The organism is Vibrio sp. 10N.286.49.B3 (assembly GCF_002873395.1).
Lineage (GTDB): Bacteria > Pseudomonadota > Gammaproteobacteria > Enterobacterales > Vibrionaceae > Vibrio.
Genome location: NZ_MCUV01000011.1, coordinates 68,680 through 126,350, shown reverse-complemented (window position 1 = coordinate 126,350; position 57,671 = coordinate 68,680). Strand labels below are relative to the sequence as shown.

General features: G+C 40.1%; 58 protein-coding genes and 3 pseudogenes. 43 read left to right on the top strand and 18 right to left on the bottom strand.

Annotated features, from left to right (window positions below):
• Positions 1–167: 167 nt before the first annotated feature.
• Positions 168–998 carry a class I SAM-dependent methyltransferase gene (locus BCU68_RS06490; protein ID WP_102563971.1) on the top strand — a complete coding sequence of 277 codons (831 nt, stop codon included), beginning with the start codon at positions 168–170 and terminating at the stop codon, positions 996–998.
• A 296-nt stretch (positions 999–1,294) separates the two neighbouring features.
• On the opposite strand, the gene BCU68_RS06485 is transcribed toward BCU68_RS06490, so the two are convergent.
• Entirely contained in the window at positions 1,295–1,498 is a 204-nt protein-coding gene (locus tag BCU68_RS06485; RefSeq protein WP_102563970.1) for a hypothetical protein, read from the bottom strand.
• A 434-nt stretch (positions 1,499–1,932) separates the two neighbouring features.
• Between BCU68_RS06485 and BCU68_RS06480 the strand changes: the two genes are divergently transcribed.
• The gene (locus tag BCU68_RS06480; RefSeq protein ID WP_102563969.1) at positions 1,933–2,826 is read left to right on the top strand and encodes a sensor domain-containing diguanylate cyclase; all 894 of its coding nucleotides are present in this window, start codon (positions 1,933–1,935) and stop codon (positions 2,824–2,826) included.
• 442 nt (positions 2,827–3,268) lie between these two features.
• Here the strand turns inward: BCU68_RS06480 and BCU68_RS06475 are convergent, their stop codons facing one another.
• The gene (locus BCU68_RS06475) at positions 3,269–3,835 is read right to left on the bottom strand and encodes a hypothetical protein (protein ID WP_102563968.1); all 567 of its coding nucleotides are present in this window, start codon (positions 3,833–3,835) and stop codon (positions 3,269–3,271) included.
• Between the two features lie 144 nt (positions 3,836–3,979).
• On the opposite strand from BCU68_RS06475, the gene BCU68_RS06470 reads away from it, so the two are divergent.
• Together BCU68_RS06470 and BCU68_RS06465 are read left to right on the top strand one after the other, a co-directional pair.
• A complete protein-coding gene (locus BCU68_RS06470; protein WP_102563967.1) occupies positions 3,980–4,582 on the top strand; it encodes a hypothetical protein in 603 nt (200 codons plus the stop codon).
• 442 nt (positions 4,583–5,024) lie between these two features.
• Positions 5,025–5,408, top strand: a complete 384-nt coding sequence (locus BCU68_RS06465) for a 3D domain-containing protein (RefSeq protein WP_102563966.1) — start codon at positions 5,025–5,027, stop codon at positions 5,406–5,408.
• 74 nt (positions 5,409–5,482) lie between these two features.
• Here the strand turns inward: BCU68_RS06465 and BCU68_RS06460 are convergent, their stop codons facing one another.
• The 5 genes from BCU68_RS06460 to BCU68_RS06440 all read right to left on the bottom strand — a co-directional run bounded on the left by BCU68_RS06460 (position 5,483) and on the right by BCU68_RS06440 (position 11,712).
• Positions 5,483–6,403 (bottom strand): biotin-dependent carboxyltransferase family protein, encoded by a 921-nt coding sequence (locus tag BCU68_RS06460; RefSeq protein WP_102563965.1) that lies wholly within the window; start codon positions 6,401–6,403, stop codon positions 5,483–5,485.
• Positions 6,393–7,085, bottom strand: a complete 693-nt coding sequence (gene pxpB / locus BCU68_RS06455) for a 5-oxoprolinase subunit PxpB (protein WP_102563964.1) — start codon at positions 7,083–7,085, stop codon at positions 6,393–6,395. Before pxpB ends, BCU68_RS06460 begins: the two co-directional genes overlap by 11 nt.
• Entirely contained in the window at positions 7,075–7,821 is a 747-nt protein-coding gene (locus BCU68_RS06450; RefSeq protein WP_102563981.1) for a 5-oxoprolinase subunit PxpA, read from the bottom strand. The genes pxpB and BCU68_RS06450 overlap by 11 nt, the downstream gene beginning before the upstream one ends.
• 441 nt (positions 7,822–8,262) lie before the next feature.
• Positions 8,263–10,173, bottom strand: a complete 1,911-nt coding sequence (locus BCU68_RS06445; protein WP_102563963.1) for a trypsin-like serine protease — start codon at positions 10,171–10,173, stop codon at positions 8,263–8,265.
• A 573-nt stretch (positions 10,174–10,746) separates the two neighbouring features.
• Entirely contained in the window at positions 10,747–11,712 is a 966-nt protein-coding gene (locus tag BCU68_RS06440) for a serine hydrolase (RefSeq protein ID WP_277868778.1), read from the bottom strand.
• Between the two features lie 283 nt (positions 11,713–11,995).
• Between BCU68_RS06440 and BCU68_RS06435 the strand changes: the two genes are divergently transcribed.
• The 7 genes and pseudogenes from BCU68_RS06435 (at position 11,996) to BCU68_RS06405 (ending at position 19,602) form a co-directional block, all read left to right on the top strand.
• Positions 11,996–12,412, top strand: a complete 417-nt coding sequence (locus tag BCU68_RS06435; RefSeq protein WP_102563961.1) for a hypothetical protein — start codon at positions 11,996–11,998, stop codon at positions 12,410–12,412.
• A 125-nt stretch (positions 12,413–12,537) separates the two neighbouring features.
• A pseudogene (locus tag BCU68_RS06430) lies at positions 12,538–12,962 on the top strand (LysR substrate-binding domain-containing protein); the annotation flags it as partial.
• Positions 12,963–13,370: 408 nt separating this feature from the next.
• Positions 13,371–14,309 carry a hypothetical protein gene (locus BCU68_RS06425; protein ID WP_102563960.1) on the top strand — a complete coding sequence of 313 codons (939 nt, stop codon included), beginning with the start codon at positions 13,371–13,373 and terminating at the stop codon, positions 14,307–14,309.
• 364 nt (positions 14,310–14,673) lie between these two features.
• Positions 14,674–14,952, top strand: a complete 279-nt coding sequence (locus BCU68_RS06420; protein ID WP_133126131.1) for an SDR family NAD(P)-dependent oxidoreductase — start codon at positions 14,674–14,676, stop codon at positions 14,950–14,952.
• A gap of 213 nt (positions 14,953–15,165) precedes the next feature.
• Positions 15,166–16,239, top strand: coding sequence for a replication initiation protein (locus BCU68_RS06415; RefSeq protein WP_102563958.1), 1,074 nt, complete (start codon positions 15,166–15,168; stop codon positions 16,237–16,239).
• Between the two features lie 1,159 nt (positions 16,240–17,398).
• On the top strand, positions 17,399–18,637 hold the full coding sequence (locus BCU68_RS06410) for a ParA family protein (RefSeq protein ID WP_102563957.1): 1,239 nt from the start codon (positions 17,399–17,401) through the stop codon (positions 18,635–18,637).
• 2 nt (positions 18,638–18,639) lie between these two features.
• On the top strand, positions 18,640–19,602 hold the full coding sequence (locus BCU68_RS06405) for a chromosome partitioning protein ParB (RefSeq protein WP_102563956.1): 963 nt from the start codon (positions 18,640–18,642) through the stop codon (positions 19,600–19,602).
• A gap of 104 nt (positions 19,603–19,706) precedes the next feature.
• Here BCU68_RS06405 and BCU68_RS06400 read toward each other — a convergent pair whose 3' ends face one another.
• Entirely contained in the window at positions 19,707–20,198 is a 492-nt protein-coding gene (locus BCU68_RS06400) for a YcxB family protein (RefSeq protein WP_102563955.1), read from the bottom strand.
• Positions 20,199–20,376: 178 nt separating this feature from the next.
• Here BCU68_RS06400 and BCU68_RS06395 point away from each other — a divergent pair, with 178 nt between their 5' ends.
• On the top strand, positions 20,377–21,555 hold the full coding sequence (locus tag BCU68_RS06395) for an alpha/beta fold hydrolase (RefSeq protein ID WP_102563954.1): 1,179 nt from the start codon (positions 20,377–20,379) through the stop codon (positions 21,553–21,555).
• A 273-nt stretch (positions 21,556–21,828) separates the two neighbouring features.
• On the opposite strand, the gene BCU68_RS06385 is transcribed toward BCU68_RS06395, so the two are convergent.
• Positions 21,829–22,665, bottom strand: coding sequence for an SDR family oxidoreductase (locus BCU68_RS06385; protein WP_102563952.1), 837 nt, complete (start codon positions 22,663–22,665; stop codon positions 21,829–21,831).
• A 344-nt stretch (positions 22,666–23,009) separates the two neighbouring features.
• Positions 23,010–23,867: pseudogene (locus BCU68_RS06380) on the bottom strand (hypothetical protein); the annotation flags it as partial.
• A gap of 77 nt (positions 23,868–23,944) precedes the next feature.
• On the opposite strand from BCU68_RS06380, the gene BCU68_RS06375 reads away from it, so the two are divergent.
• Both BCU68_RS06375 and BCU68_RS06370 read left to right on the top strand, forming a co-directional pair.
• Positions 23,945–24,922, top strand: coding sequence for a LysR family transcriptional regulator (locus BCU68_RS06375; RefSeq protein ID WP_133126130.1), 978 nt, complete (start codon positions 23,945–23,947; stop codon positions 24,920–24,922).
• A gap of 92 nt (positions 24,923–25,014) precedes the next feature.
• Positions 25,015–25,578, top strand: a complete 564-nt coding sequence (locus tag BCU68_RS06370) for a type II secretion system protein (protein ID WP_102563950.1) — start codon at positions 25,015–25,017, stop codon at positions 25,576–25,578.
• A 22-nt stretch (positions 25,579–25,600) separates the two neighbouring features.
• Here BCU68_RS06370 and BCU68_RS06365 read toward each other — a convergent pair whose 3' ends face one another.
• Together BCU68_RS06365 and BCU68_RS06360 are read right to left on the bottom strand one after the other, a co-directional pair.
• On the bottom strand, positions 25,601–26,494 hold the full coding sequence (locus tag BCU68_RS06365; protein WP_102563949.1) for a LysR family transcriptional regulator: 894 nt from the start codon (positions 26,492–26,494) through the stop codon (positions 25,601–25,603).
• Between the two features lie 189 nt (positions 26,495–26,683).
• A pseudogene (locus BCU68_RS06360) lies at positions 26,684–27,169 on the bottom strand (zinc-binding dehydrogenase); the annotation flags it as partial.
• A gap of 139 nt (positions 27,170–27,308) precedes the next feature.
• Here BCU68_RS06360 and BCU68_RS06355 point away from each other — a divergent pair.
• Complete coding sequence (locus BCU68_RS06355) at positions 27,309–28,115, top strand: SDR family NAD(P)-dependent oxidoreductase (RefSeq protein WP_102563948.1); 807 nt, start codon at positions 27,309–27,311, stop codon at positions 28,113–28,115.
• 49 nt (positions 28,116–28,164) lie between these two features.
• Here BCU68_RS06355 and BCU68_RS06350 read toward each other — a convergent pair whose 3' ends face one another.
• Together BCU68_RS06350 and BCU68_RS16930 are read right to left on the bottom strand one after the other, a co-directional pair.
• A complete protein-coding gene (locus BCU68_RS06350) occupies positions 28,165–28,545 on the bottom strand; it encodes an ArsR family transcriptional regulator (RefSeq protein ID WP_241901288.1) in 381 nt (126 codons plus the stop codon).
• A gap of 342 nt (positions 28,546–28,887) precedes the next feature.
• Positions 28,888–29,046: a hypothetical protein gene (locus BCU68_RS16930; protein WP_157935173.1), complete on the bottom strand. Its 159-nt coding sequence runs from the start codon at positions 29,044–29,046 to the stop codon at positions 28,888–28,890.
• A gap of 119 nt (positions 29,047–29,165) precedes the next feature.
• On the opposite strand from BCU68_RS16930, the gene BCU68_RS06340 reads away from it, so the two are divergent.
• Both BCU68_RS06340 and BCU68_RS06335 read left to right on the top strand, forming a co-directional pair.
• Complete coding sequence (locus BCU68_RS06340; protein ID WP_102563946.1) at positions 29,166–29,441, top strand: hypothetical protein; 276 nt, start codon at positions 29,166–29,168, stop codon at positions 29,439–29,441.
• The gene (locus tag BCU68_RS06335) at positions 29,442–29,921 is read left to right on the top strand and encodes a metalloregulator ArsR/SmtB family transcription factor (RefSeq protein WP_102563945.1); all 480 of its coding nucleotides are present in this window, start codon (positions 29,442–29,444) and stop codon (positions 29,919–29,921) included.
• A 242-nt stretch (positions 29,922–30,163) separates the two neighbouring features.
• Here the strand turns inward: BCU68_RS06335 and BCU68_RS06330 are convergent, their stop codons facing one another.
• From BCU68_RS06330 to nifL, 4 genes are all read right to left on the bottom strand, one after another.
• Positions 30,164–30,427, bottom strand: a complete 264-nt coding sequence (locus tag BCU68_RS06330) for a 4Fe-4S dicluster domain-containing protein (RefSeq protein ID WP_102563944.1) — start codon at positions 30,425–30,427, stop codon at positions 30,164–30,166.
• Positions 30,408–31,736, bottom strand: a complete 1,329-nt coding sequence (gene nifB, locus BCU68_RS06325) for a nitrogenase cofactor biosynthesis protein NifB (RefSeq protein ID WP_102563943.1) — start codon at positions 31,734–31,736, stop codon at positions 30,408–30,410. The genes BCU68_RS06330 and nifB overlap by 20 nt, the downstream gene beginning before the upstream one ends.
• Positions 31,737–31,879: 143 nt before the next feature.
• Positions 31,880–33,454, bottom strand: coding sequence for a nif-specific transcriptional activator NifA (gene nifA, locus BCU68_RS06320; RefSeq protein WP_102563942.1), 1,575 nt, complete (start codon positions 33,452–33,454; stop codon positions 31,880–31,882).
• 11 nt (positions 33,455–33,465) lie between these two features.
• Entirely contained in the window at positions 33,466–34,995 is a 1,530-nt protein-coding gene (nifL, locus tag BCU68_RS06315) for a nitrogen fixation negative regulator NifL (protein WP_102563941.1), read from the bottom strand.
• Positions 34,996–35,302: 307 nt separating this feature from the next.
• Here nifL and rsxA point away from each other — a divergent pair, with 307 nt between their 5' ends.
• The 26 genes from rsxA (at position 35,303) to BCU68_RS06185 (ending at position 57,319) form a co-directional block, all read left to right on the top strand.
• A complete protein-coding gene (gene rsxA / locus BCU68_RS06310; RefSeq protein ID WP_102563940.1) occupies positions 35,303–35,878 on the top strand; it encodes an electron transport complex subunit RsxA in 576 nt (191 codons plus the stop codon).
• Between the two features lie 12 nt (positions 35,879–35,890).
• A complete protein-coding gene (locus tag BCU68_RS06305; protein ID WP_102563939.1) occupies positions 35,891–36,430 on the top strand; it encodes an RnfABCDGE type electron transport complex subunit B in 540 nt (179 codons plus the stop codon).
• 11 nt (positions 36,431–36,441) lie between these two features.
• Positions 36,442–37,935: an electron transport complex subunit RsxC gene (gene rsxC, locus BCU68_RS06300; RefSeq protein WP_102563938.1), complete on the top strand. Its 1,494-nt coding sequence runs from the start codon at positions 36,442–36,444 to the stop codon at positions 37,933–37,935.
• On the top strand, positions 37,928–38,932 hold the full coding sequence (locus BCU68_RS06295; protein ID WP_102563937.1) for an RnfABCDGE type electron transport complex subunit D: 1,005 nt from the start codon (positions 37,928–37,930) through the stop codon (positions 38,930–38,932). Before rsxC ends, BCU68_RS06295 begins: the two co-directional genes overlap by 8 nt.
• Positions 38,929–39,537, top strand: coding sequence for an RnfABCDGE type electron transport complex subunit G (locus BCU68_RS06290; RefSeq protein WP_102563936.1), 609 nt, complete (start codon positions 38,929–38,931; stop codon positions 39,535–39,537). Before BCU68_RS06295 ends, BCU68_RS06290 begins: the two co-directional genes overlap by 4 nt.
• Entirely contained in the window at positions 39,530–40,198 is a 669-nt protein-coding gene (locus BCU68_RS06285) for an electron transport complex subunit E (protein WP_102563935.1), read from the top strand. The genes BCU68_RS06290 and BCU68_RS06285 overlap by 8 nt, the downstream gene beginning before the upstream one ends.
• Positions 40,199–40,216: 18 nt before the next feature.
• Positions 40,217–40,474: an RnfH family protein gene (locus BCU68_RS06280; RefSeq protein ID WP_102563934.1), complete on the top strand. Its 258-nt coding sequence runs from the start codon at positions 40,217–40,219 to the stop codon at positions 40,472–40,474.
• Positions 40,475–40,617: 143 nt separating this feature from the next.
• Entirely contained in the window at positions 40,618–41,157 is a 540-nt protein-coding gene (locus BCU68_RS06275) for a flavodoxin (RefSeq protein ID WP_241901286.1), read from the top strand.
• 451 nt (positions 41,158–41,608) lie between these two features.
• On the top strand, positions 41,609–42,484 hold the full coding sequence (gene nifH / locus BCU68_RS06270; RefSeq protein ID WP_102563932.1) for a nitrogenase iron protein: 876 nt from the start codon (positions 41,609–41,611) through the stop codon (positions 42,482–42,484).
• Between the two features lie 45 nt (positions 42,485–42,529).
• On the top strand, positions 42,530–43,993 hold the full coding sequence (gene nifD / locus BCU68_RS06265) for a nitrogenase molybdenum-iron protein alpha chain (protein ID WP_102563931.1): 1,464 nt from the start codon (positions 42,530–42,532) through the stop codon (positions 43,991–43,993).
• Between the two features lie 76 nt (positions 43,994–44,069).
• On the top strand, positions 44,070–45,641 hold the full coding sequence (nifK, locus tag BCU68_RS06260) for a nitrogenase molybdenum-iron protein subunit beta (RefSeq protein WP_102563930.1): 1,572 nt from the start codon (positions 44,070–44,072) through the stop codon (positions 45,639–45,641).
• Positions 45,642–45,736: 95 nt separating this feature from the next.
• The gene (gene nifT, locus BCU68_RS06255) at positions 45,737–45,958 is read left to right on the top strand and encodes a putative nitrogen fixation protein NifT (protein WP_102563929.1); all 222 of its coding nucleotides are present in this window, start codon (positions 45,737–45,739) and stop codon (positions 45,956–45,958) included.
• 18 nt (positions 45,959–45,976) lie between these two features.
• Complete coding sequence (locus tag BCU68_RS06250) at positions 45,977–46,630, top strand: NifB/NifX family molybdenum-iron cluster-binding protein (protein ID WP_102563928.1); 654 nt, start codon at positions 45,977–45,979, stop codon at positions 46,628–46,630.
• Positions 46,631–46,646: 16 nt separating this feature from the next.
• Positions 46,647–46,934 (top strand): DUF6129 family protein, encoded by a 288-nt coding sequence (locus BCU68_RS06245; protein WP_102563927.1) that lies wholly within the window; start codon positions 46,647–46,649, stop codon positions 46,932–46,934.
• A gap of 149 nt (positions 46,935–47,083) precedes the next feature.
• On the top strand, positions 47,084–48,514 hold the full coding sequence (nifE, locus tag BCU68_RS06240) for a nitrogenase iron-molybdenum cofactor biosynthesis protein NifE (RefSeq protein WP_102563926.1): 1,431 nt from the start codon (positions 47,084–47,086) through the stop codon (positions 48,512–48,514).
• A gap of 10 nt (positions 48,515–48,524) precedes the next feature.
• Positions 48,525–49,889, top strand: a complete 1,365-nt coding sequence (nifN, locus tag BCU68_RS06235) for a nitrogenase iron-molybdenum cofactor biosynthesis protein NifN (protein ID WP_102563925.1) — start codon at positions 48,525–48,527, stop codon at positions 49,887–49,889.
• A gap of 12 nt (positions 49,890–49,901) precedes the next feature.
• The gene (locus BCU68_RS06230) at positions 49,902–50,399 is read left to right on the top strand and encodes a NifB/NifX family molybdenum-iron cluster-binding protein (RefSeq protein ID WP_157935172.1); all 498 of its coding nucleotides are present in this window, start codon (positions 49,902–49,904) and stop codon (positions 50,397–50,399) included.
• A 19-nt stretch (positions 50,400–50,418) separates the two neighbouring features.
• Positions 50,419–50,724 (top strand): ferredoxin III, nif-specific, encoded by a 306-nt coding sequence (fdxB, locus tag BCU68_RS06225; RefSeq protein ID WP_102563923.1) that lies wholly within the window; start codon positions 50,419–50,421, stop codon positions 50,722–50,724.
• A 132-nt stretch (positions 50,725–50,856) separates the two neighbouring features.
• A complete protein-coding gene (locus BCU68_RS06220; protein ID WP_157935171.1) occupies positions 50,857–51,687 on the top strand; it encodes an NAD(+)--dinitrogen-reductase ADP-D-ribosyltransferase in 831 nt (276 codons plus the stop codon).
• A 246-nt stretch (positions 51,688–51,933) separates the two neighbouring features.
• On the top strand, positions 51,934–52,815 hold the full coding sequence (gene nifU, locus BCU68_RS06215; protein ID WP_102563921.1) for a Fe-S cluster assembly protein NifU: 882 nt from the start codon (positions 51,934–51,936) through the stop codon (positions 52,813–52,815).
• On the top strand, positions 52,808–54,031 hold the full coding sequence (nifS, locus tag BCU68_RS06210; RefSeq protein WP_102563920.1) for a cysteine desulfurase NifS: 1,224 nt from the start codon (positions 52,808–52,810) through the stop codon (positions 54,029–54,031). Before nifU ends, nifS begins: the two co-directional genes overlap by 8 nt.
• Positions 54,032–54,044: 13 nt before the next feature.
• The gene (nifV, locus tag BCU68_RS06205) at positions 54,045–55,181 is read left to right on the top strand and encodes a homocitrate synthase (RefSeq protein ID WP_102563980.1); all 1,137 of its coding nucleotides are present in this window, start codon (positions 54,045–54,047) and stop codon (positions 55,179–55,181) included.
• A 17-nt stretch (positions 55,182–55,198) separates the two neighbouring features.
• Complete coding sequence (locus BCU68_RS06200; protein ID WP_102563919.1) at positions 55,199–55,474, top strand: nitrogenase-stabilizing/protective protein NifW; 276 nt, start codon at positions 55,199–55,201, stop codon at positions 55,472–55,474.
• Between the two features lie 11 nt (positions 55,475–55,485).
• Entirely contained in the window at positions 55,486–55,950 is a 465-nt protein-coding gene (locus tag BCU68_RS06195) for a nitrogen fixation protein NifZ (protein WP_102563918.1), read from the top strand.
• A gap of 14 nt (positions 55,951–55,964) precedes the next feature.
• Positions 55,965–56,792 (top strand): peptidylprolyl isomerase, encoded by an 828-nt coding sequence (locus BCU68_RS06190; protein WP_102563917.1) that lies wholly within the window; start codon positions 55,965–55,967, stop codon positions 56,790–56,792.
• A 149-nt stretch (positions 56,793–56,941) separates the two neighbouring features.
• Positions 56,942–57,319, top strand: coding sequence for a hypothetical protein (locus BCU68_RS06185; protein ID WP_102563916.1), 378 nt, complete (start codon positions 56,942–56,944; stop codon positions 57,317–57,319).
• The last annotated feature ends 352 nt before the right edge of the window (positions 57,320–57,671 follow it).

The window sequence follows — 57,671 nt, the reverse complement described above, 5'->3', positions numbered from 1 at the left end:
CAGTGACAACTAGCCTGACACAGGGGGGACAGGTCAAGTATCAAAATGTTTTTTAGATAGCGATAATAGATCTTTTAAGTTAAACCGCTATAAAAGGTGACCACTACATACTCTCTTCACTATATAATACGGCACTTAAACTAAATTGTTCCAGTTAGAGCACCAGCATGTATAAAGAACTCGTTAATATCCATGAAAAACCCTCACCATTTTCAAAATACACAGCTAAACAGTTGTGGACGGAACCACATTTAGCAAATCAAATGCTTCAAGCGCATTTAAGCCAAGAAACCCCTATGGCATCTCGTCCTTTAATTGCAATAGAGAGAGTGGTGAACTGGCTAAATAGCAAGTTTGAACTTAATGGAAAATCTGTTTGTGATCTTGGGTGTGGTCCCGGTCTATACGCAGAAAAATATGCAGCTCTTGGCGCAAAAGTGGTGGGATTAGATTTTTCCAAAAATTCGATTGAATTCGCAATCAAGTCTGCAAAAGATAAAAAACTAGATATCTGTTATCAAGAAGCAAACTACCTTGAGGATAAACTGCCAAAGCAACAAGACTTGATATCTCTGATTTACTGTGATTTGTGCGCCCTTTCTTTGCAACAAAGGCAGCACCTATATCGTCAGATCCATGAATCTTTGCAAGCCGATGGAACCTTCGTTTTTGATGTATTTTCATCAGAAGCTTTTCATGCATTTGATGAGAAATCAGCTTTCGGTCCATATTATATGGGAAATTTTTGGTCTGAAGAATATCATTATGTTTTCCATAATGCTTTTAGTTATCAAGATGAACAAATATCACTTGATCACTACACTATTATTGAGGAAAACCGAACATGGGATGTGTATAACTGGCTGCAATACTTTACTCATCAAAGCATTCAGAATGAGCTAAAAGCAAATGGTTTTGAAGTAGTTGAGTTTGTTAATGGTTTTGATGTAGAAGAAAGGAATAACACAACGTTTGGCGTTATCGCTAAACCTGTGTAAGCCTTAGTAAAGATCCGTTCATCTGAATCCTTGCCATAATCGTCCGTTTTGATGTGTTCCTTTAATTGAAAGAAACACATCAAGAAGTAACACTACTCTAAATAATAAGTTATTGCCTCTAAATCTCAATAACTAAGGCATCTGATGAGAAATACTCACAACGGTTTGATAAACAGTGTGCTTAAAGCATTTTGGGCAGGTTTAAGCTAGCCATGTCAACAATCTCGAACAGGGCTAGCATTGAATAAGTATGTTGAAGAGTTCAATATTTAGCATTAACCATTACGATATGTGTGCTATCTAACTTCTGTAATATTGATATTCGACTTGCTAGTATCAACCAAGAAGCTCCACTCTTTATCGAACGCCTCTACAAGAACAGCAAATTGATTGGGAAACCCGTTAAGTGGTGCTGATTTCAGATTATCAATATAAGCTGAAGGTATAGAATACTGACGCTCCATGTATCGTTTGACTTCGATAAAATGTGTATTTTTCATTGCCGATTAGTTCCCTACTGAATCTCAAAGTGTTTTGTCCCGTCAATGAGATACTTACATGCTAATGATTATTAAATCTACTGAACAATAAGAGTAACTGAACTATATGAACATTTTATGTACAAACCCTTCTATTTGTAATGCAGTTCGACTCATGCCGGCTCGAACGGTCATATCATCAATGGTATCCATCACTTAAGTTATTTCAAAACATCAAGCTTCCTTTATTCCCCCCCCTATCTAACTCTACCCTGTAAATTCGCCATTATTTCAAGTCTTCATACTGTGCTAATTCTTAATAATCTGACACAATCACAAATATGAACAAAACTGCATATAGTGATGGAAAAACAACCAACTTATGGCTACTATGAGTTGTTTTATGAGCATTAGTTGGTTTCCATCTAGGAACTTAGATTACTAGGAAAGCTTTTATGGACAAAAGTAGACTTGAAGAATACGAAGCAATCATTACATCCTTACCTGATTTGGTTTTTGTTCTAACTGAGACCGGACGATATGCAGCTGTGTTTGGTGGCGATTATGCAGAGCAATATCATGATGGTTCTTTTCTAGAGAATTTCAGTTTATTTGATGTGCTTTCAAAACAAAAGGCGAATTGGTTTATCGAGAGAATTAAAGAAACCCTTGCGATAAATAAATTACAAATTTTTGAATATTCACTCGCAGCATACGATGTTGACAATATCAACCCTAGCTCAGGTCCAACTGGAGAGCTAAGGTTTGAAGGGCGAGTAAGTCCCCTCAATTCTTTACGTTATGGTGAGCGAGCTGTTGTATGGGTCGCTAGAAATATCACTCAGCGCTATGAACTAGAGCAACAGTTAACCTACCAAGCCGAGACTGACTCACTATCGAATGCGTTTAACCGCAGAAAGCTATTTAAATGTTTAGATGAAGCCTTTTATAACTTTCAACGCTATAAAGAAGATACTAGCTTTCTCATTTTAGATATTGATGATTTTAAACAAATTAATGACCAGTTTGGTCACCAAGTAGGTGACAGTGTAATACGAAAAATTACAGAGACTTGTCAGTTAGAGCTTCGTCAAACTGATGTATTTGGTCGCATTGGTGGAGATGAATTTGGCGTTATTTTCAAAGGTACAGCAGAAGCAACATTAGCCTTTGCAAAAAGATTAAATGAGCTAGTACAAGCAAACTCTTCAGGATTAAACATCTCCATTAGTATAGGGATCAGTCCATTTAAAGAGAGTGATATTAGTACGAGTCAAGTGTATCAACGAGCGGATGTGGCTTTATATCAATCAAAAAAAGCGGGTAAGAATACCTATTCAGCTCATTGATCAGCTATGACTTTCAAAACTCATGATACCGTATAGATACTTACCGATTAGTCTTAGTTAGAATCTATACCTATCACGTTGAGCATCATACTAGCTAATTATTACTTTATTTTACTCCATGCAATAAACCGTTTTTTCCCTAATAATACATAGGTTAATAACGTGCTCATCACACCAAAAAGAAGCCCTGTCAACCAATACCCTACTAATGATGTCCTGAAAAAATCTATCACAAAATTAGAATCAATGGCTCCAGACCAAAGCAAATATGTCCCGCTTCCTAGAATTACAACTGACATTGCTACCACTACCAATAAATTAACACAGAATAAATACACAAGTTTCACTTTAAAATCCTCACTAACATCATAAATTAGCAACAATTTTAGATAAAATTTGTCTATTATGGCTTTGTTTTTAGCACACTATAGTATTCAGGTAATCATTCAGTAGCAGGGAATGTTGCCTTCCATAAACTCTTTTTTTTAGATGTTCTCTTAAGAATTCCTTTTGTCTTTAATTTTTCTATTTCAGTATTAAATACTGACGTTTCTAGCCCTACTTTATCGAATACGTTGTCGAGTTTAAAATCTTCTGCTCCTACTGATTTTATAGCATCTGAAACTAGGCTTTCAACCTCTGTACTCGATCTAGATATATTTGGTTTAACCTCTGATTTACCCTTAATGTTAAAGCGTATATTGCACTGATGACATTGATATTCAAATGCTTGTTGTAATTTACTATCGTCTGTCAAAAGCTCAAAGAATATAGTACTTTGATCTCGTGTCACTTCACTCGCAATTTTGGAGACTAAACCGATCAGAGCAAAATCGGCTTGATCCTTACCTGATGGGTAGTTATCTATATTACTGTAAAGGCGTTGATGGCATAAAGTTTTTACATTCTGGTCTTTACCAAAAACAAATACTTTATCCAAAATACTTGCTTCTACAGATGTAACGGCTGGCACTCCTATATTCTCCGCATCAATAAAGATAAACTTCATAATCATTCCCTCACTCTGCTTATAGTCAACTATAATCATATTGCATTTTAGGTGTGATGTAATGGGGCTAAAGTCGTAATAACGGCAACAATCACACTAAATCATACCTACGATCTTTCGAACAATTACGTTCTGGAGGTTGCTATGCACATAAATAATTTACTACTCATCGATGCGGATCAATTTCCGCTTGGTCATTACTTTTCAGCGGAGGAACTAGACTATAGCTACGTTATTGCTTCTTCAAATAATCACCATAACTTAGTAAAAAACAATATTTATTATGGTGGAGAAACTCCATCTTTTGCAGAAGCTGCTGACACCTATTTGGTACTAGCTCTAGAGGATGCACTAAAAAATCATTCTATTGACAAAATTACAGCAGCAACGAAAGATAAAAAGTTGATGTATATGCTAATTAATATAGTGGCATGGAAAAATATTAAATGCCCTTTTATTGCTCATCCTCATTGCCAAATGATTAGTGACAAGTGTGTCTGTGAAGGTATTGATTTTTATCACTTAAGCGGTCACAACTCTAATTATGGGAAAACATTAGAGCATGAACTAACGATACATCTTCGTGGTTACCCACTAGGATTAAAATTTAAGACTCTAGCTAGACATTTTGGCATGAGTAGGCAGTATGAACGCTTGACTCGTGCACTAGACTCTCTGATAAGCAAGGGAGAAGTCGCTTGCTATAATGATGTGTATTTTGCTCATCAACCTGACACCTATCAATAGTGAAACTTTACTGATCTAGACTAAGTTGCTTAGTCTAGATCATGATGCGATGAACACACTTACTTTTTAAGAAGAACCAGAACTTCTGTCACACAAAGCCAAATAGCATCTGATAACTACAATTTTATTGGCTCTAGGTGATCTTTTATCCCGTATATAACTATCATATCTCCTCCTTGTACACATAAAATATTGAACAATTATTGTTATGCCTTTTCTTAGTTATCAAAGTTAGCTCTTTACTTACAACACTCTGATATTGTATCAAATATGTCTTATCCTTTAATTGATACGTTAACCCCTCCCTCTTTTTACCGTACTGATGCACCCTTATTTATGGTGAAAATTTGAGTGACAAAAGTGACAAACATAGGTATATATCAAACATCATATTTATGATTAGAAGTAATAAACGAACTCGAAAATAAAGGATTTTTAACCTATGTTGATGCATTTTTGCCTTATTTTATCACTCGTTATAGTTTCTCCTCTAAGTTGGGCTAAAGAAGAAAAGTCTCTAAAAGTTACGGCTACTGCGTATACTTCTAGTGTTGGAGAAACGGATTCAACACCTAATATCGCAGCTTGGGGGGATAAACTAAAACCAGGGATGAAATCTATTGCTGTATCTAGAGATTTACTTGCAATGGGACTGACACGTAACCAAGAAGTAAGAATAAAAGGTTTTCCTGGCACTTATAAAGTCTTAGATAAAATGAATCGACGCTGGACAAAAAAGATTGATATTTATATGGGCAATGATGTTGGTAAAGCCAAGCAATGGGGCAAACGCAATGTTGTCATATATTGGACAGGTAAAAAATAAATGACCTTTCTTGTTCGATTGTAAGTTAAGCTCATCATAAATAATGGCTATTGATAAGCTTAACTTACTTTACACTAATTACAGAAAGTTCGGATAAACAGCCGACGCTCTATTTCTGCTTCACTGATATCCATAGGACGAAACGACACTTCTTGATCCGGTAAACGCTGAGCTAAACGACTTGCCCCTAGCCCACCTAATGTGCCAATTTTTGGATAACCACCAATCGTCTGCCTATCTCTCATTAAGATAATAGGCTGTCCATTACCTGGAATTTGTATAGCACCAAATGCTATCCCTTCCGAAATAATGCCATCACGTTGACAAGAAATAGCTTTTCCATTTAGCCGATAGCCCATCCGATCGATATGCTGTGTAATGCTATAGGTTGAATGAAAAAAGTCCCTTCTCCCTGCTACACTAAAATCATTATATTGGTAACCCTTGATAACCCCTAACTCTAGAGGTTCATCATAATTTTCAATCGCCCATTCTGGCGTCTTTTGATGAACCATTGGTCGGCTTACCAAAAATGGAACAACATCCCCGGCTTTTAAAGGCAACCCTTGGCTATTCATTCCCCCTAACTGCTCACGTATAACCGTTGAGCAACTACCTAACTGAGGAGTGCAAGTGAAGCCTCCTGTCACGCCTAAGTATGCCCTTAGCCCATTGATAGGCTGTTCAAAAGAGAGTTGATCACCAGGTTTAACCGTATAACTACTCCAGACTGCTAGAGGCTTATCATTTAGTCTTGCGCCAAGATCTGCACCAGTTAAAGCGATGTTGGTGGCTTTAGTCACTTCTAATTTCAATAGACCAAAAGTAATTTCTAGCACATTGGTATTAACAGGGTTATTAAGTAGATGATTACACCAATGATAAGCATGCTCATCCATTGGACCACCGTTTGTAATGCCAATATTTTGATAACCAAATCGCCCACTATCCTGAAGAAGCGATAATAAGCCGGGATGAATAACCTTAAACCCCATCAAATGTTCCTCCAAGATCGTGATATTCTGTTTTACTCACCGATTTAAATCTAATCCGATCACCGACATTCAGCTTAGTAAGATTTTTACTTTGCCAATCTAACATTGCTATTGGAGTTCGCCCGATGATTTGCCATCCCCCAGGCGTTGAACTAGGGTAAATTGCCGTTTGGTTATCCGCTAATCCCACACTGCCTGTCGGTACCTTCAGGCGCGGTTTCGCTTTTCTTGGCACAACAATTCGCTTATCGAGACTGCCTAAATATGAAAACCCTGGAGAGAAGCCAATGGCATAGACTCGATACTCTCTGCCTAAATGAATATTAATCACTTCTTCATGAGTCAATTGAGTTAACTGGCTGACAGCTTCGAGATCATAAGCGACCTCTAAACCATAATAAACAGGGATTTCTATCAACTGATGTTCACGATCGAGAAGTGAGGTAGCATTAGCTTCATTGATTGCGTGATGAATTCTCTGCTTAATATCGAAGTAATCGGTTTTATCCAAATCGAAGCAAAGTAAAATTGAAGTGTAGGACGGAACAACATCAATCAATATTGATCCTAGCGATTGATATAAACAATTAACTACGGTTTGAACTTGATGTGAAGTCTCTTCATTAATTCTTTCTCCACAATAGATAATGCAGGTATTTTCATTAATGACTTCAACTCGCATGTGGTTTTCCTGCCGTTATCTCACCAATTTGATGTGCGATGATAGTGGCATGTGGTCCGTCACCATGAATACAAATTGTATCAACCTCCAGAGGCAAGACATCACCATCAATTGTTGTTACTGTGCTTGTCTGTAAGATTTGCTTAATTTGAGCCGTTACCGCTTCCACACTCTCTAGTGTTGCCCCTTTGACAGTCCTGCTCACTAGTAGCCCTTGACTATCATAAGCTCGGTCTGAGAATGCTTCGAACAATAACTCGATTCCGACCTCTTGAGCTAACGACTTAATTATCTTTTGCTGTGGCGTTGCCATAACGACCAATGGAGCGTTTGGTAAACAGTGCTTAACGGCCTGCATAATAAGCTTAAGCACTGAATGATCTTGCATCATTTTATTATATAAAGCCCCATGCGGCTTAACATACTCAACATGGACATTATGCGCTGCACATATTCCCTGCAAGGCACCTACTTGGTAGCAAATGCTTGCCTGTAATTCCTGGGCTGTAAGATTCATATCACGTCGCCCAAAACCCAGCAGATCAGGATAGCCTGGATGAGCTCCAATTTTGGTATGTGTTTTTTTGGCCAATTTAACGGTTTTTTCCATATTGAGAGGGTCTGATGCGTGAAAGCCACACGCAATATTAGCCATATCAATATGAGGCATAACAGCAGAGTCTTGACCAAGAGTCCAATGACCAAAGCTCTCTCCCATGTCACAGTTAATTAAAATATCCGGCTTTGTTTTAGTAATATCCATATTAGCTCTTATTAGCTTTATTAAGTGCTCTCAAAGCATAGCAAATGGAAATCATCGATGATGTAAACCTATCTTTATTTATAGCAGGATAATTGGACTTGATAAAATTAACCAAAATTACGATCAAGGTTATATTGAGTGATCTACTTTTAAGGCTGACAATAAGGCTATTATGATGCTAGGTACGATCTTGAGTTACTACTTTTTATGGAGGGTATTAAGCGGTTTATTCTCAGTATGATGCAATGGTTTCATCATACCAAAGTGTCAAACAAGGGGGGTTGTTTTGGTTTGAAGCACTAGATACATTACTTATCTCGCTGGAGAGTGCTATAGCAAAAGGGACTGCTAAGCTCATGCTTATTCAGTCCCTTTTGACATTTAGCTTAACTGGTTTTCTCGTGAATATTTAACTTATTTCACCTTTCTCATTGTTAGCGCAAGTCCCAAGAAAAGTAATAAAGACCATCCGACTGAACCACCTGAACTACCTGAACTTGGAGGGTCTACAGGATCTACAGGATCTACAGGGTCTACTGGGTCTACTGGGTCTACTGGTTCTATTTCAGACGCTCGATAATTAACAACAATAGGAAGCTCGTATTCATCAGCTTTGACCAAGGCTTTATAAATTCCTGGAGCTATTGAATGATTTTTAGTATTAAAGCCTACGTATAATATTTGTGGCGCAAGGCGAATCACACCGAGTAAAGGATCTGTACTAACATCAATATAACCATTCCATTCTCCATGCTCCCAATAATCTCTTTCATCTTCATCATCCAAGAGAAAGGCCATTGACAGTGACAACTGATGATCGATTGTACTTAAGTGGCCAATATCTATGTAGAATTCTAGCAGCGATTCGTCCGTAATCTCGATATCAATTACAAATTCTTCAGGCAATGTTTCTTTGCTATTGTCGTATTGAGGGCGATCAGCGTTGTCTTTAACTTGAAAGGTTATTTCTGTTGTTTTGTCTTGAGTAATCGAAAAATCGGATTGGTATTCAGATACAGATTCTAGCGTATGATTAAGCGAAATATTGACCGTACAGTACGCAAACTTCTCAAGAATTGATGGGCAATTGTGCGTCAAGGTAAAGTCTTCGATATTGCTTAATTCAGGATAAACGGCTTCGCTCTGCTCTGTTAAGTTTTGTACATCAAAAGTTAGGGTCGGTTGAGTATCACCAATGTAAGCGATCACATTAGGATTATAAGGCATTGTTATGTCATTGATGATTTCTGAATAGAACGGATAATACCCAAGATGCCCTACCCAGTTATCTTGAAAACCGCAGCTTGCGCCAGAAATGGTACTGGCAAAACCTAACGATTGACCAGACTCAGTAAACGCTGGAGTACCAGAGTCGCCCGGATTAATTTGCTGTGCATCAGTCGAACACGAACTCCAATAATTACTCATCATAAAAGGCATTGCAGCAAAGTTAGTACCAAAATCTGTATAATAGTTAATATCGAACGCCTTTAATTGGGTATGAGACATTGTGAGATTTTTAACTTTCATTTTGAGCGGTGATGCTCCGAACGCGTTTTTCCCCCAACCTTGATAATGCACTGTCTCTTGTTTTTTTCCACCCAACACGCCTACAAAGTTTTCTAGAGTGGCACTTTTCGCATCTTCAATGTTATCAGATAAAATCAGCGCACTGTTGACGGCGTGAGATATCGAAACTGGTAACTTAATTATCGCAATATCATTGCTAAATTCGCCTAAATTTAAAATACTGTTATAAGAATAGTAAGACGCAAAATTCGCAAAATTATCGGGATCTCTCGACATCCAATCTTCTGTAAGAAGGTTGAGTTTTGGAACCATTTCGTCTACGAAAACATCATAATAATATTGGTTTTTCTCATCGTTATCTGCCGTAAAAACTTCAACTTTCCCTTGGTAAACTAAGCCGTTAGGATCGTCTTTAACAGGACTTTGATAAATTTGATATTCGTCACCCTGATACCACTCGCCAATTTGGTCATATCTATGAGTACAGTGACGAGCTGTTAATATGTACTGTCCAGAAATGAGCATTCCACCGCACGTTGAGTCGCCTACACGCACTTGGACTACGTGATCTGGATACTTTTCAGGTTCGACGAACTGGAAGTTATTGGCTTCATGGAGCAAAGAACAAATCGCCTCGTTTTCAAACTCGGGTTTAGAGCACGTATCAACGGCATCTTCTTCGCTAAGTGTTGCTGATTTCATGCGACTTTGAGAAATATCTTCTGCTTGCGCACCAACCGTTATTCCTGAGAGTAAAAGCAATAATGGCGTCATTCCTTTTTGTATTAATTTCATAGTTTCCACATCCTGATTGTGATATTTTTTATTTCCACTGATACAAGGTTATCGTGACAGAGTTATCCTGTTTGAACTGTATTTACACTCCTGAACCTTTATCCATGAAAGATTCATAAAGTTGAATTTCATTGTGAAGCACACATTTCAGCTTCATCATCTAAAGTAGCAAGCTTAAAATTCCCACTTTCAGCTTATTTATCAAATAAATAATAACTTATCAAACGTCAATCACTTAATCAAAACCAACTTAATCACATTGTTAATTTGGTCTAACTAAAATCAAAATAAAACGGTTAGATATTATCTTGCCATATAACATGTATGGTAAATCTTACTATCGAAGGTTTAAGCAAAGATAATGAAGTATGAATAGACGTGAAGTGCTTACTTATCACCAGTGTTTTCTGAGGGAGTTCTGTCAAACAAGGGGGGTTGTTTTGGGTTTGAAGCCACCTACACCAGCCAATCATATACCCCTATGAATTGAGTTCTAACAAGTAAGGCCAATAATCTAGTAAACGAGACTAGATTCATTGACCTTACTACTTTTCTAATAATCAATGCAGCTTATTATCGAGTCAGAGCATTTGAAATTTCATTAAAGACCTTCAACATATCCAAATCAAACTCTGGCTTAGATGACACTTCTGGTGATGCTAAACGAACAACTACAACATCTTTGGTTGGGTTAATATAAATAGACTGACCAAACATACCTTTTGCCATGTAAGCACCATCTTCATCATTAATTAGCCAGAAGAAACTGCTATATGCACCACCCGGAATTCGTTCGTCGTATATATTGCCAGCAAATGGTGCTGTATCACCTTGTTCAATAGATTCAACGACAGAAGCAGGGAAGATTTGCTTGCCATCAAATTGACCTCGATTGCCCATAACCTGTCCAAAACGAGCAGCATCACGCGCACTCATGTTTAAGCCGCCAGTCGTCCAAGCAAATGTGTTCGTATCTGTCATTACGTATGTGTGACTTTCTGCGCCAAGTTCTTTCCAGAATAACTCTGCCATTAACTCTTCAAAACGTTTACCTGTAGCTGCGCTTAATATCCAGCCCATTGCATCAGATAACGGGGAGTTATAAACGAAAGTCTTGCCGTGCTCACGTTCCATTTCAATTTTTGGCAGAATACCAAAGACGCCATTTGTTTCTTCCCCCATAGGCCAAGTACCACACGCATTACCGTATTGACGAGCAAAGGGCTGTTCATCCATTAGCGCATTCATGCTTTCATCCCAAGCTGTTCCTGCTGTCATATCTAGGATTTGTTGTACTGTTGCAGAGCCTATCGCTGTCCCTTTTAATTCAGGCACATATTCTTCAGCTAACTTTTCACGCTCAATAACGCCCTGTGAAATTAGAATTTCTGCGGTAAGACCTGTAAATGACTTAGTCATCGATGCAAACCAATGCTGACTACTTTTCATCATGCCATTGTAATACACTTCTTGTTCTATTTTTCCTTTATGTAAGACAACAAAAGCATCAGTATTATGACTTTCAAGTACGTCTTTAATCGTCGCTGATTCGCCGGTTGAGCGTGTAACTTCTAAGCTAGTGAAGTCTTTACTTTCTGTATGCTCCCAGGAAATGCATTCACCAGATGTAACGGATGTCGTTGGTAGTACTTTGCTTACGTTCTGAAAACTCCAACGATTGAATGGGTGCCATACCCAGTTAGTATTTTTTACTTGCTTATCAGCAGGTATTAGATGGCAAGATAGATATAGCTGTTAACGCTATTGTTAAACTCAGTTCACAATTATATGGCTATCAACTTAGTGAAATGCCACTAAGTTTGTGACAACACACAATCATGAGTTGGCTAAAAACGATTACAACATCGGTGATATCTTTGATTACCCACATGTAAGAGTATTCCCAAACGCATTAGGTGAAGGCCTTATTGATGAGTTAGCTATAAAGCTTGGAAAAACGAGACAGGTTGTGACTTCAGCGTCCACTTTTTCAGTGTTATCGGCAATAATTAAAGACTCGGATATTATAGGCGTCTTCGCAACTGGAGCGGCACAGCTACTAGAAAAAGAGGCTTTTTATTCTAAGGTTATTACTGACATTCCACCGATTCCCCTACATTGCTTCTGGCATCAGCGCGTTCATCATGATCCTGCACATCAATTTATTCGTAATTTAGTTATTGATATATCAAAAGCGTTACTTGCAGAGCTTGAGCTGCCAAAGTGCAAAGCTAAGTGAAAAAAGAGTATTTGATGTTATTTATAGCAGGGAGTGGAGGCTTCATCGCGCTTATCTAATCGACCACTATAACGTGTGAGGATAAGAGCCACGATAACTACAACAGCACCAATCCATGGGGTATAACCCTGCATGAAAGACTATTGGGACGTAGCGCCCTGTATGTAGTGGCTTCACCTTATTATTTATCACAACGCGGAGTCCCACAAAAAGTCATGATTTGATCAAATATGACACGATAGGATTTTCTGGTCTTAAAATTCTTAATCATTGAGCCTTAAAAGGATTTACCACATTAAACTCGACCTTAACTTCTAGTAATGGTGACATGGTTAGACAACTAGCTTTAGATGGTAATGCTATCGCCTGTCTATCAGGGCTTATGGTTAATAAAGATATTGAAGAGGGAAGGTTAGTTCGATTGTTAGATAATGAGAAAATAACGAATACAAACAGAGAGCTGGTTAATGCAGTGTTTTATAAATCATCGTCTGTGTCTAAACGTATTTCGGTATTTATTGACTTCATCCAACCTAAACTAGATTTATAGCATGTTAGACGAGAAAAACCAGTGATCAACTTGCTGTCGCTGAGTAGTTCACAAAACTAGCTTGACCTGTCTACTACTTCATACTCTATTCATTAGAATGACACTGGCTTAATAAATTATGTACCTAATTTCTGAGCTAGCCCACAGGGTAGGGGGGACATTTAATAATGAGTCACTGTGAGTGGGAAAATATAGGCTTAATTGTTGCCAATCTGTCAAACAAGGGGGGTGGTTTTGAGTTTGAAAGCGAGTGTAATCCCACCATTAAACTCTTCAATATTTAAACTAAATACTGCATAAACCTCTTATTAACACTATTTAATCCATCAATTTCGCGTGGGGTTGACAGATTTCAGTTTCTGTTAAAATAGCACTATTACTAATAGCAAATATATTGAAGGTGCCCAAATGAGCTTACTTAATCTGTGCAAAAAATTGTACAACATAGTCCTAATTCAAAAAGGTTTTGCGTATGACCATCCTGAATTGACTGATACGGATATCATTGATGCAAGTGTAACATTTCATGAGATGCTGAATAATTATAACTACTGCGACATTAAGGCTTGCTTGTCTAAAGTTTCAAATGAATGCAATATAACGTCAGCCTATCCTGCATTAAATCACATGTTTTATATTTCTTCACTCCATTTACTACAGTTTATGAATAAATACTATTTACCATCTGAAAGTAGCAATATTGTAATAACTGAATTGGTATTACCTATGTTCATTGAGGTAAATGAAGATACTCCTGTTAACGCACTGGACCTTTCAGCAAAATTCCGTATTGAACAATGGTTAAAGAAGAAACTACATAGTTATTGTGAATTAGACAATAATCTAGTTTTTTTGAAGTCTACTCATCGTAAAGTTGAACCATTAGATTTCCAGCATAACCATTTAGTAAAATGTAACTATTTACCAACTGGTAGTTACCATATTGCTATTCCATTTAAAGCCCATAATTTCATTCGAAGGAAGGATTTTATTAATTTAGATACAAGTGAGCTTAGTTTGCTTGAAAATGACATACTAGCGGGGGATCTTTTAATTCAAGGACTAGGTATCAGTAGCGCTATCGAGACACTTATTACACCATTGAAAGTGCAATTTCATCTATTTCTACAAAGCTTACCCACTAGTTCTGACTGGATCATCAGCATCATTCAGTCTAACACGATTGTTATTACAATAGATGAAGTTAACCGTTCATTCTCAGTAGCTGATGAAATTAAAGAATGTTTGATCTATCAAATTCTAACATTTTGCGATAACCAAAACATTGAATTTACACTTGATCTAAGTTCTGATGTTCAAGAACTATTACTTGGAAGTAAACCCTAGTCTTTTAAGTAACAGCAACTACTTGGTCAAAAATACTCCCAAGATATAAATAATAAACCTGTCAAACAAGGGGGGTGGTTTTGAGTATAACTGAAGAAGCTTACCTTTGAGATATACTCATAATCCTCCTTATAAAAATACAAATAGGCAAATTTTCAAGATGAATCCTCCTATTGTACAAATATTCAAGACACTATAATTCTTTTTCGATTTACAAAAGACATCGGCTTTAAATAAGCTCAAATTCAGTGTGAGAATGAAACATGAATCAAAAATAAGCACATAGTGATCACAGGTGCCATGTATGGTATTGGAAAAGATTCAGCTATACAGTTAGCAAAATCTGGAGCAAGAATAACAATTGTTGTTCGTAGCTAGCAAAGGAACACGTATCGTCAATGTTTCTGCGCTTGCTTACGGAACTGTGAAAGGTATGAACTTTAATGATTTACCAACTACTAAAAAGTTTGAGCCACTCAAGGGCTATGCTTACTCTAAATCAGCGAACATTCTCTTTACCAAAGTACTCGCAGAAAGCCTCAAGTCCAAAGGTGTAACATGTAACGTTCTACACCCTGGAGCTGTCAGAACAACACTTGGATCAAAAGATACTGGTTGGTTTCTTACTATTGCTGCTCTTTGATCTACTGTTTTCTACTAATCGTGTAAATAATTTTGGAAATTGATCTCATAAGATTACTCTAGTGCTGTGTACTCGATCAAGCATTCAAAATGCTCTCATACCGGCAAAACACCAGAATTATGTATTTTAAAGCATTTAAAGATGGTGTTTATACTATAATTTTGTAATGCTACACCAGAATTATGTAATCTTTATAGAAACGGATATCAAACGATGGCGACTGACAAACTAAAACCAATGCTAAATGACCTTCTACCTAAACATATCAAGAAGGGGCACAAATTAGTTTTTTCACGCCAGGATCTTTCTAGTAGAGAAGCTGATCTCTTTGCTTTAATGATTGCTAATATGACACCAACTGATTGGGTAGATCAAAGCCCTGTCTATCAATTTGCTTCACATAACCTATCCAAATGGTTAGACCTTGACTCAAAACATATCGGCACCATTTTAAGACCCGCAGCCAAGCGCTTAAATAGTCGAGAAGTGGGCGTAGAGAGTAAATCAGCTAACGGAGATATCGAGTTCCAATACGAAGGTCTTTTTAAGCATATTTCCTATAAGAAAGGGGTGCTAACAATGATCCCTAATGACATGCTTCGCTCTGAATATATTGAGTACAACCAAGGTTTTGCTTTAATCAATACGAAAAATTTTCTTGAGTTAAAGCGAGAGTACAGTAAACGACTGTATGAATTATTGAGCCGTTTTAAAGACAGTGGCACACATATTGGTACACGCTCGATAGAAGAACTTCAGGGGTTATTTGGTCTTCTCACTGAAAGTGGAAAGTTAAAATCAGATAAAACTTCCTTTCGTAACAACGGTGTCTTCCTACAACGCTGTATTAGAGACTCTATTCAAGAGCTGATGGAACACCCACAAACCAGCAAAGAATTAGTCTTCTTTGAGGGGTCAAGTGGGGCAATAGGCTATGAGCCAGTAAAAAACGGCCGAACAATAGTTGCTCTTGAATTTAAAGTACGATGGATAAGTAAGAAAAACCCAATCGTTGAGCTTAATACACAAGATGCAATGCAAGTCGTTAGAGAACTTGAAAACCAGCGTATAACAAAAAATAAAGAGTTAACTATTGAAGAGCTCACTCAATTGAAATTTGCCTATGAGCAACTCGGAACCCTTGAAAAAGTGGCACTTATAGAAGCAAGCATTGAGAAGCGTAAAAACAAAAACGTTGTGATCGAACAGGTTAATCAAGAAGTTGAAGACTTTTTAGCCTCTATAGAAAAGCTAGAATCACATTTCCCAGATGTACCCGACTACTAACTCCTCTCTCCAGATCATTTAAATAATAAGGTAACGAAAAACACCAGCTTTCTGTTACCTTACCTCTATTACACCATAATTGTGTTATTTCAAACTCCCATACACCAGTTTTCTGTTATCTATACGCTTAAATCACCAGTTTTTTGTTATCTAAAGCCAATAAACACCAGAATAATGATCATAAAGAGTAAAAATCTAGCACTAGAAATTGATTACCACTATTTCTAACACCAGTTTTTTGTTATCTAAAGCTAATAAACACCAGAATAATGATCATAATAGGGTAAAAGTTAGCACTAAGCCTCAAATCTCCTCTCTCATACACCAGTTTTCTGTTATCTATAAAACCAACGAACCAGTTAAAAGTGACTAAAAAACAAGCCAATTCAACACCAACTTATTGATTAATATCAAAAAATATCAAAAAATCATAGAGTATCGATAACACCAGTTTTTTGTGATGAATCACTCAATAACACCATAATTTAGATCAATAAACTTGGGTGAACTGAAGAGTAGAGGTATAGAACGCACAACTAATGCATGCTTTATCACCACTTTTACCATTTTTCTTTAAAGTAAGTAGTAAGCAAACGCTTTTACAGAGCTGAGATAAAACAACTAACAAATAATGGTCACATATCCACAAAAATTACTATAAAGCAGCGACTTAAACACCAGAAATATGATCATTTAAGCCAATCTAGCGATCATAAACACCAGTCTAGTGATCTAAAACACCAGAAATATGATCAATGACACCAGTTTTATGATCAACAACACCAACTCAGCGATCATGAACACCAGATATATGATCATATACTCTATTTTTTTCATTTAAAATCAGTCAGTTACAAACCCCAATAGATCTTATAGATTTAATAGTAATAATACATTAAATAGAAAGATAGATTCTTATAGTGCTTGTGGACAAGTGGAAAACTAAAGTTTCCCACGTTGACCACAAAGCGATTCAAATTTTTATTTTGATTCTTTTTAAAGCGAATATTCTGAATCTTTTCAATCAATAAGTTCTCTTATCTATACCAATCAGTAATTTTACGTATTATTGTGATTTTCGCATAGTTTATGTAAAAAATACCTTTATTTGTGAACTAATTCTGCTATTGTAAAGGAACATGAGACTAAGGAAACTTTTATGTTAATTGCTGAACGACTTGAAACCATCGGCCTTAAAATGCAAGAAGAGCAATCGAATCTTCGTGAAGCTCTTAAAGAACGCAGCTTAATGCGCGTATCTGATATTGAGGTTGAAGGTATGGATCGTAGGATCTATAACCACTGTCTAAATAAAACGGAATTACGACATATCGTTGGTGGTTCTCGTCCAACGTTCAATAAATTAATTGATCGTGCAGTATCAGAAGGGGTGATAGCAGAACCTATTTTGCAAAATCGTTCTCATTTGTTTACTCGACAGCATTGTAATGACTTAATTGATTTTTTTGGTTTATCACGTTATTCAGATAAATTTGAACCAACTTGTATCTTGTTTCAAAATCACAAAGGTGGAACAGGAAAAAGTACAACAGCAATTACATTAGCTGAAGCAACAGCATTAGATTTAGATACTAACGCTAACGTACTTCTTATTGATTTAGATCCACAAGGCAGTTCTTCAAAAGATCTCATTCAAACGAATGAAGATGAAGAGGATTACTACCTAACAATGGCAGATTTACTTTGCTGTGATTACGAAGATGGTGATGTTGCAAACTTAATTGATAATGGTGTGGATTTTAGCGATATTGTATTGGCAACTCCATTCTCTACACACCTACCAAATCTAGATGTGATCAGTGCATTTCCGTCAGATGAAAAGTTTAGTGATAAGTACATGACGTTACCTGAAGACAGTAAAGAAGTATTGTTGTCTAAGTTAGCGAATACAGTGATGCCAATCCTTAAAGAAAAATACGACATCATCATTATTGACTTACCACCTCAGGATTCACCGATCACATGGTCTGCAAATGAAGCCGCTGATTGTCTATTCATTCCAATTACACCTCACACTTATGATTATGCAAGTACAACAAATTACATGCTGAGCTTAAGTGCACGTTTGAAGCAACTACCAAGTAAAGGTCAACAAATTAAGTGGGCAAAATTGATGGTTGTTAATCACACCCCGAAAAGTCTGCCAGAAAAACAAATTGTAGATAAATTACTACGAGCTGTTGGTTCAGATATGTTCACATCACATATTGCACATAGTACTGCGTTCATTGCAGCAGCAGAGGCTGGGCGTGGGGTTTTGGATGTCGCTAAATCTGAAGAGCTGTGTCCCAAAGGTCAATATGATCTAGCAATTGACTCTGTCAAATTAGCATATAGTCAGTTCATCAATGAAATTAAGGCTGTGAGTGGTAAATAAGAATGGATAGGTCAACAACAAGCAAAAGTGATTATCTTGGCAAGAAAGGTTCAAAGTCAGGTATTGGCGGATTACTTAAAGATAGATCCATTACTAAAACCTTTGATTTTCCAGATGGCTCTAAAGTTCAAGCTAAACGCGTTGTTATACCGGCAGAGAACGTAGCGGATAAAACAAAAAAACACCCTAAGAATCTACGTTCAGCTGATGGTTTAACCCTTGATGCCGTCAGAGATATTTATGACTCAATTTTAAAAGGTGGAGTTAACTTAGAAGGTATTGCGATTAAGTGCCCAGATACAGGAACGTACCTTTTATTAGATAGCTCTCGAAGACAGTTTTGCTGTATTAAGGCAAAAAAAGACCTGCCTTTGTGGGAATTGCCAAGCCTAAATGAATACCAAATAGAAAGTTTGATCTCTGATGCTCAAAAGTCCAAAAGTTGGTCATGGCGTGAGGAAGGGATGGAATGGATTCGTATTCGTGATGAAAAAGGTTTTACGACAATTGATGAACTAGCAAAACACCTTGGACGTGGTAAAGAAACAGTCCGTAAGCGTGTTCAAGCTGGTGAAATAAATGCTCTTTTGATTCAGTGCCTACCAGATCCTGAAGGGATACCGACTAAGTTCTATCCTGCACTTGCTAAAATTGAAAGGCAGCTAAAAGATGAATCAGCAATCAACATGGTGGTTGAATCACTAAAGCTAGATTCAATCGCTGAAAATGATGATGTTACCGTGCGCCAGAATGCGATTTTAGAGGCTTTAAAAGAAAAGTCACAACCTAGTACCAATAAACCCATTAGTTGGGAAAAGAGGCCATTAGCAAGCCTTCCAAAGGGGTGTTCTGCAACCATCGCCCAAAGTTCTGATGGACGCAGTACCAAAATTGAGTTTACTCGGGTGAATAAAACTAAAGTCGATGCAATAAGAGCATTTATTGAAAAGACATTGTCTGAGTAATATTCTGGGAAAGAGTCCCCCTTTGCAGGGCACTCATACTCGTGCTGTTACTTTTCCAGCACGAGACAGTTGACCGAATCTTTGGCGTGATCTTTTTATGATCTCTATTTTGCACACTTTACGTGTTGTTCTACAATAAACGCGACTACTTCATCATTTAAGCAAGATTTACTGACATATTGGCGTTGTTTACCCATATGAAGGATAAGCCCTAAATCAGTTTGTTGAAGTTGGTCGATTTCACTCCATGTGATGTTGCGTGTGTTTTTACGACTTTTATAACTCACACCGTTAGTGTCAATTTGCAAGACCACCTTACTACCATTGTTCATGCTGAGAGCTTGTCGCCATAACCACCAAGTTCTCTTAAAATAAACACTGAATGCCTCTATAACACTTAAAACAATAAAGAACCAACCAACGTATCCATCCGGTAGTAGCTCAAATTGTAGTAAAACCACACCAAAAATAAGGAAAAGGACGCCTTTAAAATAAGCTTTTGGAAACTTAATAGGGTGACTAGTCTGGTCATAACACTCAGCAAAAAAGGTCTTGTTAAGGGTATATTCTGTGGCGAAGCTAAAATCTTTAGACATATGTAGTTACTTTAAGTTTTGGTGAATGAGTATCCCATGCTGCATGTTTGCAACTTGAGTATTGTATCGCTTCTCGATGTTTTGTCATGTGATATGAAAGAAGTAATCCTTATTCACATCGCTGGGTAAGTTGTACAGTAAGACATATCAAATCAATAGGGCGGTGAAGGTATTTATCATGAAAAGAAACTTACTTCTTCTACTGCTATGTGCCGCAGTTATTATTTTATCGAAAAGTTATGTGCTTAGTAATAACGAGCATCAGGCATTACATCTATCTGATAACTACTACGATTATTTACAGCCAAATTTTAGTGATTATCTTATTCTCACACAGCGTTGGCTTGCTAAAAACCGCTCATTTATCTCATCTAACCATGCTCAAGAGTTGGAAATGAATATGCCCTTTGAGGCTGGTGACCCTAATTCAGAGAAAGCCATTTTGTTAGTTCATGGCCTAGGGGACTCTCCTTATAGTTTCAGCGACCTTACCTCTACGTTTGTTAAACAGGGCTTTTATGTTCAAGCTATACTGTTACCCGGTCACGGTAGTAAACCAGAGCACATGAAGTTAACAACCTATAATGATTGGCAAGTTATCGTTGACTACTATGTCAGTTTGCTGAAAAAAGAGCACACACAAGTATGGCTAGGCGGCTTCTCCACTGGGGCCAACCTTATTTCTATTAATGCACTTAATTATGGTGGGATAGAAGGCTTAGTACTTATTTCACCAGGTTTTAAAACGATGAACCCTGGAGCTGAAAAGATTGGAACCGTCATCTCTATATTTTGGGATGGGATCATTGAGCATGAAGATAATTATGCTAAATATAACTCAATGTCGTTACATGGAATGACGCAATATTCAGAGAGTGCCCGTATATTTAGATCTACCATTGATCAGAAGAAAGTGACGGTTCCGACACTTATTGTTGTGAGTGAAGCGGATAGTGTTATTGACCCATATATCACTGCAGAGATGTTTAACGCTAAATTTACTAACCCGCAAAGTAAGCTTATTTGGTACGGTGATGAGCAGCATTTAACCGTCACGGAAAGAGTACAATCCTATCCAATGAACCTAGCTGAATACAAAATCAGTACAGGCTCTCATCTCAGTCCACTATTTTCGCCAGTTAATCGTTACTATGGAGCGAATGGAACGCATCTAGTTTGTTTAAATAGCTTGGATACCACACAAACAGAGCGCTGCTATGAGGGAGATAACGTTTGGTTTTCAGCGTGGGGGTATAAAGAACAAGGTAAGACCTATGCGCGTTTAACGTGGAACCCCTATTTTGCTAGGTTAGAAAATGAGATTAGTAACATAGTTTTAACTGATGACCGGCATTAAATCAAATAAGCTGAGCGCACTAGTATATTGTTAAGCAGGCTGTTCGCCCTGAGGATAGCCTTAAAGAGGGCATGATATTGCTAGAACTCGTGATTTTTATGAAGGAAATTAATCGAATTGGTTGTTATCGTATTTTAGGTGGTAACGCCTGTGACACTTCTTATTATGATAGGTTAGTTAGTGCGCAATTTTATGAGGCGACAGTAACTATCATCACCTCAAAAAATTGGAGCTTTATCGTTAATTCTTGTTTATCTTCAGAGCGACTGATTGTTAAAGGTTAAAGTATTCTGCCCAACTAATATGATTTCTACCTGATGCTTCTTTAAAGTGACTTTCGTTATCAACATATCCAGCATTGATCCCTTGATAAATCCCAGTGATGACAGTCCCAATAAACTCACCTAATTCGGCAGTGCGATCGGCCAGAAATTCATTATTTGAAATAGCCTTGTATGTAAGTTCAGTATTAAAGGCTAGATTAAGGAAATGAGTCAGTTGCTGCTGACTTATGGCTGTACCATGTAAGTTGTAGCATTTACCATTGTGCTTTTCTTCAATAAGCATTTTCGCATAAGCGTAGGCAAGCTCTCCTCGCGTGGTATAACCGCATTTCCCATCTCCAGCACAATTACTGATGGTCCCTAATTTTTTATAGCTATCTATATATTCAACATCAGGTTCAATATAGATTCCGTTTCGACCTATTACCCATTTAAGTCCAGAATTGGTCACATCCTGCTCAGTCAGCCGGTTACTTTGCACTATAGGTGAAAATGCATTGCCATTTTCAGCACCTTGAATGCTGGTGTAGACAATTTTATTAACGCCCATTTTTTTTGCAGCATTGATAACATTTCGATGCTGCTGGATACGATCTCTTGGATCAGTCATGCCAGATACAAGCAACAATGTATCAATATCAGTAAGAGAGCTTTCAAGCTGATTTGGTTGGTCGTAATCCCCTGGTCTTATTTCAACATCCAAGTCAGTGATTTTTTCTGGGCTACGCGCTAGCGCAATAATATTTTGTCTAGGGACAAGTTCAAGTAACGCTTGAATAATGGCATGACCTAATTGACCACTCGCGGCAGTAACTGCAATTTTCATAGATAGCCTCTAAAGAAGTTTGGGTGGTAAGTGCGAAAGTTCATACTCACTTAGTGAGCATAGCGACGCATTATCATTGTTGAAGTATCTGCATTTTCTAGAAAATCGGCAGCAGCAGGAGCCTGCATGAAAGAAGCCATTGAAGCTTCTGCATCTTCGATTGAGTTCCAGTGTACAATCACTCTCCAATAACCATCATCAGTTAATCCCGACTGTCTTGATATGTAACCTTGTTGTTTTGATACATGACTATCTTCAACCGCTTTGTCTAGAGGGCGGAACTGATCAGCCGTGACACCATCACGCAAGTCAAAGGTTGCGACTTCAACGACATAATCTGAAGTGAAACCGAACTTACCATTATCATTTTTCCATTGTTCTTTGCTTTGTATCGTTTCTAAAACATCCCAATGTTCAACTATTCTGGCATTATCAATTCTAAATAAGTCATAATATGAGGTTTTTTTCTCCAAAAATATGCCTTCGCTGATAGCGAGAACAAAATTACCTTCACCGAGTATTTTATGATTAGCAGTATATATCATGGGTGTACCAGCTTCGTTTAGTGCCATGATTGCTTCACTTAATCCTTGAAGACCATCACCAACCATTGAGTTGTGCTGTAAGAAATCTTCAGGTGCACTATCGATATATAAACCAATTTTATCCATATCTCCTTTAATTAATATGGTATTAATAAAGTCAGCAACTAATGCCTTATTTTCCTGTGTTTTATCTCTGTCAGTAATTTCAGTAAAACCATCTAATTGTGTTCGCCCACTTGGATTATTTTGCGCAATTTCTTGTAAATTATCCCAATGCTCGACAATTAACCCTTTTTCAAACCGAAAAACATCAAAGCCAACTTTTGGCCCAAAGAAGTTATAGTCGGTGTGTAAGAACACATAATCGCCATCTTCTGCAGCACGGATAACGCTGGCTTTTGCTGATCCCTCTGGTAGGGCACTGAGCACTTTACCAAAACCCACTAGCCCATCTTCGACGCTAAGGTTGTGTTGAATGTAATTTGTTGGATTTATATAACTAATAGCAGTTTGATCACCAGTCTCAATACTAGAAATAACAGCAATAGCTTTATCTTTGTTAGAGAGCTCTTCGGCTGCAACCGTAGAGGTTGCATACCCTAAAATGCTTGTTACCGCGACAAGTGAAGTACAAATGTGTTGAGTAATATGGTTCATAGTTTATAACTCCTCATTAACGACCTATTAATCGTAGCCAAGCCATACATTTTGACTACACTTGTAATAGGAACGGTGTGTTAACTAAATGGAACACTATGGATGATATCGCCAATCACAGAGCGCTTATCTGTGTATCAGAATCAGGCTCTTTTAGTATTGCAGCAGAGCATCTAGGGATTTCTAAAGTTATGATTTCTAGGGCAATAAAGGCTTTAGAAACAGACCTTGGATTTCGTTTACTCGATAGAAGTGCACGAGGGTCAAAGTTAACACCAAAAGGGAAGGCTTATGTTGATATGTGCCGCCCAACGATAGGAAGTATTGATGCCAATGTTCAGTCATTAGCGAGCTATAAGAGAGAATTTAAGCGTCAAGGTAGTGATCAGTCGATAAAATTAAGGTTATCGAGCCCGAATACTTTTGGTTCTCTCATTCTTAGTCATGTTATTAGTGATTTTCATAAAATGTATCCAAATTACTTAGTCGAACTGATCACAGATGAGTCTTTTCAAAATTTATTTGAGCACAATCTTGATATCTCAATTCGTGCTCATTTGACGTCAGAGTCAATTCACGATAATACGATATCTAGACCATTAATTAAGTTGCCTTTTATGCTGTGCTGTACCCGTGACTACATAGAGCATTATGGGCAACCTAGCAGTATAGAGTCGCTATTTTTAGATCATGCTTTTGTCGCGTGGACGCACTTAAATCAACATAAACATGTCAAAATTGATGGGATTGGTAATAGTGTGCTTACACCACAACTTATTACCTTTATGAGTAACAATTCATTAGCCTGTGAAAACAGTGTGTTAGATTCTCTTGGAATAGGTTTTTTACCTTATCATGTGATAAGAGAGTCTCTAAAAAATGGGGTGTTAATTACTTTATTTCCTGAAAATACGACTTACGAAGTCGATTTAAGGATGACTTACCTCAACCCCCAAGGGGTCCAGTCAGCGACAGCCATATTTATTGACTTTTTAACCAATAGTCATTGGGTTCGTGATTTACAAGATGAGATAGTACTTATAAAAGCAGAGTAGTGGTGAGTGGTCACAGTGGTGTACTCATACGCTATAATTAAGATAAACGGATTTGCGCTATGCATTGTTCAATTACCCTATAAGTGATTCTTATGAAGAAAAGTGGCTTTACTTTAATCGAATTGGTTGTTGTTATCGTTATACTCGGTATTCTAGCCGTTACGGCAGCACCAAGGTTTCTTAACATTCAACAATCAGCGCGAGCTGCAACATTGGATGGCATTGCTAGTGCTATGAATGGGGCGATAACACAAGTTATAGGTAAAGCTTATATTCAAGGTCTTTCTGCTAGCCTGGTTTCTCCAAGCGATCAAAGCGATTATGTTATTGATTTTAACATTGGTAGTGTTGAGGTTGACTGGGGTACGCTTTGCCCAGAAAGTGAAGGCGAATCGGGTGATGCACTAACAATGATTGATTTTTTAAACCTTAGCGTTGACGATAATTTAACCGCAGAGACTGGAAATCGACATGCAGTTGTTGGTTATACATACGCATTTAGTTCAAATGAATTAAATAGAGAGTTTATAGAATTCCCACCATCAGGATGTTATGTACTGTATGACTCTTTCGGCGGTCGACCAACTAGTGACACTGAGACTTGTCCTGCCGGTGGCTGTGAGTGTACGGTTCGAGTTGTGAGTGATGAGTGTTAAGTTAATCGCTAAGTCGTAAGTTCTATCTTTGCCAGTAGGGTGGAGATCCATAATATGATTCAAAATAGTCTAAAAATGCTCTAACTTTAGGAGCAAGCAAACGGCTACTTGGGTATACAGCCCAGACAGCAGCGTGATCATCGAGTGGAAAGTCAGAGAGAACTTCAACAAGTTCACCCGTTTTTAATTGTTCGTATACTAACCATTGGGCGCACATGGCAATACCTAACCCCATCATGGCTGCATCCCGCACAGCTTCTCCATGATCAACACGGATATTTCCTTTTACTTTAACAACCTGTAATCCTTCAGATGTATTAAAAGTCCAACTTTCTAATCCGGTTTGCTTGATACAGTGGTGTTGCATGAGCTCTTCTGGTTTATCGATCTTGCCATGTGCAGCTAGGTACTCTGGGGAGGCGCATATAATACGTTTATCCGTTGCCAATTTTTTAGCAATGAGTGTCGAATCTTTCAGTTCCGCATTTCTAATTGCCACATCAAATCCACCCTCTATCATATCAACGATAGTATCTGTTAGACGAATATCGATGGCTAACTTAGGGTATTCTTTTAAAAAACCTTTTAAGGCAGGCATTAAATGTAATCGTCCAAAAGAGGCTGAAGCGGCAATGCGTAATGTTCCGTTTGGCTGTGGCTTACCAGTTCCAACCAATGCACGGGCTGCATCAACGTTTGCCAAAATATCTTCAGCATAAGGGAGCATTGCTTCGCCCTCTTCTGTTAAAGAAACCTTTCGGGTTGTACGATGAATCAATCGAGCGCCTATGCTTTCTTCTAATTTATTGATATGCATGCTAGCGACTGGAGCAGAAAGCCCAAGCTCTTTACCTGCTTGGCTTATATTATGTGTCGCTGCGACTCTAACAAATAGCCTTAAGTGTTCAATATTCATTGGATTTAAGCGCCTTTTATTTGTAGTTGAGGCAACTGAGCTTGTGTATATTGTTTTAGCTTAATCCATCGATAAGTACCAGTTAAAGTATTAACTATCGCTGCGTCAATAACGACGAAGAGTACATCACTGGTGTTAGTACTCTTCGAAAAAGCTTGCCCAGAGACAAGCTTTATTTCATCTATGTGTTTACACTACGTCAATAACGACTTTACCAATGGCTTGACCACTTGCTAAGTGATCGTGGGCTGCTGCAGCATTATTTAGTGTGAAAGTGTGCTTATCTAGAACCGGTTTTAAATCACCAGATTCAACTAAATCTTTAAGTATCGTTAATGTTTTCCCATGTACAGCACGACCTATGTTGTAGATCATCGGTAGTAACATAAACACAACGTGTAGAGATAAGCCTTTCATATGAACCATCGTCAAATCTTGTTCATGCAAGGTGACGGTAGTAGCAACTTGTCCATTAAGTTTGGCAGCATCAATGGAGTTATTTAAGTTTGCTCCTCCGACAGAGTCAAAAATAAGGTCAAACCCAGTTCCACCAGTATATTTTCTCACATACTCCTCAACGGACTCAGTTTTAAAGTCGATAGCCGTGACACCTAAGCTCGATATTAAGTCATTTTGCTCGCCAGCGGCACCTGTCGCATAAACTTGAGCGCCAAAGTGTTTCGCTAATTATAAATAAACGCAGCAGGTTGATAAGACAGTGGCTTCTATAATCAGTTTTAAGTTTTTATTAATAATAAATAGCGAAACTTTGTATTACTCTTAACTATCAGTGAATTTGTAGGAATAGATTATTATGAAAAAGACAATATTGATTACAGGGTCAACGGATGGCATAGGTTTAGAAACGGCTAAAATGCTTGTTGCAGAGGGGCACCGTGTACTTATTCATGGTCGTAATTCAAGTAAATTAGCAAGTGTTAAAGTGCTTCTTGAGCAAGGTTCATCTGATGCAATAGTCGAGGTCTATACTGCTGACCTTTCTAGTCTCAAGCAGGTTGAAGCGTTGGCAAAATCAATAGCTGAAAAACATGATAAGTTAGATGTCCTCATTAATAATGCTGGCGTTTACAACGTGCCGAGTATTACCACGCAAGAAAATCTTGATGTTCGTTTTGTCGTTAATACGATAGCCCCATATTTACTAACGCAGAAGCTACTACCTTTGTTTGATTCAGTAGGGCGCATCGTCAACTTGTCTTCTGCTGCTCAATCACCAGTAAACCTCAATGCTTTAACCAGTTCTAATGCAGGGGCATCAGATGGTCAGGTTTATGCGCAATCTAAACTAGCTCTTACTATGTGGTCTATGCATCTTGCCGAACAATTAAAGGGTAAAGGTCCATTAGTCGTTGCGGTAAATCCGGCATCATTTTTAGGGAGCAAATTGGTAAAAGAGGCATATGGCGTTGCAGGTAACGACCTTAGCATCGGTGCGGATATTTTATGTCGAGCAGCGGTATCCAAAGAGTTTGCCAATGCTTCGGGTAAGTACTTTGATAATGATTCTGGTCAGTTTTCCCCGCCACATGCCGATGCATTAAATGCCGAGAAGAACAAAGCGGTCGTAGCTGCTATTGAGTCGGTGTTACGAGTATCGTAGACGAGGTATCAACTCTGATTGATAATTTAAGATCTAGAAACGCATAGCTTTACGTTTCTAGATCACTATTTCTAAAGTGCTGCTTGCTTCTTACTAGATTGCTTCGTTGCTGACACCCATTCATCACTACTTGCTCCAACAACACACTCACCTTCGACACGATTGATAAACGTATGAAGCAACGCTGAGTGACTTCACTAAATTCATCTTCAGGCAAAAATCGAATAGAATCAATTAAAGCCTGACAGTGTGGAGTTGTCTGTTTTGTTAGCGCATAGTAGACCCACTTGCCATGTTTTTGGTGTGTAAGCAGACCAGCTTTGTATAGCATTTTCAGGTTACGAGAAACGTTATATTGAGTATCACCAATTACGTCCATAGCTTCAGCAACCGTGATTTTCTGGTCTACATGCAGTAGAAGCCAAAACAAGCGTAACCGATTAGGTTCTGATAAAGCTTTCTGCGCATCAAATTATCTATCCTCAATTTACCTTTAATCGCCTTCTGAAATGGTTACGCATTGATCACAATCTATACAATTAGTTGAGCTTATCTTCAAACAATAGCTATCTTATATATGGTCATTTCATTTTATAGAGGCAGTTATAAATGAATAAGTGCAATAGCCATTGTAAGAATTACAATATAGAAACAGGTACATGTCAGCTAGTTGATGATTGCTCTCATATGGAATTAGAAGCTTTAATGAATGCTCCCCCAGAGGTTCTGGCAAGATTTTTACTTCAAAACGATTGTGATGGTGACTTTTTATCTATGTATCAAACTCAAAATAAGATAAACGTGTTGACGTTGCTGTGATCCCTTCAAAAATAAGCAATGACAGTGTAGATAGATCTAATTGAGAAATCCCATCCCTCTTTGGCCGATGAGTAAAGTCATCGGCTATACCTTTGTTCTGTTCGTTATCCATATTAGCCAATTATTTATCGTTTTTAGACTTAGGATCCAGTTAAGCGGGTTAATGTATGTAAAAATGCGCATGTATACATCTATGTGTGATTTTCAACTTAGTCTATTTAGGGGTAATTTATGAAAGCTGCAATTAACAACCTAACAAAGTGGTGTGCTTACAGTCATATGTTTAAAGTGTTATCTACCTTGGTAAAAGGAGGTGATATTTCAGATCAAACGAAAACAGGGAGAAGCATTGCTCTACTTGGCATATTTTGCCCTTTCTTTTGGTTTGCGTTATTTACTGGAGCAAGTAAAGGTGAGCTTGCCTTTCATGCTACACATTCAAGTGTGGTTTTTTTTATTGGTCTCGGAGTTATGTTTGTCAGCTTAAAGAGTAAAAAAGGACAGTAGATGGATGCTCGATATTTAGATGCATTAAAGGCGTTAGCTGAACCGCATCGCTTAACGCTTTTTTGGTTACTTATTCATGTAGATCAAAAAATCACAGTAGCTGAAGCGATGGATGTAACTGGAGAAACTCAATACAACGTGTCAAGAAACCTAAAAATGCTATTTAAAGCGGGTTTATTGACCCAAGAGAAACGAGGTAAGTGGGTTTATTATACGCTTGCCAGTCAGGAGCAAAATCACTGGATCTCTTTAGTTGATTCAGCTCGCCACTTACCAAAAGAGAGCTTTAAAGATTTGACAATCAGGTGCCATCGTCGCCTTACAATGCGAGTTGAAGGGGAGTGTGTTATTGGTCCAAGTAGTCAAGAGTGGGCAGATTTTGTCATTGGGGTCCAACTAAAGAACGTAGATAAGCAAATCAGTTACGATATACAAAAACATTGCGAGCAGAGCAATCAAGGAAAGTTAATTAGACATTAAAAACATGAAATAATAACGATAAACATCTAGAAACACTAAGATGAATATATTAGTGTTTCTACAGACGACTATTAACGACCGCTATAAGCATAATTGCATGCCTGTAGTGGTGCTCTGAATTTAGTCATTTAGTCACAAGTGATATCATTACTAGCTCTAATGTCTGTAATTGTAATAAACAGTTTGTGATCAGTATCTTTGAATGCGGTAAAACCATAGTTCTATTGACAAACGCCACATAATTAAACCACTTCACTACTTCGGTGATGCGACGGTGAAAGGCTTCCTAGCGGGTTTACTGGAACGCCATTACACAAAATTGCCTCTTCAATTGGGCAGATACTTGCACATTGAGGGGAGTCAAATAGTTCAGCACAACCATTACAGCGGTGGCTCTGTATTTTGAATTTTATTTTTTCACTTTGATCCAATTGCACGACTGCATTTTTAGGGCAGACTAATTTGCAGGCATGGCATCCTGTACATTTATCCGTAATCGCGTACATGAGTCAGTTCCTTATTTGAGAGGGATAGGGCTACCTGTGAGGCTATTTTTTCAAGAGCAAGGTTGACGCCCACTAATGCGAAATCAACATTTGGTTTCACTCCTTGTTTTTCGAGTTGTCGCCATGGCGTTATACCAATTCGAGAACATAAAACTTCATTGACGTCGACTAAAGCATCAAGCAGTTGTTGTTTTTGCTGTTCTTGCTCATCACATTGCGACGGACCACGGCAGTATTTAGCGACAACACGAGTTTCATGGTGAGTAAATTGCTGGGTGAGGGCGTTAAAATCATAAATATCGAATTGTTCGGCATAACCAAAGTGGGTTGCTATCAGCGGATTATCAGTATTACGCATTGCAGCAATAGCGATGCGATATACCGACTTCGAATCATCAGTTGACTCGGTATGACAGGGTTCACCCAAAGTACCCACCGCGTCTGCACGACATTGTTGGCAATGCGTCATTTGCGGCATATAAACGGCAGAGTCTTCCCGTGCTTGCGAAAGTTGAGTGTCGTTAGGACCGGCATAACCATTTAACCCAAAATAGGTCCCGTGTTCTGGCTCTGATATCAGAGGCATTATGTTGTGTAGCATGGCACCTAAACGATGCACTTCTTTAGCCACGACCTCTATGTGATGATCATTCACCCCTGGAATGAGTACTGTATTTACTTTTATCAACATGCCCGCATTAGCTGCCAACTCAAGACCTTCTAACTGTCGACGGATCAGAGTTGTCGCCGCTTCAAGACCTTTCATTCTCTTATTATCGTAATAGATCCAAGGATAGATTTGGGTTCCTATCTCTGGATCTATGCAGTTAATCGTAATGGTTAGGTGGTTGACGCCTAGTGCAGCCAGTTCATCAACATACTCGGCAAGCATAAGCCCATTGGTAGAAATGCATAATTGCACATCTGGGTTATGTTGATGGATCTGTTTGAGTGTTGAAAATGTGGCTTTAGGATTCGCCAATGCATCCCCAGGTCCAGCAATCCCCACGACCGTTAAGGCATCGCTTCGCTTTGTCACCGCTTTAAACTGCTTCAGTGCGCCCGCTGGATCGGTCAATTTAGATACCACACCAGGTCGTGATTCGTTACTGCAATCAAACTTACGATTGCAGTAGTTACACTGAATATTACAAGCCGGAGCGACGGGTAGATGCATACGAGCGTATTGGGCTGCATTCTTTGAGTAACATGGATGCTGCTCTATTTTTTCTCTAACCTGCTTAGAAAAAAAATACGACACTTTATCACTGCTATGCTTTTCATCATGAGAACGGTTTGAGTTTTTCATTGAGGCCTCTAAAATCGTGTTTTTTAAACTGTTGCAAACCTTGTACCAATATAAAACTCATTTATTTCATGTTCTTATATGACGATGTCGGCAAAATTAGTGACAATTGTCGTAAAACTTACAATGGCGATGTCGATTGTCGCTTAAATTTTCTTTACTTCTATATCCATAATTTGAATTCGATAGGCTATTTGTCTTGGTGTCATGTTTAATAAGCGTGCTGCTTTCGCTTTTACCCATCCAGATTGCTCAAGGGCATCAATAACCGTTTGCTTTTCATCGGCAGATTTTTGTTCCTTTGTGGTGTTGTTCAACAATGGAGGACTACTTGGTGAACCCATCAATGTTGGCGTAGGTGTTGGGCTGGTTATTGATTGAGGAAACGAGATATGTTCGGGTGTAATTAATCCAGACTCACACATGATGGATGCTCTTTCTAATGTATTCTCCAACTCACGTACGTTACCAGGCCATGAGTAACTCATTAAATGGCGCAGGGTAGAGTCAGCAATCGTTATTTTTCGCTGCTGTTTCTTGCCTATTTTTTCTAGCATAAATTCAGATAGCTCAGGAATATCTTCTGTGCGTTCTCTTAGGGCTGGTAAATACATAGGCATGACATTGAGTCGGTAGTAGAGATCTTCACGAAACTGTTCTGTAGCGACTTCAGTTTCTAAGTTACGATTGGTGGCTGCAATGACTCGCACATCAACGGAGATCGTCGATGTGCCTCCAACCCGTTCAAATTCTTGCTCTTGCAGTACACGTAACAACTTTGCTTGAAATGCAGGGCTTGTCTCACCAATTTCATCGAGGAAAATGGTGCCTTTATCCGCCATTTCAAATCGGCCTTTACGCTGCTTAACGGCACCGGTAAAAGCGCCTTTTTCATGACCAAATAATTCAGATTCAAGTAAATTATCGGGAAGTGCTGCGCAATTTAATTTAACGAACGGAGACCCGGCTCTAGGGGAGTTATAGTGAATGGCATTTGCTAGTACTTCTTTACCAGTCCCCGACTCTCCACGCAGTAGTACTGTCGAATCCCATGGCGAAACTAAGCGGATTTGATCGAAAATCTTACGCATAACTTCTGAGTGACCAATGAGGTTATTGAAACAGTACTCATTCCTGACCTTTCTTTTAAGGTTATCTCTTTCATTAACTAGTTGCTGTTGTTTATTCTCAACTTGGTGTGACAGCTGTACGTTTTTCGATATAAGATTCGCGACCATCTCTAAGAAGTGGCTTAGTAACGTGATCATTTGATCCGATTTGTATTTCGGCTGAGCAGAAAGGGTTCCAATTATGTCAGATTGGGCGTTTTTTAATGGCACACAAATAAAGGGTTTATCATAATCGTATATAGCGAGCTTGTCGGCAAAGCGTAGATCATCACCTAAATTACGGATAACAATAGCGTCACCCTGTTGCAAAAGTTCGCCAATGATCCCTTCTCCAGAACGATAGCTGACTTGCTTATCAAAGTTCACATCATCATAGTCTGGTGAATGGAGTGATTTAACCAACATGGTTTCTCTACTGGGATCTTTAATGGTTAATAATCCGCATAATAAACCGCACTCCTCATGGAGCACTTCCAAAACCAGTTTTGACGATTCGGTGTAATTTAAGCTGAAATTAAGTTGACTACTAATACGATACATCGCTGATAACAGCCTTCTTTCCAGCTCAACAATTGAGTTCTCTATCATCATATCTATGATCCTTAATGGGAAGATTTTGGAAAGATAAGCTGGATGCATGCACCACCCAATGACTGGCTTTTACCGATTTCGATCATGGCTGAATGTTCATTCATAACCTGATGAACAAGAGCAAAACCAATCCCTCTGCAGCTTGAGTGTGTTTTGGGCTTAGTACTATAGAAGGGTTGAAATATTTTATGGCGAATATCGTCGTTAATACCACCACCGCTGTCTTCAATGGATAGGATGGTTTCGTCGATATTCTCATAGGTTGATACAACAACCGACCGGACAGGACCATTGGCGATCTGTATAGCATCAATGGCATTATCGATGATTTGCTTTATAGCGAGTAATAGACGGTTGGGCTTCCCTTTTATCGCCGATAAGGCGGAATCTAAATTGAAATCAATGTTAGTGGAACTGCTTAACAACTCCTTTGTACTAATTGAAACCGCGTCTCGTACCGACTGGTTTAAATTAACATGCTGTATTACTTCAGGGATTCGCTCTGGTATTGCCAGTTTGATCTCAGATAGCGCGTTTGTTGCTGACTCCATAGCATTATCCATCGCTGTGAGGCCAGGGCAGGAGTGATTCGTTTGTTTCAAGATAGTGACGGCGGAATCGACCATGTTAAGTGGTCCTTGTAACTGGTGCAAAGTCGCCATCATGACTTCTTGCATCGAATGGACAAACTTATTGTCATTCACCAGCAGGGTAATCGTATTGAGTCTTTTTTCTTCTAAATACTGTTTTTCTTTAGTGCGGTCAATGATGCCGACTAAGGTATAGCAGTCAGAGGTTGGATGAAAGTAAGCTTCAGTTTTTGTATCTTGGACAGGGATTTTTACTAAAGTAAAGTCCAACCACTTTTCTTCTTCGAGACCATCAGTATTGGTATAGATACTTTTTGAGCGCTGTGCTTCTTGACCTAAATATTGTTCAATAGAGTGATGATTGTAATCATTTTCTAGATGCTCAAGAAGAAGCTCAATGGGTTTTTGGATCGATCGAGAAGCAAGTAGATCGTACTTTTTATTTTTGAAAATGATTTGATTTTGGTCATCGACGAGCGCCATTGAAATAGGTGCTGAGTCGAGTATAGCGTGAAAAAGAGTCGATTGATTTCTTTGCTCTGTTTCTAATTTGTGAGTGTCGGTGATATCTCGTTGAATTGAATAATAATAGCTAGGACCTTCATTAACAGATAAAGCAGAAATAGAGATGTCTGCGATATAGAGCGATCCATCCTTTCGCCGATTGATCAGTTGTCCATTCCATACCTGATTGTTTGATATTGCCTTCCACAAATGCTGGTAAACACTTTGTGGTGTCATTTTATAAGAGAGTATAGAGCTATTTTTTCCATACAACTCTTGCTCACTATATCCAGTCGTTTCAATAAAGCACTTATTGACGAACAAAATATTGCCCATATTGTCAGTAATACTTATAGCGACGGAAGCGTTAATAACAATTTGAGTAAACGCTTCAAAGCTAAATTGATCACTAACAGGGATTAACCCTTCGGTTTTCTTTTGCTCCATATACATGTCCTTATGTTCGTCAAAATTATATCCTTTACAATATAATGACCCATGCATTAATTATTCCACATAATAAGTAAGGTTAATTTGAGTGTTAATTAATCAGGTATTGTTTGATTTGCGACAATTGATAACAAATTATCGTGGATTGTTCGCTTTGTAACATGGCAAATCGTTTGTTCTAGGTAGGTTAAAAAAGCCAAAGTGCCTAGTTATATTGGGCATTATGAGCATTTTTGGTGCACGTTCTTGCTCTGGCACATCTTATGCAATATTCCTAATTTCCCTCATACATTAGGAATAAAGAATGACCGATGGAATACTTATTTTATTAAGTGCAGCATTTGTTAATAACGTAGTGCTAGTCAATTTTTTGGGGCTTTGCCCATTTATGGGGGTGTCTGGAAAGATAAATAGTGCGCTTGGAATGGGCATTGCGACCACCTTCGTAATGACAATCGCTTCCATTACTTCATGGTTATTAGAAACCTATTTCCTACAACCTTTTGGTTTGGAATACTTACGGATCATTTCTTTTATTCTCGTCATCGCAGCGGTTGTTCAATTGTCGGAGTTGTATGTGAAAAAAAGTGACCCCGCAATGTACCAAACACTCGGTGTGTTTTTACCCCTCATCACGACTAACTGCGCCATTTTAGGTGTTGCCCTTTTGTCTGTGCAAAACGGACTTTCATTTCTCGAATCTCTGATGTTTAGCGTTGGATCCGCCATAGGGTTCACCGTTGTTATCGTGTTGTTTGCAGGGTTACGGAGTCAATTGACCTTAAGTCGAGTACCTGAAGCGGTTAAAGGAACGCCCATCGCATTTATCACTGCGGGGTTACTTTCAATGGCATTTATGGGCTTTTCAGGGATGGTTTAGAAGGAGATAGAAATGATAGCAATTGGTTTATTTATTGTGTTAGGCGGCCTTTTAGGGGCGGCACTGGGTTATGCAAGTAAGGTTTTTCATGTCGAAAGTAACCCGCTGGTTGACCAAATCGAGGATCTAATGCCTGGCGGTCAATGTGGTCAGTGTGGTGAAGCCGGTTGTAGGCAGGCGGCAGAAGCGATGGTTAAAGGTGATCTTAACCCTGCTGCATGCCCACCTGGAGGCGCGGCTTTATCGAGTGCAATCGCAGAGATGTTAGGAGTTTCGCTTGAGATGAGTGACGACGATATTCAGTGGGTCGCAAAAATCGACGAATCGAACTGTTCAGGATGTACGCGCTGTTATAAAGCCTGTCCATTTGATGCCATTGTTGGTGCTACAAAACAGATGCATACCGTTATTCAAGACGTTTGTACGGGGTGTCAGTTGTGTTCACAAGTATGCCCTCAGGAGTGCTTATCCATAGTCTCATTATCACCAAGCATCACGACATGGTGCTGGCCGAAACCGAGCACTGAGTCACCGACTGAATTGGCAAGCTAAAGGAGAAGGCAATGCAAACATTTATTACGGCACCTTTTAACGGTGGCATCCATCCCAAATCTTATAAAACAATGTCTAACCAACGGCGCATTGATGAAAGTTTTTGGCCTCAAACCGTCTATTTGTCATTGCAACTACGTAATGGTGCTGTGCTCACTCCTTTAGTCAGTGTGGGAGAGCATGTCAAGCGAGGTCAGCTCATCGCGGTGGGTAAAACAGGTATGGTGCCGCCAATTCATGCCTCTGTGAACGGTATTGTGGTCGATATTTGTAAGCATATTAGTGGCCACCCTTCAAAAGCGAAGGCGGAGACGATTGTTATTCGCGCAAATAAAGATAGAAGTTGGTCCACAACCTCAGTAAGAAGCAATATTTATAATTTTAGCCAACAAGAAATCATCGAAAAAATAGAAAGTGCTGGCATTGTTGGACTTGGCGGAGCGGGTTTTCCAACAGCCTCCAAGCTTAAATTTGCTAAGCAGGCAAATGTACATACTCTCGTTATCAACGGTGGTGAGTGCGAACCTTATCTGACCTGCGATGATATGACGATGCAAGAGGTTGGTAATGAAGTGATTGCTGGTATTCGTTTGATGCTTATCGCAAGCGGCGCCGATAAAGCGATTGTTGGTATAGAAGATAATAAGCGAGAAGCATTTGATAAGTTAACTTCACTGGCAAGCGATGACCTAAATATAGATATTGTGCTTGTGCCAAGTATTTACCCGATGGGATCCGAGCGACACCTCATTAAAGCGCTACTTGGCGTTACCGTACCATTAGGCAAACTCTCAACGGCAATAGGGATCTTAGTTAATAATATCGCAACAGCGGTTGCCGTGTATAACGCCGTCCGATTCAACCGTCCATTGGTTAGTCGTGTGATCACAGTTTCTGGTAAAGGGATTAACCAAGCTGGAAATATTCAAACTCCGATAGGCACCCCCGTCAACGACATTATCGCTCACTGCGAAGGGTTAAGTGAGGATACCGACCGTTTGATTTTTGGTGGACCAATGATGGGTCAGGTTATTACCTCATTGAAAGTCCCAGTAGACAAGTGTGTTGGCGGAATTCTCGCGCTAACCGACACCGAAACGAAAGAGCCTCCTCATCAAGAGTGCATACGTTGTGGTCAATGTGTGCGTGCTTGCCCAATGGGCTTAATGCCATTTCAAATGGCGGCGTATTCACGTGTTTCTGATTTCAAAATGGTTGAAAGCTTAGGAGTCAATGCCTGTTTATCTTGTGGGGCGTGCAGTTACGTCTGCCCATCTAATTTGCCTTTAGTGCAATATTTTCAATACACGAAAGGCGTGATTAATTCGGTAAAGGCAAAAGAAAAACGCTCAGCACAAGCCAAAGTGTTAACCGAAGCTCGGAAAGTCCGTTTAGAAAAAGAAGCCGAAGAGAAAAAAGCAGCTAAGGCAGCGAAAGCAGCAGCAAGAAAGAAACGTGCACCTAAAAAATCAGCAACCAAGTCAAAGGAGGCAGCTAATGATTAATTATAAAGCGGCGGTAGGTCCGTTTTCTCATAGTGAAAATTCGAGTATACGCATTATGTACACCGTTATCTTAACGCTGCTGCCAGCAGTATTGTTTGGTGTGTACCAATTTGGACAAAACAGCGCATTGATCATTTTGACCTGTTGCATCGTAGCGGTTGGCGTCGAATACCTATGCTTGCTTACCATGAAGCGAGATCCTAAAGCCTGCTTAGATGGCTCAGCGTTATTAACGGGATTACTGCTTGCCATGAGCTTACCACCAACGGTTCCTATGTGGATCGCTGTTTCTGGTGCCGTTTTTGCGATCGTTGTAGGCAAACAGATATACGGCGGACTTGGACAAAACCTGTTTAATCCTGCAATGCTGGCACGTGTTATGTTGCTCATCTGTTTTCCGGTTGAAATGACCAATTGGGCACAACCTTCTCCTATCGATTTTAGTAACAACCTCGTACACATTCCCGATGAGTGGTTTTCTGCTGACGGTGTAACGTCAGCAACATGGTTAGGTGAATCAGGGAATAGTGGCTATCTTCAAGATTCATTTTTTGGCATGCAAGCGGGTAGTATCGGTGAAACAAGTGCTTTTCTGCTGCTTGTCGGTGGCTTAATTTTGATCAAAAAAGGCATCATTAGTTGGGTTATTCCTGTGACGTTCTTTATGGGCTTAGGGATCCCGGCTGCGCTTAGTTATTGGGTCAATTCAGAACAATTTTTACCACTCACAACCCATTTGTTTAGTGGCGCAGCGATATTAGGGGCTTTTTATATTGCGACTGATTTGGTTACTTCACCAACGAGTACCAAAGGGCAAGTCTTGTATGGTCTTGGTTGTGGATTACTGATTTGGTTGATTCGAACCTTTGCAAGTTACCCAGAGGGTGTTGCCTTTGCCATCCTGATTATGAATGCAGCATCCCCGCTCATTGATCACTACTTGCGTCCTGCATTGTTTGGTAGCCACGAGGCGAAAATTCTGGAGGAGAAGCAATGAGAATGACGTTAGAACAATGGAAACTACAAATTCCCTATCAGAGCTTGTTGCTAGCCGTCATTGCCGGTTTAGCCGCGACTTTAGTGGTTTTAGCTCAATCGATCACAGCACCGCTAATTGCTGAACAGCTGGAAAAAGATCAACAAGCCCTTTTAGCTCAAATATTAAATGGTCAGACAGCGGTAAACGATGTGTTTGCAGAAGGCGTGATCCACCAATATGAAGGGGCATCCTATACGATTTACCCTGTAGTCGGTGAAGAAGGAACGATTACGCACCATGTAATTAGTGGTGCTCAAGATGGGTACAGTGGCGAAATTCGTTTCCTCATCGGTGTCGCTATTAACGGTGAGATTGAGGGGGTTCGTATATTAAGTCACTCAGAAACGCCAGGCCTTGGTGACAAAATAGAAATCGAGAAAAACGACTGGATATTGAGTTTTAATCAGCGTTCATTGACTAACACCACGGGTTGGAAAGTAAAAAAAGATGGCGGTGACTTCGATCAATTTTCAGGAGCAACCATTACGCCAAGAAGTGTGGTTAAAGGCGTACATAGTGCGCTAGTCATATTGGAAGAATCAAAGGAAATTGATGATGAATAGTTATAGCAACATATTCAAAGAAGGGTTATGGAAAAACAATATCGTACTTAATCAATCGCTTGCATTATGTCCGCTATTGGCAGTAACCAGCAGTGCCACCAATGGTCTTGGTCTTGGCTTAGCGACTACCGCGGTAATGATGGCTTCAAATATGTTGGTGTCATTAGGCAAGAATGTGATCAGTAAAGCCGTCAGAATCCCGGTTAATATCGTCATTATCGCGACGCTGGTTACATTGACGGACTTTGCACTCAATGCCTGGCTTCATCCGCTGCACAAAGTGTTAGGGCTGTTTATTCCTCTTATTGTGACCAATTGTGCCATTTTAGGCCGTGTAGAATCATTTGCGAGTAAATCGAAAGTACTGCCTTCAGTGGTGGATGGCTTTGCGATGGGGATGGGCTTTACATGGGTGTTGATGGTGCTTGGTGGCATCAGAGAGGTACTGGGTAGTGGTACCTTATTTGCCAATGCTAGTCTGTTACTTGGTGATTGGTCCTCATTTTTAGAGATGACGGTTATCCCTGATTATCGCGGAATACTATTACTGATTTTACCGCCAGGTGGCTTCTTGGTGTTAGGCGCTTTACTTGGTATAAAGCAAAAAATTCAACAGACGATAAGCAAACGTAAGCAACAAGCGATTGCCGTTGAAGTGTAATCAAGAAGGGAAATGAATATGAACGTGAGTGTGGTCTATGCCTTACCTGAAGAGCAAACATGGTTACCGGTTGTAGTCGAAGAGAATGCAACGCTAATGACGGCAATACATATTTCGGGACTACTTAATATGTTTCCAGATATCGATTTAGAAAAACAAAAAGTAGGCATCTTTGGTAAAACGTCGGATCTAGAAGCTACGTTGAGTGATGGTGATCGTGTTGAGATATATCGTCCAACGACATGGGTCGAAGATGAAGATGACGATGATGACTAATTGTCCGCTTTAGTACATTTTGTTTGTTTTTTATCATTTCACTGTTTTTTAAAAGTGTTTATTTTCAATGAATTAAGTTTTGGTTTGGTCCTTGCATTACCAATTGTGACAGTAGCTAATTTAAGACACTATTAGGGAGATTCATGATGTCTAAAGTCGGAATATTTTTTGGAACAGATTCAGGAAGCACCAGAAAAATTGCCAAGCAGCTTTATAAGAAGTTAGGTGAGGATGTTGCAGACAAGCCACTTAATATTAATCGTGTCGATGCCAGTGCATTTGATGATTATGACTATTTAATTTTTGGTACACCGACTTATGGTGAAGGTTTATTACCAGGGCTTAGTGCTGAATGCCAAGCTGAAAGTTGGGAAGAGTTTGTTCCTAATTTTGATGAAATCGATTTAACGGGTAAAAAAGTGGCGCTATACGGCTTAGGGGATCAAGTTAACTACCCTGATGAGTTTGTCGATGGTCTAGGTGAATTGTATGACTGTGTAGCAGAAGTTGGAGCCGAGGTTGTCGGTCGATGGTCGCCAGAAGGGTATGAGTTTAATGAGTCGACAGCATTGGAAGATGATATGTTTGTTGGCCTTGTTATCGACAAAGACAACCAATCATCACTCACCGATGAACGCGTCGATAGCTGGGTTGAAATGATCAAATCGGAAATGAGCCTTTAATCAAATCTTGTTTAATAACTTTCCACAACAGGTGCTTAATGCACCTGTTTTTTTATTTAAAAGAAGATAAAAGTGCAGCGCTTAGCTTCCATTATCGCTGGACGTTGATACCTATTACTCCATCTACCATCTACCATCTACCCTCCTAGAGACATAACACCACGAAAGTGCGCACCTTCATGCAAAGGTCCCTATAACTTTTCTAGATAAAACTGACAGTGTCATGTCATTACCAACAACTTTCTTGGCCTGCCAACACAAAACAAATCTAGAACACAAACTGTGATCACTGACAACTTTGTACAGTAGCGAACAAAACAGTGTCTGATTGTTATGTCTACCAATAGCGTTTTTTTATTAAGTACTTGTATTTTAATGGTTTTATGTGTTGGCTCGTATTTCGCAATAGTAAAGATGAATTGTATTTTCACATCCTATGGAGGGACCTATTATGACAATTCGTCAATGTGCAATATACGGAAAAGGCGGCATCGGTAAATCAACAACTACACAAAACTTAGTTGCGGCATTAGCTGAAGCAGAGAAAAAAGTAATGATCATTGGTTGTGACCCTAAAGCGGATTCAACTCGACTTATTCTTCACTCAAAAGCGCAAAACACCATCATGGAAATGGCTGCAGAAGCGGGCACAGTGGAAGATATCGAGCTAGAAGATGTACTAAAAGTGGGTTACGGCGGCATCCGTTGTGTTGAGTCTGGTGGTCCAGAGCCGGGTGTAGGTTGTGCAGGTCGTGGTGTTATCACGGCAATCAACTTCCTAGAAGAAGAAGGTGCATACGAAGACGACTTAGATTTCGTATTCTACGATGTTTTGGGTGATGTGGTATGTGGTGGTTTTGCGATGCCAATTCGTGAAAACAAAGCCGAAGAAATCTACATCGTAGTTTCTGGTGAAATGATGGCTATGTACGCAGCGAACAATATTTCGAAAGGTATTTGTAAGTACGCAACATCAGGTACGGTTCGTCTTGCTGGTTTAATTTGTAACTCACGTAATACCGACCGTGAAGATGAATTAATCATCGCATTAGCAGAAAAAATCGGTACGCAAATGATTCACTTTGTTCCTCGTGACAACATCGTTCAGCGTGCTGAAATCCGTCGTATGACCGTTATTGAGTATGACCCAACGTGTAACCAGGCTGATGAATACCGCGCCTTGGCACAAAAAGTAATTGCTAACGAAAAATTTGTTATTCCAAACCCAGCCACTATGGATGAGCTAGAAGATCTGTTGATGGAGTTCGGAATCATGGAAGTCGAAGATGAGAGCATCATTGGTAAGGCAGCAGCTGAAGCAGTCTAAGTGATTTTCATTGGTTATTCCTAACACACTTTATTGGAGGCAGAAATGTCGATGAATAAAACAGAAGCTCAAGCTTTGATTGACGAAGTCTTGGAAGTTTATCCGGAGGTGGCTCGTGAAGAACGAGCTCAACACCTTAGTGTTAATGATCAAAGTAGCGAGGGTAAATGTATCACCTCGAACCGTAAGTCTTTGCCAGGTGTAATGACCGTTCGTGGCTGTGCTTACGCAGGTTCAAAAGGGGTGGTTTGGGGTCCAGTAAAAGATATGCTGCATATCTCTCATGGTCCGATTGGTTGTGGTCAATATTCAAGAGCAGGACGTCGTAACTATTATTCAGGCACAACGGGTGTCGATAGTTTTGGCACATTGAATATCACTACTGACTTCCAAGAGCGTGACATTGTATTTGGTGGTGATAAAAAGCTATCAGGCGCAATTGATGAACTCGAAGCTTTATTCCCACTTTCTAAAGGCATCTCAGTGCAATCGGAATGTCCAGTCGGTCTGATTGGTGACGATATTGAAGCGGTTGCCAAGATAAAGGGTGAAGAAATTGGCAAGACCATCGTGCCAGTACGATGTGAAGGTTTCCGCGGTGTATCTCAATCACTTGGTCACCATATTGCCAACGATACTATCCGAGATCATGTTCTATCTAAATCAGATGAGCGCGAATTTGAAGCGGGTCTGTATGACGTAGCAATTATCGGTGATTACAACATCGGTGGTGATGCTTGGTCTTCACGAATCATTCTTGAAGATATGGGACTAAACGTTGTCGCACAGTGGTCTGGAGACGGTACCTTGGGCGAGATGGAAAATACGCCGAAGGTGAAACTCAACCTAGTGCACTGTTATCGTTCTATGAACTATATCGTGCGTTATATGGAAGAGAAAAACGGCGTGCCTTGGATTGAGTACAACTTGTTTGGACCAACCAAAATTGAAGAATCAATGCGTAAAATCGCAGAACACTTCGATGACAAAATTAAAGCTCAAACTGAAGAAGTCATCAAGCGCTACCGCGTACAGTGGCAAGCCGTCATTGATAAGTATAAACCTCGTCTAACAGGCAAAAGTGTCATGTTGTACGTAGGTGGATTACGACCTCGTCACATCATTGGTGCTTATGAAGATCTTGGTATGGAAATTGTCGGTGCGGGTTATGAGTTTGCACACAACGATGACTACGTGAAAACGACACCAGAACTCAAAGATGCCACGCTTTTATTCGATGATGCTTCTTCATTTGAATTGGAAGAGTTTGTTAAAAAACTGAATCCAGATCTTGTCGGCTCAGGTATCAAAGAAAAGTACGTATTCCAGAAGATGGGCTTCCCATTCCGTCAAATGCACAGCTGGGATTATTCAGGTCCATATCATGGCGTTGATGGTTTTGCGATTTTTGCACGCGACATGGATCTTACGATCAACAACCCTTGCTGGAGTGCCGTTAAAGCTCCTTGGTTGAAAGAAACAGAAGAAGCCTTAGTTGAGACTGCGTAGATAAAGCACTGCAGTTCAATAACATTATTTAACCGAACCGGGGTTCACAGATTAGTGGCACGGTAGGAGAAAAATTATGACCCAGAAGATTGATGATATCAAAACGGGTTACGACTTGTTCAAGCAACCTGAATATACAGAGATGTTTGAAAACAAGCGTAATACGCATGAAGACTCAGTTGACGCGCAAAAGGTAAAAGAGACCTTTGAGTGGACAACGACTGAAGAGTATCAAGAACTCAACTTTAAACGAAAGCATGTCACGATAGATCCAGCAAAAGCTTGTCAACCACTAGGGGCAGTATTGTGTTCTTTAGGGTTTGAAAAAACCTTACCTTATGTCCATGGTTCACAAGGGTGTGTGGCTTATTTCAGAAGTTACTTTAACCGCCACTTTAAAGAGCCTATTGCGTGTGTTTCGGACTCAATGACTGAAGATGCGGCGGTATTTGGTGGTCAAAATAACATTTTTTATGGACTGCAAAACTCACTTGCGCTTTACAAACCAGAAGTGATCGCACTTTCTACCACTTGTATGGCTGAAGTTATCGGTGATGACTTACGTGCCTTTACAGGAAACGCGAAAGTTGAAGGGTATATACCAGAAGATTTGCCGACGCCATATGCGAATACGCCAAGTTTTGTTGGTAGCCATCTAACGGGTTGGGACAACATGTTTTCAGGGTTCCTCACTTACTTTAATCCAAATCCAGCACAAGATGCACAAGCCGGAAGTAGTGAGAAAATCAATATTGTACCAGGTTTTGAAACTTACCTTGGCAACTACCGCGTTATCCAGAGAATGCTTGATGAGATGGAGATTGAGTACAACTACTTGTGCGATCCTTCTGAAGTTCTCGATACGCCAGCTGACGGTGAATATCGTATGTATGAGGGTGGTACCCCTATCGATATGATTAAACAAGCGCCTAATGCAAAAGCGACAGTATTACTTCAGCCAGAGCACTTAACTAAGACGAAGAAAATTGTTAGCGGCACTTGGAAGCAAGACGTTGTAGACACCGTGATCCCTATGGGATTGGAGTGGACTGATAACTTTGTGATGAAAATGGCGGAAGTATCAGGCAAGCCTATTCCTGCTTCAATCACTAAAGAGCGTGGGCGTTTAGTCGATATGATGACGGATTCACACTCATGGCTGCATGGTGTCACGATTTCCCTCTATGGCGATCCAGATTACCTGCTTGGTATGTCTAAATTCTTAACGGAATTAGGCTGTGAAATTAAGCATGTCTTGTGTAACAACGGTAATAAACGCTGGCGCAAAAAGATGGAAGCTCAGTTGGCTGAAACGCCTTACGGTGAGAATGCACAAGTCTTTGCTGGCAAGGATTTATGGCACTTCCGTTCACTTATGTTTACTGACAAACCAGACTTAATGATTGGTAACTCGTACGGTAAATTTATTGAGCGTGATACGAAAGCTAAAGGCGCTGAGTTTGAAGTCCCTCTAGTGCGTATCGGTTTCCCAATCTTTGACCGTCACCATCTTCACCGTAGTACGACTTTGGGTTATGAAGGTGCGATGTACATCTTGACGACGCTTGTCAATGAAGTACTGGCTAAGTTAGATCGCGAGACGAGCGAACTTGGTAAAACAGACTTCGGATTCGATCTCGTTCGATAGAAGTTGCAGTACGTCTAAACGCTGCACCCTGCAAGTGATCGTTCGGGTGCAGCGATAGGGCGACTGGTTTAATACTTACTCACAAGGAAGACCCAATGGCTAATGTCATGATCCAAACGACTGAGCAAGGTGAACTCAGTTTATATTTGCCAAAAAAGGATTTAGAAGAGCTCATTATCAAATTTGAGTTTGATCAAGAAACAAAATGGGGCGGTGAAGTGCACCTAGCTAATGGTGCGGTTTACTTTATTGAGCCTATGGCAAGCAAGCCAAAGTTACCGATAACGCTGCGTGCAAAAAGGTTAGTAGCAGCGTAAATAAAAAGGAGCGTGCGCATGGAGTCGCAAATATCAAACGAAGCTGCTCTTCGTATTTCTATGGCATCAAAGACATTACCAGAGTTAGACACTAAGTCTTTTGTCGGGTTGTTGCTAAAGCATTTAGGAGAGCCATTATCTGAACAAAAAATAATGGCAATATCACCAAAGTCATTTCGCGCAATGCTCGCCTCATTCGACGATAAAATTAATCGTCAGTCCATGACCGAAGCATTGGCAATTTTAACGAGCCAAGACGTTACTCTACAGCAAGCCCCAGAAGTACATGCAGGTAGTCCACTGCAAGGACCTAAACTTCGCGTGGTCGTTACCTCTAACCAAGGTGAGTTACTCGATGGTCATTTTGGCTCTTGCTTACGTGCTTTGGTTTATGAAGTTAATGGTAGTGATTCGCAACTGGTTGATGTTAGGAAGGTTGATAGCAATATTAAAGGCGAACAGCGCACTGAAAGCCTGGTTCGTATGATACAAGATTGTCATGTGCTATTTACCTTATCGATTGGTGGTCCAGCAGCAGCAAAAGTGACTAGAGCGAATATCCATCCAGTGAAAAAGCATGCAGCGATAGAAGCAAAAACGATACTAGAGGATCTTAGTCAGGTTATTGCTGGAACACCGCCGCCATGGATTGAAAAATCACTTATTCGTTAGTCATTGGGAGGTCGTTATGGCTGAGAATGCTGCACATCATGATTTGTTAGAAATTGAGACTATTGGTCGTAGGCTCGATAAAGAGACATCGATCGATGACAACACCCTAGTGCGCTTGAAAAAAGATTTTTCGCATCTTCGTTTTACGCTTTGCTCAGAAGACGATACCGCTGAACGTGAACCCTTTGAGCAGTATGAGAAATTTGACCTGCATTTATTGGGTGCGGGCAGTGGATGCTTAGGGCTCACTATGGATACGTCCAATTATTGTGGTGTCGTTGTCGCCCTGCGAGAAGAGGGCTAACAAACGTTTTGTCGGCTTTGTTTGTTTTACGACAAAAGTAACGTTTTAATCTTCATGTCTTGTTTGTTTGTCTATATAAAACAGTCACTTAGTTTGTGGCTTTTTAATTGCAGATAGTAAATAGAAGGATCTTATTTGCAGGAGGCACAATGAAACAATCGGAAATTCGCTTACTACAGGACGAGCCAGCCTGTGAGCACAATGCAGGTGAAAAAACAGGCTGTAGTCGCCCGGTCCCTGGAGCAACAGCAGGTGGTTGTACATTTGATGGAGCTCAAATTAGCTTACTACCCATTGCCGATGTTGGGCACTTGGTACATGGACCGATTGGCTGCGCAGGGAATAGTTGGAATAATCGCGGTACCAAAGCCAGCGGTAGTAACCTATTTAGGTTGGGCTTTACCACCGACTTGAACGAGCAAGATGTGATCATGGGGCGCGCAGAGAAACGCCTGCTGCATGGGATTAAACAGCTGATTGAAAACCATCAACCTCCAGCCGTATTTGTCTACTCTACCTGTGTACCAGCGTTAGAAGGAAATGACGTTGATGCTATTTGTCGCCTAGCCCAACAGAGATTTGGTCTTCCAGTGGTTCATGTTGATGGCGCTGGTTTTTATGGCAACAAAAATTTGGGTAACCGCATCGCAGGTGAGGTGATGATCAATAAGGTTGTTGGTAGTGCAGAGCCGCCACCAAAACCAACAATGAAACACGATTCAAGCCGCAAAGTGCACGATATTGTACTGATAGGTGAATACAACATTGCAGGGGAGTTCTGGCATGTTTCACCTCTGCTAGAAGAGTTAGGGCTGCGTGTATTGTGCTGCATGGCAGGAGACACACACTTTCATCAAGTCCAAACAATGCACAGAGCAGACGCTTCAATGGTGGTGTGCTCTCGAGCGCAAATTAATGTTGCGAGAAAGCTGCAAGAAAACTGGGGTATTCCATGGTTTGAAGGCAGCTTTTATGGCATTGAAGATACCTCTGAATCACTTCGTCAATTTGCCCGTTTACTGAACGATGAGCAATTAACGCAACATACTGAAGTGGTAATTGAGCGCGAAGAGAAACGAGTTCGTGAAGCACTCAAAAGCTATGCATCGAGATTAAAAGGCAAAAAAGCGTTGCTCTACACGGGCGGAGTGAAGTCTTGGTCTATCATTTCTGCACTTGCGGATATTGGCGTTGAAACCGTTGCGACCGGCACTCGAAAATCAACACAAGCGGATAAAAATCGCATCATAGACATTATGGGCAAAGAAGCCTTAATGTTGGATGAGGGAGGCGCTAGAAAACTCCTTGATGTTTATAGCCAGTATGATGCTGATGTGTTGATTGCAGGTGGACGAAACATGTACACCGCAATGAAAGCACCTGTGCCTTTCCTACATATAAACCAAGAACGTGAACTTGCTTACGCTGGGTATGAAGGGATGATTACGCTTGCTAAAGAGCTTTGTCGAACGATTGAAAGCCCAGTCTGGAAGGCAGCGAGAAGCACAGCACCATGGGCATCAGCGACTGAAAATACGCCACAACTTAAGCAAACTGTCGCTCAATACAAGGAAGGGTGAGGACGAGATTATGACTGAATTTATCAATAACCGTGCACCGCTAGTGACTCAACCGTTAAAAACCAGTCCAGCGACCGGTGCGGTGATCGCTTCACTTGGCTTTAGTGGCTCTATTCCGTTATTACATGGCGCTCAAGGCTGTGCTGCTTTTAGTAAAATCTATTTGATCTCCCATTTTAGAGAGCCAATCCCTATTCAAAATACGGCCATTGACCATATCTCTGCCGTAATGGGGGGCGATGACAATCTAACCGAAGCATTAGCGCTCTTATGTGACAAGCATGAACCCGAGTTGATTTCCGTTATGACGACAGGTCTAACTGAAATGCAAGGTACTGATCTCACTCGGGTCATTATGGATTTCAAACAATCTCACCCTAACTATGCATCAGTCGAAATTGTCGGAATGAATACGCCAGATTTCAGCGGTTCAATGCAAACCGGTTTTGCCCATGCCGTCGATCGTATCGTGCGCCAGGTCGTTAAAGCACCGACAGGTTTGCGTAGAGAAAAGAAATTGGTAACCGTGTTGTGCTCAGTTTCAATGACTTCTGCAGACATTGAAACCCTAAAGCGCTACTTATCAGCATTTGATTTAGAGTCGATTTTTGTTCCAGATATTTCTCTTTCTATGGATGGGCACATGGAAAACGCCGATTACTCCCCAACGAGTATGGGCGGCACGTCGATGCAAGAAGTTGAAATGATCTCTGATAGCGTCGCAACCATTGTGATTGGTGGATCCATGTTGCCGACCGCAAAATGGTTAGAAAGACGATTTTCTATTCCATTTATCTCCACATCAATGGGGATGGGAATTGATGAAGCTGATGCCCTGATCATGGCGCTTAGTGAATTGAGTAGTAAAACGGTTCCTCAATGGATAACGCGTGAGCGTCAGCGCTTACAAGATGCGATGGTTGATAGTCACTTTTTTGTATCTGCTTCTTCCATTTCTATGGCACTTGAGCCGGATCTCACCATGGGATATAGCTTACTACTAAACAGTATGGGAGCGAACATAGACCGAGTTGTGACGACGATAGACAACGCGGCAGTACGCACAATTAATGCTAACAAAATCATCATTGGCGACCTCTCTCATGTCGCAGATTCCGGTGCGTCTGTTGATCTCATTATTGGTAACTCTCATGCCGCTCAAATTTATGAACCACAGATCCCCGTAGTGAGAGCCGGTTACCCTTGTCATGATCAGTTTGGGAATATGGATGTACGTCAGTTTGGCTATGAAGGAAGCCGTGAAAGACTCTTCGCGATTGCAAACCAATTGATGCATCGCGTCAAAGAGGTTGAACCACATGTTAGTGAATATCGCGTTGATGCTGAACAAGTCGTGCCAAATTACGAGTGGTAGGGAGGGATTATTGTGTTAAATAACAGACGAAAACTGTCAGTGGAACCACGTCCAAATAATTCAGAGTTCAGTTTTAATATTGCCTTTGCAACACAGGATAGACACCACGTTGATCAGCATTTTGGCACAGCCAAGTGCGTGTTGATTTATGGGGTAGGTAAAAAAAGTTGGTCGCTGCTAGAGGCCATAGAGTATCAAGAAGTTGATGAAGATAGGCATGGAAAACTGCCTTCTCGAATCAATGATTTATCGGTTCTTAATTGTGCAGCGATTTATTGTAATGCGTGTGGCGTTTCAGCGATTAGGCAACTGATGCAAAGTGGTGTTAACCCCGTGAAAGTACAACAAGGCATGGATATTCACGCGTTAATTGCTAGTTTGCAAAAGGATTTAGTGGGAACACCGACTGGATGGATAAAGCGTGCGCTCATGCAAAAACCACAGCGTAATGATACTTCGTTGGATGACCAACAACGTTTAGAGCATTTAATGGATGAAGAGTGGGTATAACCACTAAAAGGAGTAAATAATGGCAAAAATAGCAGGCCAAACAAGGGGCGGGGCGGTATGGGACCCACAGTTTATCGATGAGGTTAATGCCAATAGCTGCATTGGTTGTGGACGATGTTATAAAGTCTGTTCGCGCGATGTTTTTGATCTTATTGAGAAAGAAGACGTTGATGATGACGATGATATGTATGACGACTACGATGATGATCAAGTCATGATGGTCATGGCAACCAAAGACAAGCTCGACTGTGTTGGTTGTGGCTCATGCGCTAAGGTTTGCCCGAAAAATTGCCACAGCTTTGAAGCTGGCTCAGCGCTTGCGTAGTTATCCTATGCCGTCAAATCTCGATAAAGCTATAGGTTGCTTAGTGAGGCTTATTATATCTCGATGCATTGTATAAAGAGCAAGAGATTCGAAGTCTTGCAGAGCAACTATTTAATCTTGGACGTAGTGAGCATGCCAGCTAGAACGTCGATTTATACGATCAGTGAAGAGGAAAATACGTTTCTTGATGGCATGACGCTTGTCCATAACCACTGTAATTTACCTTCGAAATTGATTGTTAGCCTCGATTACCAACACCGCCCAGTTCCTATCACGATTAATAGCATTGAGCCTTGGCTAGGTCACTTTCGCACACAAGTGATCAGTTTACTCACACCTAATGAGCGTGCTGATTATTTTCAAAACGTGATGAGTTTAAGGTTTGGTGTTGAATCATCAATAAAAAACAGAGTAAACAGTCTTAAAAAAAGCCCTGGGAACTATCGTAAGCTACTGCTTGGTTGGATATTTAACTCCGATAGTCCACATGCAGCGGTGTGGCGCAAGTGGGTGGAATCTCGCTTTGGGTTACTCACACGTTATCATCATAATCCTATCAGTCATCCTGATAGTCATGCTTATCAACGTTACCTTAAATCAGGCGGTTCTTTCCTTTCTAGTAATATCGAGTTGTTTGATCAGTTGGATTTCTTATATTTCTATTGCCAATTGGAACTTGAATTGCGCGACCCTGATCGGACTCATGTCACCTTGTATCGCGGTTTCTCCAATTTAACCACCTCGCAAATAGCTGAAATGAATGTCGCGTATTTTAATAATTTAAGCTCATTAACCAGCGATCCGGAATTAGCGATCCAGTTTGGAAATCACATCATCAAAGTTAGTGTTCCAGTTTACAAAATTGTCTGCTTTGACTCTTTATTGCCAAAGGTGTTGCATGGTGAGCAAGAGTACATGGTGTTAGGGGGGCTATATCGAGTTGAGAGAGTGACGTACTTTTAATTCAGTTCAAATTCTTGCCTTTGTCACTATATGTACATCTATGCATACCAAATTGTTGCCTTTCAGACAAATTATTTATCTACTTTATGACAAAACATGACAAGCGTCACAAATAAAATTGTCAGTTTTGTCGTAAAACCCTTATATATCAATGGTTTTATCGTGTTTTATTTCTAGGTGCGATGTTTGCAACTTACTTTGTATAGTGCATCTCGAATAGCGGGTGCGAAGCAGCAAGGAGTGCTTATGTGGAATTATTCAGACAAGGTTAAAGAACATTTTTTTCAACCTAGAAATGCGAAAATGCTCGACAATGCCAGTGCCAAAGGTGATGTCGGTTCGTTGAGTTGTGGCGATGCATTGAGCCTTAGCTTAAACATTGACGAAGAAACCGATGTCATTGTCGATGCAGGTTTTCAGACGTTTGGCTGCGGTAGTGCGATTGCCTCTTCGTCGGCATTGACAGAAATTATTATTGGCAAGACGGTCGAGCAAGCGCTCAAAGTCACCAATAATGACATCGCAGAATATCTTGATGGATTACCACCTGAAAAGATGCATTGCTCAGTCATGGGGATGGAAGCGCTTCATGCAGCGATTGCTGATTATCGCGGCGAAGCGGTTGATGATGACCACGAAGAAGGTGAGTTAATTTGTAAATGCTTCGCGATTGATGACTTAATGATCAAGCGCGTTGTTGCAGCCAATAACCTCACTTCATTAGAAGAAGTCATTAACTACACCAAAGCCGGCGGTGCTTGTAGCTCATGTCATGAAAAAATTGAATGGGTATTAGAAGATTGTCTAGCGACCCCACTGAAAGAAGTCGCCAGCACGGCTATTGCAGCAACAATGGATGACGCTGTACAGGATAAGAGAAGAGTCATTATCGAAGGGGTACTTGATGAAGTTCGCCCAGGTATACATGCCGATGGTGGCGAAATCACTTTAGTGGATATTGAAGATGATATGGTCTTTATCCATCTATCAGGAAACTGCAGTGGTTGTGGGCTATCAGGCTTAACTTTAGCGAGTGTTGAGACAAAAATATCTCAAGCATTAGGAGAGGATATCATCGTTTTTCCTGTCCAAGCTGATAGCCTTAAAAAGGAGGCGAGTTATGCTTAGTTCTGTCCCATCTAAAATGGTCTACTTAGACAATAACGCAACGACTAATATCGATCCTGCTGTCTTAAGTGAAATGATGCCGTACCTTACTGAATATTATGGCAACCCATCTTCAATTCATAGTTTGGGCGGTCAAGTCGGTATTGCTATCGAAAAAGCACGTGAGCAGGTTCAATCCTTAATCGGAGCAGAGCACAGTTCAGAAGTGGTATTTACCTCTTCTGCGACAGAAGCAAGTGCTACTGCCATCTACTCTGCACTGGAAGCTTTACCATCGCGCAAAGAGATCATCACCACCGCTGTCGAGCACCCAGCCACGCTAGAACTGTGTCAGCACATGGAGCGAAAAGGGTACAAGGTACACTACATTGGGGTAGACAACCGAGGCCGCCTTGATATGGAAGCCTTAAAGCAGGCACTAAGTACCAATGTTGCGGTCGTTTCTTTAATGTGGGCAAATAATGAGACAGGTACGCTGTTTCCTGCCGCACAAGTTGCTCGTCTAGCGAAATCCTTTGGCGCTCAAGTCCATGTGGATGCGGTACAAGTGCTAGGAAAATACCCCGTTGATGTCAAACTGACAGAGATAGATATGATCTCTTTGTCTGGGCATAAATTTCATTCGCCAAAAGGCATCGGCGCACTTTATTTAAGAAGAGGGACTCGCTTTCGCCCATTATTTCGCGGTGGCCACCAAGAACGTGGCAGACGCGCTGGTACTGAAAATTGTGCCTCGATTGTTGGGCTAGGCAAAGCTGCAGAGTTAGCTGAACTGTCTTTAGAAACCGACATCAGTCGTATAGCACTAATGCGTGACCGACTTGAGCAGGGCATTTTAGCTCGAATTCCTAGTACCTTTGTCACGGGTAACCCTTCTGAAAGAGTGCCAAACACGAGTAATATCGCTGTCGAATACATAGAAGGGGAAGCGTTATTGCTGATGATGAACCACGTGGGTATTGCCGCATCATCAGGTTCAGCTTGTACGTCAGGTTCTCTTGAGCCTTCGCACGTAATGAAAGCAATGGAAATCCCGTTTACTGCAGCCCATGGCACATTGCGTTTCTCGCTTTCACGTTTCACTACAGAGGACGACATTGATCATGTGCTAGCGCATTTGCCTAAGATTGTTGAGCGACTACGTGATATGTCTCCTTATTGGAACAGTCAAGAAAACGTAGGTTCGGAAAATAGCTTTAGTCCAGCATATGGTTAGTGGGGGTAAAGCTATGTCTAAGCAAACTCAGTCAGTCGTCACCATCAATGACACCACTTTGCGCGATGGAGAGCAGAGCCCAGGTGTCGCCTTTAGCAGTGAGGAAAAAGTAACTATCGCCAAGCGCTTAGAAGCGGTAGGGGTACAAGAGCTTGAGATTGGAATTCCCGCGATGGGACGACAAGAGCAAGAAACCATTGCCGAGATTAACCGTGCATTGACAACGACACAGTCAATGGCTTGGTGTCGAATGAATAGCCGTGATATTCATGCAGCGACAAATCTTGGTTTGAACTGGGTTGATCTATCAATCCCAACCTCACAGCAGCAGATCACGAAGAAACTCAATTTTACATCTCAAGCGCATTACTTAAAGTACATCCAGTACCATATTGAATGCGCTGTCGATTTAGGTTTTCAAGTCTGTTTAGGTATGGAAGATGCGTCTCGCTCGTCACTTGATGTTTTAGCCACTGTTGCTAACGTCGCACAACGTGCTGGAGCCAAACGACTGAGGTTTGCAGATACATTAGGTATTCTTGATGCAAATAAAACCCAGAAGTACATTAGACATTTGCGACACCACTGCGACTTACAAATAGAGATGCATGCCCACAATGACCTTGGCTTAGCAACTGCAAATACATTAGCAGCGATAGAAGCGGGTGCAACCTCAGTGAACACCACAGTATCGGGTTTAGGAGAGCGAGCAGGTAATGCAGCACTTGAAGAGGTGGTTGTCGCGATGTCAGTTTTAGGTAAAGGCGAAACGGGTATTGACCTTACCGCACTTCCTTCCTTATGTGATCTTGTCAGCCAAAAATCTGGGCGTGCTCATTGTCCGCAAAAAGCCATTGTTGGCGAACGAGTCTTTACCCATGAGTCAGGAATACATGTTGATGGTCTTGCGAAAGATCCAAACAATTATCAGGGTTTTTCACCCAATATTGTTGGTCGTCAGCATCAAGTGGTATTAGGTAAACATTCAGGTAGTCGTGCTATTTCAATGGTGTATAACGATTTAGGCATTGAGCTCTCTAAAGCGCAATGTGATCGTATACGACGCTATTTGCGAGGGTGGTCTGAATCGAATAAGTCTATCCCAACCGATTCTGATTTGTATCAATTAGCAAAGACTTGTTTTGTATAGTGAGGTAAAGAGTTGTAATGAATGATCGACAAAAACAACAAATAAGCGCATTGAGTAGTGCAGAAGATTTTTGCGAATATTTTGGCATAGAATACTCAAAAATATTGCTACAAACCAAACGAATTCCATTACTTAGAATGTACCACTACTTGCTTGCCTCTATGGAAAAAGAAACAGAGCATAGTTTTACTGATTATCAAAAAGCGCTTCGTATCGCATATCGTCAGATAGAGAAGGGCAATGAATTAGCATTTAATCCATCTAATTGCGACGGATGCAGCGACTGTGATTAAAGGAGTGAGTGATGGCAAATGAAGAACCAAGGTTTTTTAGCGGTAGTGACGTTAGAGTCGTTCGCAATATAAGAAATGATGGTAGTTTTAAATCATCGATTAAGGGGGATCTGCTCGTCCCTGAAGGTGAAGTTGGCATAGTGAAAAGCTATGGATACTTTTTACAAGACCAGGTGATTTATCAGATCTATTTCCCAAATATTGATCAGGTTGTTGGCGTGCGTGATACCGAAGTTATTGCGAGCCATCTAGAGTGGATTCCATGCCTGTTTCGATCTTTGGAAATGGCTCAACTCACTGTTTCATTGAAAATGCGCGGTGAAATTGTGGCAGAAGTCGGTGATCTCATTGAGGTTAAACGCGTTTTTAGAGATCTTGAAACCGGTAAAATTGAATACTTGATTGACCTAGCGAATGAACGTGTTTGGTTAGATTCAAAGGCATTAACGTTGCCTAGTGAAGTCACTACGCAATAAGGAAAATAGACGTCATGGATGAACAGAAATTAAGATACCTTAAAGCAAAACTAGCGACAGAACACCATCGATTGAATTTCGAACACTTATCGATAGCTAAGCAACAAGACGTAGCTATTAAGGCGAATAGTTTACTTGTTATGCAGCAAACTATTTTAAAGTCACCAGAAGCTGAATTGGTTGATGTCTCACATAAAGAAGTGCTGAGAGCTTATCAAAAATGTGTTGATAGCTTTGACAGTGTGCAAGAATTTTATGATGTATTGAAAAAGCAGGGGATTACGCAAGAAGGGTATAAAGTAGCCCTGCGTGAAGAGTTAACCTGTGACAAAGTGATGGACTTTGTAGGGCAAGATATCCCTGAGCTAAATAAACAGCATGCGTTAGCTTACTATGAAAAAAATAAACTTGAGTTCTCACGCGCTTCGCTATGGCGCATGAAGCAAATTCTGATCACGATTAATGATGACTTTGAAGAGAATACTCGTTCTAATTCGCGAAAAAGAATCAACACGATTTATTTACTGACACATACTGAGGATTTCGGTGATTTAGCGATAAAGCATTCAGAGTGCCCAAGTGCGGTAGAGCATGGTGATCTTGGTTGGTGTGAAGAGGGTAAGTTATTTCCTGAGCTAACAGAGGCGCTAAGTCACTTAAAGCAAGGGGAGGTGAGTCGTCCCATCGAAACTGAAATAGGCTTTCATCTTGTTCAATGGTCAGAGAAAAAAGCCCCTTATGTGGCAACTTTCGAAGAAGCTTTGCCTTTTTTAGAAGAGAAACATACAGAGCGTGCTAAAGCTTTTGTACAGAAAAAATGGTTAAGCCAATTGGTGTCATAGCCAGTAGTCACATGGGTCAATATGAGGCTATAGTGATGGTTTGACTCCTTATGAGTCAGAGAAAATAAGCCTTAAAGAGTTATTGAGATAGCATTTTGCTAGAAAATACGCATAATCTTGCTATACAACACTTAAAGAAGAAATTACCCATGACTAACTTTCAATATTACTTTCATCAACTACCATGCTTTAACTGTAAAAAAACGTTAGTAAGCACGGATCTTGGCTGGTTAACTGCTACGATGAAAGATGATGTACTGGCACAGGTTGCTGAGATTATTGCGCAAGGCAATATTGAACCTGATCTTTCTGTGAACGTAACTTGTACAAAAGATGAAGCGCGTAATTATTTATTACTGAACTTTTTCGGTTATTCAGAAGAAGAGTTAGCGGATCAAATCGAAGCATCTGATGAGAAAGAAGTGGCTGATGAAATTGCTGAACTTCTTGAAGGCGGTAATGAAGTCGCTGTCTTTGAACATGAGATTGCATTACAAAGCTGTGTTGATTGCGGTGTTAGTGAGTAATAATTAAAGGTAATCATGTTCTTGTACATGGTGTATCTATAAAGGCATTAGCATAGAGTTTGCTAATGCCTTTTTTATTAGTAGCGATTATTGAAGAGATGCCGTGTAATTGATTTTTGGACAATTATGAGTCAGTGACTTTACTAAATTAGTCTTTGATGAATTACTTCAAGTATGGAAAAGTCGCTTAGCTCAGTATCCATTATTGATGGTGCAGATCATATTGGGTCACTGCCACAGTAGTCGAACTACACTCGTAAAAGTGATGACAGTAAAACTGAGGTAATGACAAGCTTCATGAATCGTTTAGCTCTTAACGGCTAATTTTCATTTATTAGCCATAAATGGCTAA

Bases quoted from the DNA above. Each gene is read 5' to 3' on its own strand.
- BCU68_RS06490 (WP_102563971.1), top strand. From the start codon at position 168: ATGTATAAAGAACTCGTTAATATCCATGAAAAACCCTCACCATTTTCA.
- BCU68_RS06485 (WP_102563970.1), bottom strand. From the start codon at position 1,498: ATGAAAAATACACATTTTATCGAAGTCAAACGATACATGGAGCGTCAG.
- BCU68_RS06480 (WP_102563969.1), top strand. From the start codon at position 1,933: ATGGACAAAAGTAGACTTGAAGAATACGAAGCAATCATTACATCCTTA.
- BCU68_RS06475 (WP_102563968.1), bottom strand. From the start codon at position 3,835: ATGAAGTTTATCTTTATTGATGCGGAGAATATAGGAGTGCCAGCCGTT.
- BCU68_RS06470 (WP_102563967.1), top strand. From the start codon at position 3,980: ATGCACATAAATAATTTACTACTCATCGATGCGGATCAATTTCCGCTT.
- BCU68_RS06465 (WP_102563966.1), top strand. From the start codon at position 5,025: ATGTTGATGCATTTTTGCCTTATTTTATCACTCGTTATAGTTTCTCCT.
- BCU68_RS06460 (WP_102563965.1), bottom strand. From the start codon at position 6,403: ATGGGGTTTAAGGTTATTCATCCCGGCTTATTATCGCTTCTTCAGGAT.
- pxpB (WP_102563964.1), bottom strand. From the start codon at position 7,085: ATGCGAGTTGAAGTCATTAATGAAAATACCTGCATTATCTATTGTGGA.
- BCU68_RS06445 (WP_102563963.1), bottom strand. From the start codon at position 10,173: ATGAAATTAATACAAAAAGGAATGACGCCATTATTGCTTTTACTCTCA.
- BCU68_RS06425 (WP_102563960.1), top strand. From the start codon at position 13,371: ATGAGCTTACTTAATCTGTGCAAAAAATTGTACAACATAGTCCTAATT.
- BCU68_RS06415 (WP_102563958.1), top strand. From the start codon at position 15,166: ATGGCGACTGACAAACTAAAACCAATGCTAAATGACCTTCTACCTAAA.
- BCU68_RS06410 (WP_102563957.1), top strand. From the start codon at position 17,399: ATGTTAATTGCTGAACGACTTGAAACCATCGGCCTTAAAATGCAAGAA.
- BCU68_RS06405 (WP_102563956.1), top strand. From the start codon at position 18,640: ATGGATAGGTCAACAACAAGCAAAAGTGATTATCTTGGCAAGAAAGGT.
- BCU68_RS06400 (WP_102563955.1), bottom strand. From the start codon at position 20,198: ATGTCTAAAGATTTTAGCTTCGCCACAGAATATACCCTTAACAAGACC.
- BCU68_RS06395 (WP_102563954.1), top strand. From the start codon at position 20,377: ATGAAAAGAAACTTACTTCTTCTACTGCTATGTGCCGCAGTTATTATT.
- BCU68_RS06385 (WP_102563952.1), bottom strand. From the start codon at position 22,665: ATGAAAATTGCAGTTACTGCCGCGAGTGGTCAATTAGGTCATGCCATT.
- BCU68_RS06370 (WP_102563950.1), top strand. From the start codon at position 25,015: ATGAAGAAAAGTGGCTTTACTTTAATCGAATTGGTTGTTGTTATCGTT.
- BCU68_RS06365 (WP_102563949.1), bottom strand. From the start codon at position 26,494: ATGAATATTGAACACTTAAGGCTATTTGTTAGAGTCGCAGCGACACAT.
- BCU68_RS06355 (WP_102563948.1), top strand. From the start codon at position 27,309: ATGAAAAAGACAATATTGATTACAGGGTCAACGGATGGCATAGGTTTA.
- BCU68_RS16930 (WP_157935173.1), bottom strand. From the start codon at position 29,046: ATGGATAACGAACAGAACAAAGGTATAGCCGATGACTTTACTCATCGG.
- BCU68_RS06340 (WP_102563946.1), top strand. From the start codon at position 29,166: ATGAAAGCTGCAATTAACAACCTAACAAAGTGGTGTGCTTACAGTCAT.
- BCU68_RS06335 (WP_102563945.1), top strand. From the start codon at position 29,442: ATGGATGCTCGATATTTAGATGCATTAAAGGCGTTAGCTGAACCGCAT.
- BCU68_RS06330 (WP_102563944.1), bottom strand. From the start codon at position 30,427: ATGTACGCGATTACGGATAAATGTACAGGATGCCATGCCTGCAAATTA.
- nifB (WP_102563943.1), bottom strand. From the start codon at position 31,736: ATGAAAAACTCAAACCGTTCTCATGATGAAAAGCATAGCAGTGATAAA.
- nifA (WP_102563942.1), bottom strand. From the start codon at position 33,454: ATGATGATAGAGAACTCAATTGTTGAGCTGGAAAGAAGGCTGTTATCA.
- nifL (WP_102563941.1), bottom strand. From the start codon at position 34,995: ATGGAGCAAAAGAAAACCGAAGGGTTAATCCCTGTTAGTGATCAATTT.
- rsxA (WP_102563940.1), top strand. From the start codon at position 35,303: ATGACCGATGGAATACTTATTTTATTAAGTGCAGCATTTGTTAATAAC.
- BCU68_RS06305 (WP_102563939.1), top strand. From the start codon at position 35,891: ATGATAGCAATTGGTTTATTTATTGTGTTAGGCGGCCTTTTAGGGGCG.
- rsxC (WP_102563938.1), top strand. From the start codon at position 36,442: ATGCAAACATTTATTACGGCACCTTTTAACGGTGGCATCCATCCCAAA.
- BCU68_RS06295 (WP_102563937.1), top strand. From the start codon at position 37,928: ATGATTAATTATAAAGCGGCGGTAGGTCCGTTTTCTCATAGTGAAAAT.
- BCU68_RS06290 (WP_102563936.1), top strand. From the start codon at position 38,929: ATGAGAATGACGTTAGAACAATGGAAACTACAAATTCCCTATCAGAGC.
- BCU68_RS06285 (WP_102563935.1), top strand. From the start codon at position 39,530: ATGAATAGTTATAGCAACATATTCAAAGAAGGGTTATGGAAAAACAAT.
- BCU68_RS06280 (WP_102563934.1), top strand. From the start codon at position 40,217: ATGAACGTGAGTGTGGTCTATGCCTTACCTGAAGAGCAAACATGGTTA.
- BCU68_RS06275 (WP_241901286.1), top strand. From the start codon at position 40,618: ATGATGTCTAAAGTCGGAATATTTTTTGGAACAGATTCAGGAAGCACC.
- nifH (WP_102563932.1), top strand. From the start codon at position 41,609: ATGACAATTCGTCAATGTGCAATATACGGAAAAGGCGGCATCGGTAAA.
- nifD (WP_102563931.1), top strand. From the start codon at position 42,530: ATGTCGATGAATAAAACAGAAGCTCAAGCTTTGATTGACGAAGTCTTG.
- nifK (WP_102563930.1), top strand. From the start codon at position 44,070: ATGACCCAGAAGATTGATGATATCAAAACGGGTTACGACTTGTTCAAG.
- nifT (WP_102563929.1), top strand. From the start codon at position 45,737: ATGGCTAATGTCATGATCCAAACGACTGAGCAAGGTGAACTCAGTTTA.
- BCU68_RS06250 (WP_102563928.1), top strand. From the start codon at position 45,977: ATGGAGTCGCAAATATCAAACGAAGCTGCTCTTCGTATTTCTATGGCA.
- BCU68_RS06245 (WP_102563927.1), top strand. From the start codon at position 46,647: ATGGCTGAGAATGCTGCACATCATGATTTGTTAGAAATTGAGACTATT.
- nifE (WP_102563926.1), top strand. From the start codon at position 47,084: ATGAAACAATCGGAAATTCGCTTACTACAGGACGAGCCAGCCTGTGAG.
- nifN (WP_102563925.1), top strand. From the start codon at position 48,525: ATGACTGAATTTATCAATAACCGTGCACCGCTAGTGACTCAACCGTTA.
- fdxB (WP_102563923.1), top strand. From the start codon at position 50,419: ATGGCAAAAATAGCAGGCCAAACAAGGGGCGGGGCGGTATGGGACCCA.
- BCU68_RS06220 (WP_157935171.1), top strand. From the start codon at position 50,857: ATGCCAGCTAGAACGTCGATTTATACGATCAGTGAAGAGGAAAATACG.
- nifU (WP_102563921.1), top strand. From the start codon at position 51,934: ATGTGGAATTATTCAGACAAGGTTAAAGAACATTTTTTTCAACCTAGA.
- nifS (WP_102563920.1), top strand. From the start codon at position 52,808: ATGCTTAGTTCTGTCCCATCTAAAATGGTCTACTTAGACAATAACGCA.
- nifV (WP_102563980.1), top strand. From the start codon at position 54,045: ATGTCTAAGCAAACTCAGTCAGTCGTCACCATCAATGACACCACTTTG.
- BCU68_RS06200 (WP_102563919.1), top strand. From the start codon at position 55,199: ATGAATGATCGACAAAAACAACAAATAAGCGCATTGAGTAGTGCAGAA.
- BCU68_RS06195 (WP_102563918.1), top strand. From the start codon at position 55,486: ATGGCAAATGAAGAACCAAGGTTTTTTAGCGGTAGTGACGTTAGAGTC.
- BCU68_RS06190 (WP_102563917.1), top strand. From the start codon at position 55,965: ATGGATGAACAGAAATTAAGATACCTTAAAGCAAAACTAGCGACAGAA.
- BCU68_RS06185 (WP_102563916.1), top strand. From the start codon at position 56,942: ATGACTAACTTTCAATATTACTTTCATCAACTACCATGCTTTAACTGT.